This is a genomic window from Saprospira grandis DSM 2844 (assembly GCF_000275825.1).
Classification (GTDB): domain Bacteria; phylum Bacteroidota; class Bacteroidia; order Chitinophagales; family Saprospiraceae; genus Saprospira; species Saprospira grandis_A.
Window position 1 is genome coordinate 230,978 of the sequence record NZ_JH719942.1, and the last position, 57,671, is coordinate 288,648.

The window sequence follows — 57,671 nt, forward strand, 5'->3', positions numbered from 1 at the left end:
AGCGGCAGACCTAGCCAGCTTGCTGGCGCAGGGCCGAGCAGACCTGCGAGCCCTGCAAGGGCCCGGCCGCCGCAGGCGGCAGGCCCCAAAAAAGATAAAAAACTGGCTATCATCGTCGAAATGTAAGCGAAACCGCAATGATTTGGCTCAAGCACTTTTTCTCTGAACGGCTCTCTTCGCTCAGCTTTAAGATGGAGAAGCAAGAAGTGCTGATGCGTATTCAAATTTTAAATGAGTTTAATGCTATCAAGCTAGAAGTTGCTAATAGTCAGTAAATTACGATTTATACAACAAGGCTGCAAAGATGATAAAAATGAATAATTGTATATTATTATATACATTGCTTCTGACTTTTATTAGTTGTACTAATAAAAGTGTTTTAGATAGGGGGAATGATTTATTGAAGGTTGAAAACGATGTAGACTCACTATCTGAGAATTTAGAGTTTGAAAATCCATTTATTAAAAGTTTTCGATGGGACCCAAAAGATAGTAAAGGAGTACAAATATGGTTTACTGACAAAAAAGTATGTTACTTACTTTCAGTTCACTGTCTATATATGTTCCCTGTTGTTTATCATGATAATGAGGCGATTATGTATTGGGAGGGGGAAATGGATTGTCGATATGATGCAAAATTAAAAAATAGTTTTGGAGGCGTAAAAGCCCCTGAAGTCGGAAGTGCTTTTGCAAAATATACCTTAGTTGAGAATGATGTTATTCGTGTTGAATATTATTTTTCAGAGTGGGTAAGCGCTTATATTGAGTCTGAAAGTGACGAGCAGTACATACACTTTCCAGATACTTTTTATTATCAAATAAATTAAAGGAAACTTCTGTGCCTCAAACAAATAAAAGGAAATAGAGATGATGAAACTTTGTATAGGATTGCCCCTTATCATATTGATTTTTGCTTGCTCTTCTACTAAAGAATTGAGTATAGTTAACGAAGATAAATTAAGCAAAAATTTATCAGATAGCTGTATCTTTAAAGTTGATTTTCAGGCTGGATTTCTTAACGAAACAGTTGCGTTGAGTTTTTTGGATACCCTAGGCGAAAAAGTAAAAATCTTTGAACTAGATAGTGTCGAAACATGGAATAGCAACCTTACATCTCTTCAACTAAGCTGCTTTTACAAGGATGGAGAAAAATACTTTTATATTAGAGGCAAGGAGTTGCCTATTATCATTTCTGCAGAAAAATTTAGGTGGAGTCAATTTTTTTTCCACATAAATAACAAGCCTTTTCGACTTTTGATTGAAGGAGAAGATAAGTACTATGGCATAAATTATTACAAGGATAAGGAGTCTGTTTATGTAATATCTCATGATTCTCCATTCACTTATTGGTAAGGCTTTTTGCCCCGCTCTAAAATAAAGAACCTTCTAAACAAAACATGCTCTATAAGTCAGGCGAAGTGTATAGATGGTTATTAAATTTGTGGGAAAAGATATAGCTAGCCCTTTAATAAGCGAGGAAGCCCGAATGGCACTCATTGCTAGGAGTCCAGAATCTAAAGGTATCCTTCAAATTGCTCAATCTGAAAAAGCCCCTTTTGGGGCAAAAATTAGAATATAAGAATAGCAGATTTTAGTTTAGGGGAGGCGGAGCAATCTATGTATATAAAACTAAAGAAATATTTATTGATCTATGCTCAAAGTGTTCGATGCTTTGAATTTGCAATGATAAACAAGTATACTATAAAAGGTCAGCCGTATTTTTTTAAAAAATTATTTCCGTTAAAAGGAGTAATTTTCATCTCGGACCAAGCTGTATATTACAACTATCATGGTGCAGGCTGTAGTCTGAAGTTTCCTAACTTTGATTTAGACTATAATGTAGTAGGAGCAGGAGATGGCGATTTGTATATATCCCTCTGGAGCTTTAAAGAGTTTTATAGGGCTCAAGAATCAATTGCGGAGGATATTCCATTGGCCAAAATGCTTGCTTGTTTAGATCTTTTTGTACAGAATGGGGTGTTAGCATGCCATGCTGAAAATGGCCTTAGAAGCTATTTTTTTGCCAAAAATTGGCTGCATGAAAATGCGATAAGCATCAGTATACTGCTAAATAAAATGAACTGATGAAAATTAAGTTAGATGTTTAAAACGAAAAATAGTAAATATATTGATAAATTAAAGAGGTCTCAAAATGCATTTATTGATTTACAGAAGGATGTTTTTTGGGTTGATGGGAGGCCAAGTTTTTTAATTAAAATAATAAATATACTTGTTGCCAAAGGGGATTTAGAAGCATTGTATTTTTTTAAGTCAAAGATTTCACTAAAAATTCTAAATAATGTCCAGAGTAAAAATCAAAAGGAGTGTACTCTTCTGCAAAAAGCATGTTTCTATGCGGTGAAAGAGAATGATAATTGTGGGCTGCGATTGAAAATTGTTCAAGTCCTTCTGGAAGAAGGTTTGTCTAAAGTGAGTATAAAATGCACAGACCCTATTGTAATCGCAGCTTCTCATCGCAACATTGAATTGTTGGATATTTTAGTGAAATTTGGATTAGACTTAAACAAGCTTTGGAAGCCGTCGATTTGGTTTAGGGTGTCACCAAAAATTTTAAAGCATTTAGAAGAAAATAGTTCTAATGTTCCTCAAGAGGTGGTAGACTATTTAAGAGCGCTAGCTGATGATTTAGAAAAATGACCCCGCTAGTAGATGGTTTTATTTATAGTTGGGGCCTCCGCAGTGGCTTGGCCGCCCATTTGGACCAAAAAAAGCGCAGCCTTCCCAATGGAAAGACTGCGCTCCTAATTTATTAAGGCCTAACCCTTATTTCAACATCTTACGGACAAAGGGAGGCAAAGCAAAAGCGGCCTGATGTACAGCGCCATCATAGTAATTCAAGTCATGCTTTTCAGAAAAAGCATTGGCCGCCGCCTGATCGAGCTGAGGCAATTTGGCCTGCCCATCTTTGCTGGCCATGGTAAAGCTCCAAGTTCCTGTAGGATAAGTGGGGATTTGCGCCAAGTATACCTCTACCGCCTCAGCACCAAAAATGTCCTTTAGGCAGTGATTGAGCTCAACAAAGGCTTTTTGGTGAAAATGAGGGCTTTCGCTCTGCAATACCAAAATACCATCCTTTTTAAGGGCTTTTTGGGCATTTTTGTAAAAGGCCTCAGAGAAAAGTCCCTTGCCCTTACCCCCAAAATTAGGACAGTAGTTTAAGGTGGAAAAATGAAAGAAAAAAGTCGTATAATGAAGCACTAAATTACAAAAGAGATGAGAAAGAAACGTCGTAATTTCAGTTCTAAATTTAAGGCAAAAGTAGCCTTAGAAGCGCTAAAAGATCAATTGACCTTGGCAGAATTAGCGACAAAATACGAGCTACATGCAAATCAAATATCGGCCTGGAAGAAAGAGCTTTTAGCCAATAGTTTTTTGCTTTATGAAAAAAAGCGAGGCCCCAAAGTGGATGCTGATGAAGAAAAAGAAGCCCGTTTATATGAGCAAATAGGCAAGTTGCAGTTTGAGCTGGACTGGCTTAAAAAAAAATATAGGGGAATGTGATGAAGCGTTAAGACTGAGCCAAATAGCAGTATTAGAAGGACTTAGCATAGCTCGGCAATGTGAGTTAATGTCTGTTTCCCGATCAAAATACTATTATCAAGCAGTGGGCGAAAGTGCAGAAACTTAAAGTTGATGCGTAAAATTGATGAGTTTCACCTGTCACATCCAGAGTGGGGCTACCCTAGGATGACCGAGTATTTAAGGGCCTCAGGCTTGATTTGCAACAGAAAACGAGTTGCTCGCTTGATGAAAAAGATGAATATTCGATCTGTTTTACCCAAGCCAAACACCTCATTATCAGCCAAAAGTCATAAGAAATACCCTTATTTACTTCGAGGCCTAAAAGTGAGCCGTTCAAATGAAGTTTGGGCAACTGACATTACTTATATTCCTATGCAAGCGGGTTTTATGTACTTAACCGTTGTCATGGATTGGTATAGTCGATATGTTTTGAGCTGGCGGATTTCGAACAGCATGGATAAGCGTTTTTGTCTAGAAGCTCTGGACGAAGCTTGGAAATGGGGGCAGCCTGAAATATTTAATTCCGATCAAGGCGCCCAATTTACTTCTCTAGAATTTACGTCTGAGTTGCTCAACAGAGGAATTAAGATCAGTATGGATGGAAAAGGCCGAGCCTTAGATAATGTGTTTGTAGAAAGATTATGGTGGTCCGTAAAATATGAGCATATTTATTTGAGAGCTTATGAAAATGGTTTAGATTTACACAACGGACTTAAAGAGTATTTTAATTATTATAACAATCACAGGCTTCATAGTTCTTTAGGATATAAAACTCCTCAAGATATTTTTCTTCAGCATCTTCTCTAGAGAGGGAAGCTAGTTCCCCTCCCTGAAGAAACTCCACCTTAAATTAAGGGACTTTCTGTTTAAGCATTGGGGTAGGCGTACCTCTGCTGGACCAGCGGGGTCACTGCCATCTACAATGATAATATCAAAGCTTTCTGCAGCCGCCTCGGCCAGATAAGCAATGCCATCGGCAATTTTGAGGTCCAAATTAGGATGGTCAAAAGCCGCAGCAATCTGAGGCAAATGCTCCTTACAAGCCTCTACCACATTGCCATCAATTTCTACCATGGTCACCTTTTCTACAGCATCATGACGGAACAACTCGCGAACAGTTCCCCCATCGCCACCACCAATCACCAAAATATTTTTGGGCGCGGCATGGCTCAACATGGCGGGATGCGTAATCATCTCATGATAGATGAACTCATCCTTTTCTGTAGTCATAATGAGGTTGTCAATCGTCAACATCTTGCCAAAGGCATGAGATTCTAGAACCTGAACAGTTTGGAACTCAGACTTTTTGCGGTAGAGCAAATTGCCGGTATGACGAAGAGAAAGCGCTAGGTTTTCATCCTTATCGGTAAACCAAACATTGCGGCTAAATTTAACCTTATGTTCTAGTTGCGACTCGGTGCCCTGTCTTTCTTTGAGCAGGTGGTCAATGTTTACTCGCTTGAGTAAGTCAGCTTGGCCGCGATTGATCTCCATGGCCGAACCATAATCTGCCTCAAAAGCTGTTTTGAGGTAGTCATAGGAAATCCAAGGATTGACCTCATCGCCGCAGGTGAAAAGGTCTACCGCAGCATAACCGTACTCTGGCCAACTGTGAATGGCCAAGTGGCTTTCTTGAATCACTACAACGCCAGAAACGCCATAAGGAGAAAAGTGGTGAAAAGTCGCATTGATGACCGTTGCTTGGGCCTCAAGAGCGGCATTTACCATAGATTTTTCAATAGTGATAACATCATTGAGAATATCTGGAGAACATCCAAAAAACTCAACCAAAATGTGTCTTCCTAAAGTCTTGCTCATCAGCTAAATGTGAAAGTTGTGCGCAGCAAGAGCTGCATGAAAAAAATGAATTTTGTTTGGGGCGGCAAAAATAGAACAAAGTCTCAAGTTGCAAACTTTTTTTGCTTTTTTTTTGAAGGTTGCTATTGATTTTTTTGCCGCCAACCATAAGTTGAGGAAAAACTTTAGAATATCGAAAATATTTTAGTTCTTTTAGCTGCAGCCTCTGGCTTGCTTTGTACTTTTGAGCGCAGGTAAACTGGCCCCTATTGGCCGCAGGCCAAAACGGCCACAACAAGCCCTTTAGGGCGCAGTTCGACGACCAAAGGGAGTAACCGCCTGCCCTAGGCAGGAGGCCCATCATTATCATTTAGTTTAGCATCATCATGAAACGAACCATATTTTGGCCCAGCTTTATTTTTCTTTTGGGCTTGCTGTTTATCCTCTCGGCAAATACTGTAGAAAATTGGGCCTATCGATCACCAGATTTGCCAGAAGCAGCCCAAGAGTTAGCCAGTCAATTGGCCTTTTGGGAGCAGGATCTAGAGCAGCGGATTGAACGCCGAGAGTTTCTGATGCGCTCTGTAGACAATGAGTGGTCCGAGGATAGTTTGGCAATTTCTAATGCCCTGCCCTATACGCTTTTAATTTATAATGAAAGCGATTCGCTGATTTATTGGAACAACAATAAGGTAGAGCCCTACCAGACCGATGTGCGCTATAAAAGTAAGCCAGAGCGCCGTATTATGGATATGGCTGGCTCTAAATACCTAATGATTAAGCGCCCTTTTAAGGTAATTTTGAACCAGCAGGAGTATCGCTATACCCTATTGGGCCTCTTGCCCGTTTACCTGCGCTTTCCTGTGCAAAATGGCTACTTAGACAATAATTTTCCGCTGATGTCAGAGGAGTTTGGGGAGTTTGTTCGCCCAAGTACCGATAGCTCGGCGCAGCAGGTCCTAGATGATTTGGGCCTAGAGTATTTGCGCCTAGAGGAACAACCCAATTTTCCCTACCGAGACTCGGCCTATGGGGCTTTGGTACTCTATTTATTGGGGGCTTTTTGCTGGATTGCCCTGCTTTTTCGCCTAGCGGCCCAACTGACTCAACAAAAAGGACAGTTATTGGGAACCCTTTTCTTTCTGTCTGGCAGCCTCAGCCTACGCCTGCTAGGGGTGTATACCGAGCTGCCTCGACTCACGCATGATTTGCCGCTCTTTAGCTTTAAATTATCAGATCATGACTCGCTTTGGTATTATGCCCTAGGTGACCTACTACTCGATTTGGGCTGGATTGTGGCCCTGCTGGTTTTTATTTTGGCCAATTGGCAGGAGCAAGCCGTTGCAAAATGGAACAGTAGGCAAAAAAATGGCCTGGTCCTCTTTGTCTTTTCCGTTTTGGTGGGCGGTTTCCTCTCCTTAGAGCTTACCCTTCGAGATATTGTGCTCAATGCCAATGTCTATTTGGAGTTTGAAAACTCGACCAGGGTCGATGCCCCTTCTTTTTTAGCTATGCTGGCCCTTGTGGTCCTTTTCTTCTCTTATTTCCTCCTGGTCAATAAGTTGTATCGCATGCTGGCGCTGCTAAACTGGAGCTACCTGCAGCAAGCCAGCTATTTGCTGATTTGCCTGCTTTTTGGCGCCGCCCTAGGCCTGAGTATGGGCCTCCCCATTTTCTATATTTTGGCCCTGGCCACCTTTGTGATTGCCTTTGGCATTTTGCTGCTTTGGTTTGTGCAGGAAAAACAACTGACCTTTATGTGGCTGACCGTTTGGCTGCTCTTTTTTAGTGGGGTCGGAACCCTGCTCATCGAACAGGCCAATCATGAAAAAAATCTGGCCCTGCGCCAAGATTTTCTTAAGGTCCTTACCTTTGAACAAGACCCCAAGGTAGAAGAAGCCTTTTTGGAACTAGAGCCCAAATTACTCAACGATAATTTCTTTAAGGTCTATTTTAGCTCGCTCTATATCCCCTATAGCCAAGTGGTCGATCGCCTGACCTACCTTTATCTGGATAATGCCTTTTTTGGCCGCTACGATTATAATATCTATCTCTATAATAGCCTCAATTTGCCCAAAAAAGGAGATCAACTCCCTTATGGCCAATTAAAAGATATTTTTGAACGCTCGCAAAAAATGGCTAGCCCCAATCTCTATTTCTACTCAGAGAAATCTGGCCGCTTTGTCTATTATGCCGACCTAGAACTGCGAGAGGGTAATAAACTCTTGGGCCGAATTGTCCTCGAACTCCGCCCCAAAGAGGAGGATAGCCAAAACTCCATCTATGTCGAGCTGCTCTCGCTGCCCAAAAGCCGCCTAGAACAAACCTACGGCAATTTTGAGTATGCACTCTATAAAGGCAACCAAAGAGTGCTGAGCAAAGATGGCGATTTTGCCGCCTATCTGGCCATTGATGAGGAACTGCCCGAACCCAAACGCTTTTTGCGCAAGAAAAAAGGCGATAAAACTTATCTGCTCTACCAAGATGAACGAAGTTACCTAGGCTTGGTGGCCCTGCAAGCTACTTCCTGGCTGCAACCCTTTAGCCTATTTTCTTATATCTTTTGTATTGGCTTTCTCCTGCTTTTTCTGCTCTTTATTAGCCTAGCCGCACTCAAGTATTTGTTCCAATGGCAACCTATTGTGATCGAGTTTAAGGCCTCTTTGAGAGAACGCATCCAACAGGGGATTGTACTGGTGAGCCTCTTCTCTTTTATCGCTATTGGAGTAGTCACGATTTTCTATTTCCAAAATGAATATAATGATTACCACAAACAACGACTAGAACGAAAAATTGCTAGTACAGCCAAAACCGCTAGCTGGCAAATTGTCAATCGCCCCGATTCTAGCCAACTGATTCCCGATGCAAAGGACCTGGCCAATATTCATAAAATTGATGTGAATGTCTATGGCCTCAATGGCCAGCTTTTGTCCTCTTCTGAAGATGCCATCTTTGAACGCCGCCTGCTTAGCCGACAAATGGACCCCCTGGCTTACCGAAAAATGCGCTTCGAACAACTCGATAATTACCCTCAAAGAGAAACAATTAACAACTTAGAGTATCTCTCGGGCTATGTGCCGCTGCGAGATGAGGAAAATAATATTATCGCCTTTCTCAATCTGCCTTATGATTTGGCCGGGAGCAATAATATCCGCTCTCAGGATGTGGCAGAGTTCCTCGGAGCCCTGCTCAATGTCTATGTGATTTTCCTAATTTTAGCCGCCGGAGTGGCTTTCCTAATTGCCAATTCGGTCACCCGCCCACTCTCGCTTATTGGCGAGAAGTTGCGCCTGATTAAGGTGGGCGAGAAGAACGAACAACTAGAATGGAAGGGCCGAGATGAAATTGGCGACTTTGTCCGCCGCTTCAATGAAATGCTGCTGGCCCTAGAAGAAAGCTCCGAAAAGTTGGCCCAAAGCCAAAGGGAGTCCGCCTGGCGAGATATGGCCAAACAGGTGGCCCACGAAATTAAAAACCCCCTGACTCCCATGAAGTTGCAATTACAACTACTAGAAAGAGCCGCCCAGAAAAGCCCAGAAAAAGCCCAGAAAATGATGCCCCGAATCTCTAAAGCCCTAGTAGAACAAATTGATAATCTGGCCCGCATCGCTTCCGAGTTTTCTAACTTCGCAAAAATGCCGCCCCCAGAAAATGAGGTGATCGCCCTAGACGAAATGCTGCAGTCTATCCAACATCTGTTTAAGGAAAATGAAAGCGAAACCGAAATCGAACTCCTCTCCCCCTTGCCCCAATTAGCCGTTTGGGCCGACCGCAGCCAAATGCTGCGCATCCTCAATAATTTGGTCAAAAATGCTATCCAAGCTATTCCCGAAGAACAAAAAGGACGAGTCCAAATCCAATTGGAACAGGCCGGCGAAGATGCCCTGGTCCTTGTCCGAGATAATGGCTGCGGCATCCCAGAAGAACAACGCAAACGCATTTTTGTCCCCTATTTTACGACCAAATCTTCAGGCACAGGCATCGGCTTGTCTATGTGCCGCAAAATGATTCGCGCTATGCAAGGCGAAATCTATTTCGAAACAGAAGAGGGCCAAGGCACAGATTTCTATATCCGCCTCCCCCTTTTTAAACAAGATTAACTAGCTGGATGATTTGGGGCTGCCCCGCCCTGCGGGCGGGTCGGGCTCTGTCGCAGCTCGCAGGTCTGCTCGGCCCTGCAGGCTTTTTCGCTGCGCTGCAAAAGCCCTGGGTCTGCCGCCCGCGGCGGCCCTGCTTTCCATCCCTCAGCCAGGCGCTGCGCGCCTCTAGATCCAAAAACTTTTCCCTTTCTCTTAATATCTATCTATGAAGTATTTTCTCCCCCTTTCTCTTTGCTTACTCCTCTTTTGGGCCTGCGAACCCACCCAAATTGTAGAAAACCAAACGGTAACTAAAGACAGTAGCCAAGCAGCTCCCACCCCCCTAGATACCTTTGTCGACTTTCGATTCCTTGCCGTAGGCGATTTCATGCAGCATGGAGACCAAATCCGCGCAGCTTATGATCCCGCCTCTGGGCAGTTTGATTATGAACCCGCTTTTCGCTATCTCCGCCCCCTCATCGATTCGGCGGATTTGGCCATCCTGAATTTGGAGCTGACCCTAAATGATAAGAATAGTTTTAGCGGCTACCCCATGTTCCGCTCGCCCGATACCTTGGCCCATTTTATTAAGGCGGCAGGCTTCGATCTGCTGTCTACAGCCAATAATCACACAAATGATAACTTTAATTATGGCCTACAACATACCCTTGATGTTTTGGATAGCCTAAATTTGGCCCATACGGGCAGCTTTAGAGATAGCGCAGAACGAAAAGCAATTTATCCGCTAGTCTATGAGCTGCAAAAGGATAGTGTAGCGCTGCGCCTGGCCGTGCTCTCTTTTACCTATGGGACCAATGGCATCCCAACCCGCAAACCTGGCCTCGTCAATTTGATGGATAGCCTAGAACTTAGAGCAGATATTGCCAAAGCTAAGGCCCAAAAGCCCGACTTAATTGTTGCCCTAGCCCATTGGGGCCTAGAGTATCAACTACAGCCCAGCCGAGAACAACAAAAATGGGAAGCTTGGCTAAGAAAAGAAGGAGTGGACCTTATTATTGGGGGACATCCCCATGTTTTGCAGCCCTTGGCCCGTGATAGCAGCAGTGGGCAGTTTACCGCCTACTCTCTCGGCAATTTTATCTCTAATCAGTTTCGCCCCAATACCGATATTGGGCTGATCCTAGAGCTGGATTTTCAGAAAAACCGCTTTACAGGAGAGCTGCAGCCCAAAGGCGCTAGCTATATCCCCATTTGGCGACATATCCACCACTATAAACAAAAGCCCGTAGCCGATTGGGTTTATACTTTATTGCCTATCTCGGCCCTTTTGGCAGATAGTAGCAATTTTGCCCAGTTGCCCCAGGCCGAATGGGCCAGAATGAAAGCCACTTATCTCCGTAATCAAAAGAATTTGGCCCAAGGGGCTGGCCAAGAGCGCTTTTTGCCCGCTACTTACTGGCAGGGCTTTCCCCCCATTGATTCGGTCCTTACGCCCCTGCCCGCCAGAAAGCATAATTTTCGGCCAAGGATCCGCTAAGTATGGGGGCGAAGCCCCCACTGGCCGCAGGCCAGAATGGCCCAGCGCTGCGCAGCCGTGGCCGAAGGCCAGACCCAGTTTTTTTGAGCAAAGCGAAAAAAAACGCAGGGCCGAGCAGACCTGCGAGCGGCGCAGCATAGCGGCGGCCGCCCCAAATAAAAGGGCGGCCGCGGGCCCCAAAAGAAAAGAAAGGTCTAGTCTGTAGCGATTAGGCCTTTTGCTTTATTTATGCCTAAAAAGTTGCCCTTCTGCAAAGGATTGATAGGGGCGATAGTCCTGTTTTAGGGCCTCATAGCCATAGGGCGCATAAATGTAGTAGAAATCGAAATGGGCTTGGGCATCAAATTCTGCGCGATAGTTCATGAGTTGGATGCCTGGATAAATGCCCCTTTCTTGGTAGTATCGGAAACTGGGCAAATTGAGCCAATAGGTCCCCAAACTATAGGTTTTTTGCTCCTTTTGGGCCAATTCGGAAACCGAAGAAAGGATGGCTTTATTGTCTTGATCATAGGCCCATTCTCGAAAGGCATGGGGCTGCCAGCTTTGCGCAAAGATGTAGAGCTGCAGCAGAGAAAAACCGCCCGCTAGCCAGCTTTGCAGCCGCCATTTTTGGACCAAAGCCGCAAATAGCGCAAAGCTGAGCAGTTGGATAAAGGGCAAATAAATGAGGGCCGTACGATCAATGAGGAAGCGCACCCCAAAGAGTTTGTGGGCCAAAATATGGCCGATGCTCATGAGGCTGAGCAAGAGGCTACTCATAAAGATAAGGCGATAAATGGGGCTATTTTCTTTGCGTTTTAGGAGTAAAAAGAGCAGGCCCAAAAGCAGCAAAAGGGGGTAGGCATAGCAGAGCAAGACACTATATTGTTCTAACCCAAGGCCCTGCAATTGATGTTTGGCCAAAGAGCCGATCGTGTCCTGCAACAGCCCTTTTTCTCCCCCAAAGTAAAGTTCTTTCCGATCGATAAGTCCTTTAAGTGGTCGGCCAATAAAGCCAGCTAAGCCCAAAAGCCCCAAGCTCATCACCGTCAATTGCTGTTTAAGCTTTTTATTGTCTAGTTGGCTAAACAAGAGATGATAGAGCGTATAACTGGCCAAAAGGGCCAAAAGCGGAATCAGTTGAGAGAAGTTGGCATAAACCGAAAGGCAGGCAAAAAACAGGGCCCAAGCTAAGGATTTGGTTGCTGGCTTGATTAAACAGAGTTGGGCAAAAGCGAGCAAGAAAAAGCCATAAGAAAGGCCGTAGCCTCTAGCCAAAGAGAAAAAATCATTGAAATAAGCCTGGCTCAAAAGCCAACTGCCGCCCAAGAAAAAGAGCGGAAGCGAGAGGCGGGGCAAAGCCCGCAAAATTCGCCAAAGCGCATAGGCAAATGCAGCTGCCGCCAAGAGATTGGGCAGCCGCAAAGCCCACTCTGCAGCTCCAAAAAGGGTATAGCAGCCCTTCATCAACAAACTGTTGAGCGGATGATTATTGGCCGAAGCGCCCCTAGCAAAGTTTATGACCTCCCAGCTATTGCGGCCCATCACATAATCTAAATAGCTAAGGCTTTCATCATGTGTGAAGGCCAAAAAATAGGCTTTATAAGCCGCCAAGGCTAAAAAACATAGGGCCAAACAGCTATATACAAAGCCTTTGGCCCTAATAGAAGAAGGGGAATACATGAAAGTTAGTTTTCTTGGGTCGTTCCGCGGAGCAGTTTGCGAATTTGCTTGTGTAGGGCCTTCCAGTCGTCTTGCTCACTCAGCTCTAGCTGAGGAACCTCGGGAAAAATTTGAAGGATGCCAGGTAAAAGCGTTACAAAATAGTCTTTGATTTCTTCGGCGGCGGTTTCTTTGTCCTCATAATCGGGGACCTCCGCCAAGAGATTTTCGGCAGTGGCCTGCCCAATGATAATGGCATCTAAAGGGTGGTTGAGTTCTTCCAACAACTCCTTAAGGGCTTGGGCCTCCTCCAAAGAAGAAATGCAATCGGGGTCTAGCAACCAGCCCGCCTTAATGTTGCGGGGGAGTTTGCGCAATTTGCTTTGCATCAGCTGCTTATAACGGGCCTTGGCGTCTAGTTCGCCCAAACTTTGGCCCAAAGCCGACTTACTTCCCGCTTCTTGCATAAACAAATCGCTAAGCGAAAGGTAGTAATAGTCTTCTTGCAAGGCCAGTTCTTCTACTTCTAGGCTGTAGATGGCATAAGGGGGCTCTAAGAGCAATAGTGTTTTCATGCTTTTAAAATTCATAGGCACCAATATCGGGCTGGGCGTCTCGCCCTTTGCTCTCTGCATCATCGGCTAGGCTCGGGTTGAGCGGCATGCCGGCATTGATAAGCGGAGATGCGCTGCTGTCAATTTGGTACGCATACAGTTCTAAATCTCTAAAATAAGGTTCTTGATTGATGAGGCAATTGAATTGCCCCGTTGCAAAGGTATCTACCTTGAGTAGGCAGTGTTCAAAGGCATAATCCCATTGGGCGCCGCCACTAAAGTCTTCTAAAGAGCCCAGCTCAATCTCTTCAGCTTGATTGCCATAGACGATAGAGTTTTGGAAGCGAGCTCGAAGATCCGCCGTAACTGGAAATTCATTTCCATCGGCATCATAACGGATTTCAAAGTCGCGCATACTCAAAACAGCTTCATTGCGGCCCACAAAGGGGTTGGTCCCAAAGTTAATCAGATTGCAATGCCTAAAGGTATAATCGCCGCCCAAAATATTGATGAAATTATATTGGTTCGAGTTGGCCAGGATGCAGTTTTCGGCCCAAAGGCTACTAAAACGGGCCAAAATGCAGCTGCGGTCTACATTATAGATCATGCTTTTCTTAAGCTCTAACTTGACCGTAGGGTGGTTCGGGGCCAAAGAATCAATCACAATTCCATCTACTGCATTGCGAATAATGCAACCATGTATTTGGTTGTTCACACTTTCGGCAGTGAGGTAAATTCCCCCATGCTGAAAGGGTAATTCCTGATAATCCTCCTCCAATCGATGGGTTTTGAACTCGGCGGGCTGGTTGAGGTCGCCGCCTACATTCACTTTGATCGAGGAATTATGCCCGATGACAATGGTGGCTCGGTCGCCGGGGCGGCTTGTTGGTCCCCCAAACATGAATACTTCTGTTCCGGCAGGCACGGTCAATACCGAACTGCTGTCAAAGTAGAGTTGGCCCAAAAAGATATAGGGGGTATCGGGGGTTAGCTGGATTTGCTCATTGACAAAGCGAGTTTGGTAGCCTCTTCGGCCAACATAAATTGCGTTCCAGCCATAGGCCTCTAAGTAGACCTTTTGTTGGCTGCCGTTGGTCTCAAATAAAATAGAGTCTAGCCGTATAGCGTCTCCATTATTGGGGTCAATTCGGGCAGAAGCGAGTATATACAGGCTATCGCCTCCTGCCAATTCGATGTCTTTTGCCTCTAAGGTATTTTGGCCGTCAATGTTTAAGCTGAAGTCAGAGCTTCCGCCTCCAGCTAGCTCAATCCGACTAATTTTTAGGGTTTGGCTGTGTGGATTATAGACCTTAAATCGCCTACTGGCCGAGCCCATATCGGTAAAGACGGTATCAAAACTGAGGGTATCCAGTTCAAAGCGAAGATCTGCTCCTGCTTGCGTTAAGAATTGCTCTTTTCGGCAGGAGGTAAAGGGTAAAAGGAACAATAAACAAAGGCCCAAACAGGTCCAGGAATACTTTTTTAATCTCATATCGCTAGCTATTCTTTTTCTACTAAACGCAGCTCATTGCTTTTTGGCAAAGCTACAATTTTTTGTGCATAATATTTTTTCGCCTTTTTCTTTGCACATTTTGTCTAGGGCCGCTAGCATCTTGTTTATTGTCCTTTTGTTTTTTGATTTGGGGCTGCCCCGCCCTTTGGGCGGGTCGGGCTGTGTCGGGGCTCGCAGGGCTGCTCGGCCCTGCGCTTTTTCGCTGCGCTCAAAAGCTGGGTCTGCGGCTTCGCCGCCCCCCTATCCATCCCTCAGCCGCGGGCCTTCGGCCCTTTCTAGACGAATTTCTGCTTCATGCGCCTAGAGAGATGCTCTAGGCGCTTGTTGGTCCAAGACGGCCGCTAAACGCTAGTTTAGCTAGCTGCTGATTATGCAAATACAGCCAAAACAGCCGCATCTTGTTTATTTGCAGTTGCAGAATAAAGAGAAACAGTTGTTTAGCGTCAATCTGCAGTTGCAAAACGTCTCTGGCGTGACGCCAGAGCTAATCTGCAGTTGCAAAACGCCTCTGGCGTGGCGCCAGCCTCAATCTGCATTTGCAAAACGCCTCTGGCGTCACGCCAGCCTTAATCTGCATTTGCAAAACGCCTCTGGCGTGACGCCAGCCTCAATCTGCAGTTGCAAAACGCCTCTGGCGTGACGCCAGCCTCAATCTGCATTTGCAAAACGCCTCTGGCGTGACGCCAGAGCTAATCTGCAGTTTACAAATCCCTCCGGGCGTATCTATAATCTCCTATCTTTTTTTTCTGGACTGACCCTACTACAGTTTAGGGATAGGCGCTTAGCAGCAAAATATTAGCCTAGCGATGCGAAAGGGGGCGGCGAAGCCGCAGACCAAGGCCGTCAGGCCGCAGGGCCGAGCAGACCTGCGAGCCCTGAAGCGTAGCGCCTGCCGAAGGCAGGAGGCCCCAAAAAACAGCAATAAAAAACAGCGGCAGAAATAGGTAGATAAATACTATAGATATTTGTACTTTTGCGGGTCAATGATTTAACGACCAAGCTGGACTTTTTCAAAGCGTATTTAATGGTATTTGCTAGCCTCATCTTCTTAACGGTCTTTCTGCCCCTGCATTTAGTGCTTTACTATGCGGTAGACAACAAGACCTACCGTAATATTCTGCTGACTTTATTCTCTTTGGCTTTTTATGCTTGGGGGGAGCCCGTCTGGATCATCTTGCTGATTATTTCGGCCATGGTGGATTATGGCAATGGGCGTTGGATTGAGCATTTTAGGGGGACGGCCCATGCCAAATGGGGCTTAATTTCCTCTTTGTTGGTCAATTTGGGTTTGCTAGCCACCTTTAAGTACAATGTTTTCCTTTATGAAAACTTCAATGCCTTGTTTGGGACCGCCTTTGAGCCGAAAAAATATGCCTTGCCCATTGGGATTTCCTTTTATAGCTTTCAGACCATTTCTTATACTGTAGATGTGTATAGGGGGCAGGTGAAGGCGCAAAAAAGTTTTCTGCGTTTTCTGATGTTTGTCAGTTTGTTTCATCAGTTGGTAGCTGGGCCGATTGTTCGGTATTCGGATATTGAGGACGACATTAACAACCGAAAAGAAACGGCCTATGATATTAGTCAGGGCATTTTGCGATTTTGCATTGGGTTGTTTAAGAAAGTCTTCATTGCCAATGTGGCGGGTGGTTTGGCTGTTTTGTATTTGGGCGATGGGGGCAATCCATTAGATCTGACTACCATTACGGTTGCCGAGGCTTGGTTTGGGATTTTGATGTTTGCCTTGCAGATCTACTATGACTTTTCGGGTTATTCTGATATGGCGATTGGTTTGGGGAGGATGTTTGGCTTTCACTATTACGAGAACTTCAATTATCCATATATTGCGAAGAACACTGCAGACTTCTGGCGGCGTTGGCATATGTCATTGGGGAGTTTTTTCAAGGACTATATATATATACCTTTGGGGGGAAACCGCAAGGGCAAACTGCGGGGCTACCTCAACCTGTTTATTGTTTGGTTTTTGACGGGCCTTTGGCATGGCGCCAGTTGGAACTTTGTCTTTTGGGGCTTATATTTTGGTGTTTTGATTTTATTGGAGCGTTTAATTTTGAATAAAATCTTTAAGCGTTTGCCGGCTATTTTCAGTCATGCATATTTATTGATAGCGGTCATGTTTAGCTGGGTGCTTTTTTACTTTGAGGACAGCAGTCAGTTATTCCAATTCTTTGAAATCATGGTAGGCGCCAGTGAAAATGCGCTTTGGAACTTCAAGCTAGGTCTTGTTTTGAAAGAGCATGCCTATTGGTTGGCTTTGGCGGTATTGCTTTGTTTGCCCATTTATCCGCCATTTGGAAGATGGTTTGAGAACAAACTGCGTTTTCAGTCGGGCTTGCTTTATTGGTGGTCCTTGGGGCTCATCCAATTGATCTTGCTTCTTGTATCTATGGCCCTTTTGGTTGGCGATTCCTTCAATCCCTTCATTTATTATCGTTTCTAGCTTATGCACACCCCTTATCCATATCGTTTGAATGCCATTTTGTTTATGATCCCCTTGGGGGTTTTAGGCATTTTGTTTTTTGTTTTGCCCAAGCAGCAAGTTTCTGAAATTGAGAAGCGGGAGTTGGCGCCTATGCCTTCTTTTTCTGCCGAAAAATTATTTGCGGGGGGCTACACTGACAGTTTGGACCTTCATTTCTCGGATAATTTTCCTTTTCGGGAGCGTTGGGTGGCTGTTGCAAAGTTTATTGAAAACCACCGAGGCTTTGCTAATGAAGATGTAAAGTTTTATGCCGAAGGAGTAGACATGGATGCGGGCATAGAGGCCATTGCTGCGGCCAACGATAGCCTACAAGGCGATAGTTTACAGCTAGTCGGGGCCGATTCATTGGCCCAAGACAGCAGCGCCAACAATCTGTTTGAAAACGAGGGCTTTGCCTCTGATGTACAGCGCCTTAGCCGAGGTTTACTCATCTATGAAGGCATGGCGATACAGATGTTTGGCGGTAGCCGCAACACCGCTAAGCTTTGGGCCAGAGTGGTGAACGAATACCAAAAGAAGTTGGCGCCCAAAGGGATCCAATTGCATTGTGGCGTTACGCCCACCCATGGCGAGTTTTATCTGCCTTCAGAATACATAGAGGAGGCTGTTTCGGAGCGAAAAAACATTGACACCATCTATCATTATTTGGACTCTGCCGTGCATGCCTTTGATATAACCACCGAGCTCTTTAAGCATAAAGACGAATATTTGTTTTTCAATACGGACCATCATTGGACGGGCCGGGGGGCCTATTATGCCTACAAAGCCTTTTGCGATGAGGCTGGCCTGAAAGCGATTCCGATTGAGGAAATGGAACAGGGGACCATCCCTAACTTTTTGGGATCGCTCTACCTCAAAACTAGAGACAAACGCCTGAAGGAAAAAGGCGATTCGGTAGAGTACTTTAAAATCCCTTTCCGCCACAAAACCTACCGTTTGGTCGGGGCCGATTATAGCCGTTTGGCGGGCAGCCGTCTGTATATAGAAAATGCCAAAGGCGGGGCTGCATATGGGGTCTTTTTGGGGGGAGATTATCCCGCTATCTGTGTCTTTAGCGAGCAGGATACCTCCAATCATCGCCGAGCTTTGGTGGTCAAAAACTCTTATGGTAATCCATTTGCCAGTTATATTCCCTCGCATTTTGAGCGAACTTATGTGATCGATTACCGCTATTTTAAGGGGAATTTGATGGACTTTATGGAAAAGAACAAGGTAACTGACCTGATCCTCTTCCACAATAGTTTTTCGGCCAATACGCCTTCACATGTAAAGATGATTAAGCGTTTATTGACAAAGGGCGGGGTTTGTGCACCTCATGCAGTGCCTGCTCGCCAGAAAATGTTTCCGATGGGCGACTTCCTTTCGCGTCACTTTGGCAAGGCGAAGAAGTACAATGAGCTCTACCTGAAAAAACAAAAAGAATTGGCGGAGCAGGCCGCCGAAAATGCCAAAGAAGAATGGGATAGTTTACCCCAGAATTAGAAACTCAGCAGCCTGTTTAATTGTTTTAATTTGGGGCTTCCCCTCGCTTTGCTCGGGTCGCTATGTTGCGGGGCTCGCAGGTCTGCTCGGCCCTTCGCTTTTTTTCGCTTTGCTCAAAAAAGCTCGGTCTGGCCTTCGGCCACCCCTTCACAGCGCTAAGCCGAAGCGCTTGCTTTGCGCTTGTTTTTCGAGCTTAAAAAATAACTGCTCAACCGCCTAAAATAGAAGAATTCATGTTTGGACGAATTAGTTTTTTTGCCGTACTCCTCCTCATTTTTGCACAACAGGCTTGTCAGGCACAGCCCGAAGCTGTAAAATTCACGCCGACTACAAAGGTGGATCTGTCTAAATACCCTTGGATGCATCCAGAGCTCAATATGCTGCAGTTTTATAACCGCGACGCCTTAGAGATCTTGCGCCAAAAGTGGAAACGGACCGATAAGGAGAAATTGACTGTCATTCATTTTGGCGATTCCCATTGTCAGAATGATGCCTTGCCTGGCCAAATCCGAAAGCGGATGCAGGAAGTACATGGGGCAACGGGTCGTGGGCTGATGTTTCCGACTTCTACCGCCAGAACCTATTCTTCTATAGAGTATAAAAGCAAGCATACGGGCAAATGGATTGCGGAGCGCAGCTTTCGGATGCGGCTCAAACTGCCTTTGGGGATTCGGGGGATGAGCTGCCGGACCGAACAGGCCAATAGCAGTCTGGTTTTTGAGTTTAAAAAGCCGGTTCCCAAAAACTACCGCCAGCTAAAAATCTTTTGCAAGCGAGATATCCGCAGCTTTGATATTGTGGTAGAAACCAGTGGCAAGAGAATTCCCGTTATTGTGGATGCTTCTAGCCGCGAGCCTTACATTGAGGTAGAGCTACCTGCTATTACAGACCAAAAGCTGACGCTACATATTGTTCGCCGCAATAAATATGAGTCGGAGTTTGAGTTTTATGGCATGAGTCTAGAGGATGAAGCCGATAAGGGCGTAGTGGTTCATAATGCTGGAGTAGGAGCGGCCAAGTACAACTCTTTGCTCAATCAGGTATTGCTTTGGGAGCAATTGCCCCATCTACAGCCCGATGTAGCCATTATTGATTTTGGGACCAATGATTATCTCTATTATGATAAGATTGATCCTAAGCTTGAAAGTGAAATCAAAACCATCATTGATAAGATGCGCAAGGCCGTGCCCGATATTTGTATTATCCTGACCAGCACGCAAGACCTTTTCTGGAAGAAAAAGAACTGCATGTCGGGAGAGCCTTTCTCGGATATGATGCACAAAATTGCCTATGATAAAAAGTGTGCGCTCTTTGATTGGTACTGGATTTCTGGTGGCCAACGCAAAATGTTAGATTGGACCAAAAGCCGTTTGGCCCAGCCCGACATGGTTCACCTCACGGTAAAAGGTTATCGGCTAAAAGGAGACCTCTTTTTTGAGGCTTTGCAAAATAGCTTGGTTTGGCTAGAGGAAAACCCCAAAGAAAATGAGTTCTTTTTCCGCATAGATAAACTTAAAGAAGAACAGGCCGTCTTAAGAAATGGAGGAAAGCCCAAATCGGAGGCGATGAGCCAGAAAACGACAAAAAGTAATCAAAAACCTGCTGCAGCTACTGGCAAATACCGCACACATATCGTTAAACGTGGAGAGTCCTTATATTCCATTAGCTTAAAATACAATGTGAGCATTCAGGAATTGAAAAGATGGAACAATAAAAGCAAGAATACCATCTATAAGGGCGATCGCCTTAAAATTTATAAATAACTTGGCCTTTAGGCCCAAAAACTAACAAGATGAAAAGATTTGCATTTTATTTCCTTGGCCTTTTTCTAAGCTTAGGCCTTTTGTCTTCTTGTGAAGATGTCGAAAAATTGACGCAGTTTAATCTAGACTACAATACTACCGTTACTATTCCCTCTACCTTTGGGGTGCAAGTTCCTTTTGATGTCTCTACTCCTGCTATCAATACCAGCTCGACTTCTACTTTTGAGTCTAATGACACCCGTAAGGATTTGATTGAAGAAATTCAATTGACCGAAATGACCTTGACGATTAACAGTCCTTCTGGGGCCGATTTTTCTTTTCTAGAGTCTATTGAGGTCTTTATTTCTGCCGATAGCTTAGGCGAAACGCGGATTGCCTACCAAGATTCGGTAGATGTAGCGGCTGGAGAGTCATTGAGCTTGACCACCACTGGCGTAGACCTTCAAGAATACATCAAGGCAGATGAATTTAGCTTAAGAATCAATGCCGTAACCGATGAGGCGATTAGCCAAGACCATGAGTTAAATATCTACACTAAGTTTTTTGTAGATGCCGAGCTCTTTGGTATTTAGGCGGATGAGCTGAATTGCGCAAAGCGAAACTTGCTGAATTGCAAGTTTCGCTTTTTTTTGGCCTAGCGATCTGCGCAGCCCGCGCAGGGCCGAGCGAGCAGCGAGCCCCGGAACGACAACAAGGACTTTAGTCCGCAGTTCGACGACCAACGGGAGTAACCGCCCGCCGAAGGCGGGAGGCCCCAAAAAGTTATCCCAATAAGCTATTTTTCCACTAGTTAGTGCTTGCTACAAAAAACTATAGCGAAAAACGACTAATCTTCACTCCAAATTTGCTTTAGCTCATCTAATGTCTTTACTCCATGAGTAAACCGAACTTTTAAGTCTGAAAATGAAAATTTTAATTCAGGACAGGCACAACCAGGCAGCATAATGGCCTTGTTGCATAAATCATAATTTACTGATTAGCAGCAACTTCCAACTTTACGGCATTAAGCTCATTTAAAATTTGAATACGCATCAGCACTTCTTGTTTCTGCATTTTAAAGGACTTTCAAAGAAATGAAATAACGAGTACTTTACATGGAGAAACAGCTATCTCCATTGAATTGTCCATCTAGACTCTTCAACATATTCGAGGATATCATCTTTACTTAGAAGCCAGTCATCAAACACGTTTTTAGTAAAAAACTCGTCATCTGAAATTAAGATGTAGATTCCTCCAGTACTACCACTAGTATCATCCTCTATTTTAACATATTTACCTTGATCATCACCTTTTAATATAAGGCCAACTACAGCGTATTTTATTTCCATGCTTATAAGCTTTGGTCAGACTTTAGAGAACTAAAGTTCGAGTTTAACTAGCGTCCTTCTCTTTTATAAAAAACTGAAATCCCTCTAAATTAAATTCTTCAAACAATTCAAGGTATTTCACTAACTCTTTTGTTGGTATTTCATCAAGAAGCTTTCTGCCCTTATCGGTCATTTCATACTGCCCTAATTCTAATGTTGAAGTCTTCTCATAAAGCTGAACATATGCCTCACATTCTAGCTTTTGAAAGAAAAAAGGTAGATCTACAAATACCCCCATCTTAGTGAAAGCCTTAAACATTAAATAAAAACTCTTTATCTTAAAATTGCTACTAACCAAATGTAGCATCAGAACAAGAAGAACCTTATCTCCAGCAATCAATTTTTCCATAAACTGTTATTTTGGATCTAAATCCAGAAAAAGCTGAGGGACTAAGTTGTTTTAGTCCCTCTCCCAAGACTCATTTCGCAAAAACTGATTTAATTCATCATAAAGCATTAAAAAGCGAGTTGGAATATGCTCTAGATTAACCTTTTCTTCCAAAAAGTAATTTTCTACAAAAATGTGCTGCTTATCCGCTACTTCAATCAGGGCAAAACGAGCCAAATAATTTGATGGGGCTGCTGCTTTTTCTTGCGGCTTCAAAGATAGACCTTTTTCTAATTTTAGCTTTTCCCAAAAGCCTCGATAGCTAAATTTATCCAACTTAAAACAAGCTTTCTGCATCAAATAAAGCTGACGCAAACGATAAGTTTGCTCATCTGCATAACTAGCTACTAAACGGCCTTTCTCGCTTTTTTCTTTTTCTTCCAAATAATAACAACAGCAGCTGCTATCCGACTTTTGCAGGTAGCAAACTCGCCGAGTAGACAAATGAGTCTCATAAAAAATTAAGGCAGCTTCTGTCCCTATTGACGCCGGAATTACTGCATCAATGATTGTTTGGTCTATTTCTTTTAGTTCCGATAATTGATTAACCTCTGACCGACAAGCAAGGAGCAACAGCCAAGCACAAGCAGAAAGCAAAAAACGCATAACTTATTTTTTTCAATGAATAAATAGCTTATAATCATTCAAAAAATGCTTTTTCACCAATAGCTGCCCCTCCTTCTCCTCCAGCTCATAGCGATAAAGTATATCTCCATAATCATGCAACTGCTGACCCTTGCGATTCTTCAAATGAACAGTCTGATAACAAAGCAAATAGCTATGCTTGCTCGCCCGGCTCATCTCCTCCTCCAAAAGCAGCTTATCCAATAAGAATAAAGCAAAAACAGCTTGTTTATCATCTCGACCAGCCAAGACAACAGCTTCTGCCTCATAGGGATCTATATAGTAAGTCGAAAGCCTTGGATCTGCTTTATTATCTACAAAAAATGCTTGTTTGCTTTTCCCCCAATCTAGCTGTAAAATTAGTCGCTTAAAGGCATCAACATCCTCTTTGCCCCAATCTTTTAAACGTTTTTTTGAGCCTGCCAAAACCTTATTTAAAAACACTGTTTGCTCAAAAACGGCATAATCCTCTGCAATAAGTTGCCTTAAATCAGCATTATTTTGCAAGAATAACAACTGCTCAAAATCGCTAAGCGCCTCCCAGTCTTCAGGGTAATCTAAGACCCTCAAGAAGCTTTTGGCGCCCAGCTCTTTCCTCTTCGCCCTATAGATAGCCGCTGCATTTGCCGCAAACTGCTTCTGGCTCAAATAATCACTAATAGGCCCGATTTCATGATAATGCTGCTGCATCAACTCATTGGCGGCCTGCTCAAAATCTAGCTCTACTTGCACTCTTTGACAAGATGATAGGCCCAAAAACAGTAGCCATAAGAATAAGTTGAGGAATCTTTTTATACACATATCCATGTTTATTTTTTTGGGGCCTGCCGCCTGCGGCGGCCGGGCCCTTACAGGGCTCGCAGGTCTGCTCGGCCCTGCGCCAGCAAGCTGGCTGGGTCTGGCCTGACGACCACCCTTTCAGGCCCCTAGGCCAAGTCGCTTCGCTCCTTTGCGGCGGCTTCGCCGCCTGCTAGCTGTGGCTGCAGGTTGAAAACCAGCAGCCATACAACAACCCCATTCTACATCTATAGTGCGGAGAGGATTAAAATCCTCTACCGCTTTGAACAAGGGTTGTTTTTCTCCCCCATAAATTTCATAGGAACCCTAGGGCCAAGGCCCTAGGCTATCGAAAAAAACGCCATCCCCTCATTCGAGGGGATTTTCTGTTTCACTAGGCTCCATCAGCAAACAAGGGCTTTAGCCCGCCAGTTTGCATAGACCCGCAACCATGGGCTTCAGCCCATGGGCCCAAAATAACTCCACACTAAAATTCAGGAATGAAAACGATTACTATTATTTCTGCCCTGGGCTGAAGCCCAGGGTTGTAGACTTGAGCGAACTAGCGGACTAAAGTCCTTGTTCGCTTTTTCTACTTATAGCTTTCCATTAAGCTTCGGCCCAAAGCTACCCAGCCACTAAAAGACACTTTCTTTATCTCTCCTTTTTCACCCCCCAGAAAAAGTTGAGGGACTAATATTAAAATCTTGTGTGCGCCTCTTTTGCTGCCTAGGGCCAAGGCCCTAGGCTATCGAAAAAAACGCCATCCCCTCATTCGAGGGGATTTTCTGTTCCACTAGGCTCCATCAGCAAAAAAGGGCTAAATATACCTGTAGGTTAAAACCCACAGCAACAAAAGCGGCCATACTAAGCACAATAAAATGAGCCGAAGGTTAAAACCATCGGCTCATAATGAGTTGTAATAAACAGCAAACAAGGGCTTTAGCCCGCTAGTTTGCATAGCCCCACAACCATGGGCTGAAGCCCATAGGCCCAAAACTGCCCAGCCGCCGAAGAAGAAAGCACGGACTGAAAAATGTTTATTTATGGAGGGTTTTAACCCTCCATTGAACACAAAAATGCATTCGTTAATTGGCTGTAGGTTTCAACCTACAGTCCATATAGCAGGCCCCTAGGGCCGCAGGCCACAACAAGCCCTTTAGGGCGTCTTCGACGACCAACGGGAGTAACCGATGTGCAGGGGTGGCCGTAGGCCAGACCAAGCAGAGTTATCCTTACTCCCAACAAAAAAATTACGCATTTAAAAAATCTTCATCCCAAGTCTTTACAGAAGCCTTAAAAGCAGCTAATCCACTATCATCTTGAGCAATTTTTGTAGCTATAATTGACATTGCCCAAATAGGACAAAAAACCACATTATGTCTTTTAGACTCTAAATCAATTATGGGATAACCATATTGATAATCCTCTTCATCTTCATAAATACTCCATTGCTTATTAAACTTCCTAATCATAATTTCTCCCCAATAAATTCCAATATCATAAGCTATGGAATAAGTGGGGCTCAAGATCGTATACTTCTGCGGCTCAAATGAATCTCGATAATAGACTGGAAGCTCTTCTTTCAGCTTTAAATTTTCTTCTTCAGTTGTCTCCCGCTTCACTAAATGCTCCTTTAGAAAAGAAAAGCATTCATATAGGGATTCATAACTGTAATCCAGCTCTTTGCGTAATATTAGCCTACGCACTATCTCTAAGCGAGAAGGTAGCGCTTTGATAAACCATTTTTTATATGGCTCTTGATTTACGACTGCTACATCTTCACCTAAACACTCCATCTTCCTCTCTTCTAAAGCAGGTATTCTCGGATAAGCTATTATTTTATTCATCTATTTTTCTTTAAGGTATTAGACCGTTAAGGACTAAGATAAGTCCATCGAACAGAAAAATCAAGCCCCTTTGAAGGAGAGCTCTATTCTAGCCTAGGATGCTATGAATAGGGGGCCACAGCAAACGCAATAAAAATGAGCCGATGGTTGAAACCATCGACCCATAACTAGCGAGACTAATTTCTTGCGTCTAGAAGGAGCGAAGCGACTGGCCTAGCGATGTGCAGGGGTGGCCGAAGGCCAGACCCAGCGGGCGCAGCCCGCGCAGGGCCGAGCGAGCAGCGAGCCCCGACAACCAGCCTCGAAGAGGCGCCAGTTCGACGAAGTAAACGACAACAAGGACTTTAGTCCGCAGTTCGACGACCAACGGGAGTAACCGCCCGCCGAAGGCGGGAGGCCCCAACGGCAAATCAATACAGATGGGGCTACTCATAAGAATGAACATCCATCCACTTAAAAAGTATAGGTTCCTCTACCTCTTCTAAAGAAATCTTCCTTTTATTACTATCCTCAATAACAATCCCCCCACCCTTTCTAATTTTAATTTTCTTTTCAACGTCTCCATTTAATTTATAATACACCCAAACTCCCTTTTTATCACCGTCTTTATCAAAAAAAGAAACACCTCGTAAATCTCCATTTTTATAAAAGTATTTCCATTTCCCAACCTTCTGTAAGGTAGTATTTATTTTTCCTTCTGCTTTTATTTGTTGCGTTCCTATATAAAAATACCTTACAAAATTCTTAACTCTTATATACTCAACTATTGGTTCTTGGGCTTTTATCTCATAAAAAGAGATACACGTTATAATTATTATTCCAATAAACTTCATATTCACATTTTTACACAAAATTTAATTTCTATTTCCAATAACAGCTCTATAAACTGGAGCTAGATTAACTTCCCCCTCTCCTCTTCTTCCCCAAGTAAATTCAACTCTATAATCGTTTTCAAAATCTACAGACCTAAGCAACCGTTTTGCTTCTAATACATTTTCTTCTGTTGGATTTACTAAAAGGTCTTGCACCTGAGCTCCAAAAGAATTAGTCAAATTTATTTCAACACCTTCTACAAAAGTTCTTCCCATATCAAGCCCTCTAAAAATATTCACTCCAGTGCTTGATAATGTAGTTGTTATTTGTGCAGGTCCGGCATATCTCATAGCAAATAATTTAGCAGAAACTTCTGACTCTATAAAATTTGTTATTTGACCGTCGCGATACTCAGTTAATGCTCTATTTCTAGCTTCTTGTCTAGTCAGACTGGGGTCAGCCAAATACTGTTGAAATAACTGATTAGCATATGTAGGACCTCCTCCTACACCTAATTCTCCATCATCTTGAAAAAACATCCTATAACGTCCTCCTTCATAGTCAACTAAATGAGCTGTTTCCTCAAAAAATGCATAATACCGAGGTAACCCATACCAATTATCAATTTCTTTTATGTTATAACGAATTTCTATATTATATGAGCCATCTTCATTTTCCCCAGTTTTAACAGCTTTTCCATCATCATCTACTCTTCTATATGTATAAACATTCCGAGAAGCATTTAATATATTGTAATATGCCCTAAACTCAGGGTTTTCTAATCCTCGATTTAAATCAGCCTCCTCTTGAGACCCTTCTTCTGGAGGAGTTACAATATCAGACAGTAAAGCCACATAACTCCTCGCAAAAGAGGTAGAGCTAATTTCCGTTGATACAGTAGCTTTATAAGACTCTTCTTTTTCCGGATAACCCACACTTGCCCCAGAAGCATCCGTATAATAGATCGGATTTCCATCAAAGGTATTATAGGGCGATTGATGCGGGAAGGTAATGGGGTCCGCAGACCACCAGCGGCCCATCCGCCCATCTAGCTCTCTAAAGTACGTAGTATGATGCCCTGAGCCAATTTCTGGGCTTTTGCGCATTTCAAAGAACGAGGTCTAAAGATACTATTTTTTGGGGCCTGCCGCCAAAGGCGGCCGGGCCCTTGCAGGGCTCGCAGGTCTGCTCGGCCCTGCGCCAGCAAGCTGGCTGGGTCTGCCGCTGCGCGGCACCCTTTCAGGCCCCTAGGCCAGTCGCTTCGCTCCTTTGCGGCGGCTTCGCCGCCTGCTCGCTGTGGCTGCAGGTTGAAACCAGCAGCCAATTTAGGAACAGCAGAGCCCGCTCCTCAGCAACAACTGGCCTGCAGCTTAAAAGCCGCAGGACCTGAAAACCAAATACCTCCTTTCCACAAACAAAGCAGGGGCTTTTAAGCCGCTGCGGCGAGAAAGACCAAGGCCCAACAAGAATGGCTGCGGCCTTTAGGCTGCAGATAGCGGCAAAGCCGCCATGGCCGAAGGCCAAACGGCCTAGCGATGTGCAGGGGTGGCTGAAGGCCAGACCCAGCGGGCGCAGCCCGCGCAGGGCCGAGCGAGCAGCGAGCCCCGAAACGTAGCGCCGCAGCTTTGCTGCGGAGGCCCCAAAAAAAACAGGATCCTTGGCAACAAGCAGGCAGAAAATAAACGTTTAGTGAAGAACTGCTAAGGATTTCTTATTTTTAGCCTTCGATTTTGTTGGACAAAAAACAGCTATATGCGACATATTTATCTATTTGGCCTTCTGTTCCTCTGCGGCTGGAGCTTGCAGGCCCAAGTTCGTCTAGAAGTGATTATCAACTCTGGAACGGCTGGGACCAGTTGTACAGATGGGATTTTTGGTGGTAGTCCCGACCCACAATGGCGGGTTAATGTAGAGAGCCAAGGTTGGACCACCTACCCGCAATCGGGGGCTTGCTTTACTGATGCTCCAAACCGCCAATATGATGAAGAATTTATTTGTGCAACAGACTATCCTGCTAATATCCAACTTTGCTTTAGGGCCTTTGAGGATGATGGAGCCGCTTGTGTGGTGGACCAGACTTGTTTGGCCCAGATTTGTCAGAACTTTGCTACCCCCGCCCCAGGGACCTCCCTCAACTATAGCCTGAGCATTCCAAACTGTTGTGGAAATAGCAGTTGGGGGCAGGTAGATTTTACGATTCGGGCAACGGGAAGCTTTGTGAATGCGGGTCAAGCCTATGATCAAATTTGTAATGCTATCAACCTGGGGACCCTTAATAGTAATAGCTCTATTGGAGATAATGGACTGAGCAACTACGGGAACTTCTGTGCAACAAATACCTTAGAACCTAGTCCCTGGGGCAATGCCAATGAGCAAGGCGTTTGGTTTCAGTTTACCACTGGCCCCAACCCCAGTGCTAGTCTCCGTTTTGAGGCCATCTCGGACCCTCAAAACCTAGGCGATGGCATTGACCTACAATTGGCCCTTTATGAAAGCTCTAATGGCAGTTGTAATGGCGCCCTTAGCCTAGTGGCCGAAGACTATCAGGGCGCTGGTGCCCTTTATGATGAAGAAATGAGCGTAGAATGTCTGCAGCCCAATACCACCTACTTCCTTTTGGTAGATGGCGAAGATAGTGGCATCCCCTTTACCGATGGCGGCCAAGGCTACTTTGGTCTAGAAATCTTTGACCTTGGCGTACAGCAATCAGCCGATAGCATATGTGCAGCCAGTCATCTGGGGCCTGTTCCTACTGGGGGGCAAGTACAAACCAACGCCCTCAGCCAATCGAACCTCTGTGCGAGCAATGCCAACGAGCCCGTTCCAGGCAATTGGAGCAATGAGCAGGGCGTTTGGTTCTCCTTTGAGGCCCCCGCCTCTGGGCATGTGATTATTGAGGCCAATAGTGACCAACCGGCCCCTTTTGGGACCGATGCGGTAGACCTTCAGCTTGCCCTTTATAGCAGCTCGACCAACAACTGTACGGGAAGCCTTAGCGAAATAGCCAGTGATTATGACCCAACGGGATTTGGCGAAGAACTAGATGTGCGCTGCCTAGAAGCTGGCCGCATCTACTATGTCATGGTGGATGGTTCTACCTTAAATATAGATGGAATCTTTGACCTAGAAGTACGAGATGGCGGGATTCCGCCTGCGCCCAATGATGAAATTTGTAATGCCATTGCTCTGGGGGCCCCTGCGCCTGGCAGCAGCGTTGGACTAACCGATCAGAACAACTACTGTGCAGACAACCTCTTTGAGCCCATCCCCAACAACTGGGGAAATGACCGTGGGGTTTGGTATACCTTTGTGGCTCCGCCCTCGGGTAAAGTAGAGATTCGGGCAGAAAACCAAAGCTTTTTTGGCTCTGACCAAATTGATCTACAACTAGTAGTTTATGATGCTGCCAACCAAAGTTGTACCGACCCCTTGACCGAAATACAGAGTGAGCATGAAGGGATTGGAGTGCTCTGGGATGAAGATATGGAAGTAGAATGTCTTACTCCAGGCAGAACCTACTTTTTGATGGTAGATGGAGAGGGCGCTCTTTTTGACCCCGACCTCCAAGAAGGTATCTTTGACCTAGAGGTTTATGGAGACCCTCGAGATCCTCCTGCCACAAATGACGACCCTTGTAATGCCATCTATTTGGGCGACCCAACAGGGGGACAAATTGGAACAAGTCCCGGCCCGCAACATGGCAGCCAAAACAACTTCTGTGCAACAGGAGCTGGAGAGCCCAATCCGGGAGCGTTCAACCCCAATCAGACCGTTTGGTATACCTTTACGGCCCCTGCTAGTGGCAATGTAGAAATAGAACTCAGCTCAGACGATCCTCTTAATGGCGTAGACCCTATTGATCTGCAAGTAGCCGTTTGGGAAGCGGCCAGTTGTACGGGCAGTTGGCGAGAAATGAACAGCGGCGACGATCTAGTTGTCTTTGATTTGGACCTAGAGGTCTATTGCTTAAACCCGGGGCAGATCTATTATGTACAAGTCAATGGGGCAGATTTGGCCATCTTAGACCCAGAAGAAGGCTATTTTGACATTACCATTACAGAAATACCGCCTATTCCCGTAGCGCCCAACAACCTCATCTGTAATGCCATTCCCTTAGGGGATCCCTTTACGAACGGGCCACAAAGCATCATGAACCAGCACAACCTTTGTGCAGATGCCATTGGCGACCCCAATCCAGATGACTTTGATGCTGATCAGACTGTTTGGTACAGCTTTACCACTCCGGCTACAGGAGGGCCTTATGCGGTAGACATTTCGGCCACCACCTCTACGCCCTTTAGTTCTCAAGATGCCATTGATATTCAGCTAGCCGTTTTTGAATCCTCTAATAATAGCTGTACGGGTATTCTCAGTGAGATAGAAAGTGATTATGATCCCGGCTTCTTTGATGAAGACATGGACGTACAATGTCTGGACGCAGGCAAGACCTACTTCATCATGGTAGATGGTTCCTTTTTGGATGTGCAGGGTTACTTTGATTTGACGATTAGTCAGGCGCCCTCGGTGCCCATTCCGACCAACGACCTCATTTGTAATGCAGAAGCCTTGGGGGCTGTACCTATTGGGGGCAGCATCAACAACAATATCAACTATTCTAATTTCTGTGCAGAAACAGAGCCCGGAGAGCCCTCTCCCTTTAATATTGAGCAGACGGTTTGGTTTAGCTTTCAGGCGCCTACACATGCGGGGGCTAGTGCCTCTTCGGAGGTCAGCATTCGCCTAGAGTCTGACCCCAATAACCAGGGGAATGGCGTAGACTTACAACTAGCCGTTTACCGTTCTTCTAATGGCAGCTGTACAGGCAACCTACAACTTTTGGAAGAGGGGGTAGACAATCCCACTCTCAGTTTTGATGCTGAAGTCAATTTAACTTGTTTGCTCCCTGGAGAAACCTATTGGGTCCAAGTAGATGGTTCCCTCATCGATGTAGAGGGCTATTTTACGATTGAGATTGAAGATGATGGGGCTGGCGCCTTCCCTGCCAACGACAATATTTGCAATGCCACGCCTTTGGGAGCTGTGCCCAATGGGGGCAGCATCAACAATAACATTAGTTACAATAACTACTGTGCTACCGTAGAGCCCAATGAGCCTAACCCTTCGGCCTTTGCCGCCGATGAAACCGTTTGGTTTAGCTTTGAGGCTCCGACTTCTGGGAACATCAGCATCAGCTTAGAGTCAGACCCTGCCAACTTAGGCGACAACCCCAACTTACAGCTTGCGCTCTGGTATAGTCCGGGCGGAACTTGTGCTGGACCTTGGCTAGAGATGGGCAGTGATTACGATCCTCTGCTAAACGATGAATCGATGAGCATTACTTGCTTGGTTCCAGGGGCCACCTACTACCTACAAGTAGACGGACAAGAGGATTACTTTGGGGTAGAAGAAGGCTACTTTACTATAGAAATTGAAGATGATGGCGGAAGCACGACCTTCCCTTATAATAATAATATCTGTGATGCCTATGACTTTGGTCTCCCCACGGGCAGCTTTGCCACTTTAGGCAATGAGACCAATGAATGTGCAAATGTAGAATTGGGCGAGCCCGGTTTGGGCGGCTATGCCGAGCATACCGTCTGGTACCAGTTTACAGCTCCGCCTTCGGGCCGTGTAGAAGTTGAGGTAGAAAGCAATGATCCTATCTTTGGCATTGACCCCGAGGTCTATATCTTTGGCTCTTCTAGCAATAGCTGTACAGGCCAGCTCAGCCTAAGCGATGGCTCGAACCTGCCCACTGCGATTATCACCGAAAATGTCGAGGCGACCTGCTTGACCCCTGGCAATATCTACTTTATTCAAGTAGATGGAGAAGGCCTCAATCGAGAAGGAGAATTTAGCATTCGGGTTCGAGATATGGAACCTCTCTTTGGTACAGGACAACCCAATGACCCCGAACCTATCAATAACTATTGCCAAAATGCAATTAACCTTCCCGTTCAATCAGAATCTTGCACCAATGGCAGCGGCAGCTGGAATAGCTACAACTATGGCGTTCCTACCGCTAGCCAAGCAACTAGCTGTGGCCAAAACTGTGGAGAAACTTGGTATAGCTTTACTATGCCCACCAGTGGAGTGGCTTTGGTAGAAGGAAATGATGATGGCATTAGCTCCTCCTCTCCTATTGGCGACTTCTCGGACCTTGTGGTAGTGGCCTATACTGGCGGCTGCGGCAACCTCCAACAAATTGCCTGTGGTTCAGGTGGCCTTAGCGGAGATGTCGGCTTTGAAATTGCGGCCCCTCCAGGCAGCCAGGTCCTCCTCCAAGTCTTCAATGATGGCGGAGATGATGATAATGAAAACTTTGAGCTCTGTATATCAGAGGGCTGTGGGGCCGACAACTGCCTCAATGCCATTGCCTACCCGATTCAACCCAATGTTCCCTACTGCTTCAATACAGCCTCTGCCACTGGAGAAGGGGTTGCAGGCGGCGCGCCTGGCTACTTTGAATGTGGAGAAGGCGATGATCCAGAGCACTCTCTTTACTACTACTTTGTATCAGACTGTAATGGTAGTGCAGTAACCCTAAGTATCATTAACGCCACCTCTAGTGGAAACTGTATTGGTGGTACCGTGCCTGGTGATGGCTTTAATATATCTTTCTTTCAGGATAGCAGCCCTTGCGATAACAACCCCGATGTGTTGGTAGATTGCCAGAGCTTTAATAGCTGCATGACCCAGCCCATCAACTGGTCCTTTACTTATAACAACCTACAACCCAACACCCCTTATATTGTCCAAATTGATGGAGGCTTTAATTTCCTTGGTGGAAGTAATAATGGGACCTTCATGATTCAGACGACAACTAGCCCAGTGGCCATGCCAACGGCTACCCCTTCGGGTTGTGGCAGCAATAATGGTACAGCCACGGCAACTACCGTGGGGGGAACCCCTCCCTTTAGTTTCCAATGGTCCAATGGGGCTGTAGACTCTATCATTACCAACCTGAGTCCGGGCTGGTATACCGTTACGGTCACTTCTTCTGGACCTGGAGGCTGCTCTGCTATTGATAGTGTTTTTGTGGATAGTACCAATGCCTTAGGGCTTCAGCTGGCCTCTCAAAGAGATGAAAGCTGTTTGGCTAGCTGCGATGGCTCTGCCACGGTTTTACCGCTTTCTGGTTTGGCCATTAACTACAACTACTTATGGGATGCCGCTGCAGGCAGTCAAACGACAGCTACGGCTAGCGGACTTTGTGCCGGCAGCTATAGCGTTACCGTAAGTAGCAACAATGGCTGTCAGGATAGCATGACGGTCCAAATTGGTAGCCCAAGCCCTGTACAGGCAACTTTAGTCAATGGAAGCCTGCCACAATGCCCCGGCCTTTGCGATGGCTCTGCAGCCATTACCGCTACTGGCGGCAGCATTTCTACCGACTACTACTACCAATGGTCTCATGGAGATAGTACCTCCTTGGTCACTAACCTTTGTGCAGGCAACTATAACGTGACTATTAGCGACCGAAACGGTTGTTATGATACCCTACAGCTAAATATTCCCGTACCGCCTAGTCCCATACAAATTAGTTTGCTTGCAAATCAGGACCTCAGTTGTGCAGGAGATAGCTCTGGCGCCTTCAGCTTAACGGCTGCGGGTGGACAGGCCCCCTATACCTACATCATGGCTGGAGATAGCAACCAAACAGGACAATTCTCGGCCTTAGCCGCAGGCAACTATTTGGTCCAGGTGATTGATGATGTAGGCTGTACAGATACGATTTCAGTCCGTATTCAAGAACCAGCCCCCTTAAGCGCTGGCATTAGTATCGACCAAGACTATAATGGTAGTCCCATCTCTTGCTTTGGAGTCGCTGATGCAGCCCTTAGTGCAACAGTAACTGGGGGAACGGCCAACTATAACTACAACTGGAGCACAGGAGCAAGCAGCAATAGCCTCAACGGATTGGCAGCAGGGAGTTATAGCCTTACGGTTAGCGACCAGAATGGCTGCCAAGACAGCAGCCGCATTAACCTACAAGCCCCCGACTCTATTCAGCTGAATATAGATACCCTTAGCTTCTATAATGGCTATACAGTATCTTGTGCTTCAGCAACAGACGGACAACTAGAAGCCAGTTATAGTGGCGGCTGGGGCAGCCTTCAAGGCCAATGGAGCAATGGCAGTAGCCAAGCCCTACAAAACAGCCTAGCTGCAGGCAATTATTGCTTTAGCCTGACCGATATCAATGGCTGTCAGGCGAGTAGCTGTGTCTTGCTTACGGCCCCCGACACCCTACTACTAGATAGTGTACAACAACAAAACATCATCTGTGCAGGCCAACAGAATGGCGAATTAAGCATCTTTATGCAAGGCGGTTTGCCTCCCTACAGCTACCTTTGGTCCAATGGCCAAAGCAGTAGCCATATTAGTAACTTGGCAGCCGGAAACTACCAGCTTACAGTCACCGATGCCAACGGCTGTAACTGGCTAGGCAACTGGAGTATTACAGAGCCTACAGCTTTGGTCCTACAACTAGATGCCGACTCTGTCCGCTGTAATGGCGGAGCAGACGGAAGTATCTCTGCCCTAGTGAGTGGAGGCATTGCGCCTTATAGCTATCTTTGGTCCAATGGCCAAAGCAGTAGTAGTATCAACAACCTAGCAGCAGGCCCCTACCAACTTACGGTCACCGATGCCTATGGCTGTAGTATTGTTGCTTCGGCCCTTGTACAAGAGCCAGCCAATGCCGTTATTGCCAATGTATTGAGCAGCCAAAATCCAAGTTGTGACCAAGGAACAGATGGTTGGATCGATGCCGATGCCCAAGGGGGAACCCCCAACTACAGTTTCCTTTGGTCTACAGGAGATACAACAGAGGACCTCCAACAATTGGCGGCAGGGAGCTATAGCCTTACCGCTACCGATGCTCGGGGCTGTCAGGCCACAACGAGCATACAACTGATTGCCCCCTCGGCTATACAGCCCAGTATTAGTGTATATAGTAATTATCATGGGGCCAGTATTAGCTGTGCAGGCGCTAGTGATGGGGCCCTTACCGCCCAAGCGCAGGGCGGAACCGCCCCTTACCTCATCAGTTGGTCTACTGGCGAGAATACGGCCCTAATTCAGAATCTCTCTGCAGGCTGGTATACGGTTAGCTTTAGTGATGCCAATGGCTGTACCGCTGTTGATAGTATAGAACTTACAGCGCCTTTGGCCCTTGCAGCCCAACAAACAGTTAGTGCGGCTAGCTGTGCCAATAGCTGCGATGGACAAATTGTCTATCAAGCAGTAGCAGGCACCGGAACCCTAGGCCAAAATGGCTATGAATACCGCCTTTTGGGCCCCAACCAAAACGGCCAGCTCTTTGGCCCCAATAACAACTGGAGCAACCTCTGCGCAGGCTGGTATGTCGTTCAGTTGAGAGATGGAAACGGTTGCCAAATTCAAGATAGCATAGAGATTACGGCACCTGCCCCCCTACAACTACAGCTTAGCTCAAATGACCCTAGTTGCTTTAATGGCAACGATGGAAGCCTAACGGCTTTAGCCACAGGCGGAACAGCTCCCTATACTTACCTTTGGTCCAATGGACAAACAACAGCTACGGCCACTAACTTATCCGCAGGAAGTTATAGCCTGAGCCTAACTGATGCCAATGGCTGTAGTTTGGTCCAAACAACTAGCTTACATAGCCCTTTTCCCCTAGCCATCAACTTTCAAGTAGATTCGGCCAGTTGTGCGGGCAGTAGCGATGGGGCCATTTTAGCTATTGCAACTGGCGGAACTGCCCCCTATAGCTACCTTTGGTCCAATGGCCAAATGGGCCGGCAAGCCCGAGGCTTAACCGCAGGCAACTACCAATTGACGATTAACGATGCCCAAGGCTGCCCCTTTACAGCAAGTACTACAGTAGAAGAACCTAGCCCCTTGCAAATTCAATTGCAGAGCAGCAATCCCAACTGCCAAGGACAAAACTCTGGAACGGCCACAGTGGTCGCTACAGGCGGAACTGCCCCCTATACTTACCTTTGGTCCAATGGACAAACAACAGCTACCGCCACTAACCTAGCGGCTGGCAGCTATCAATTGATTGTAACCGACGCCAAGGGCTGTCAGCAGAATGCTAGCGTTCAATTGAGCCAAGCCACCGGCTTGGGCCTAGCCATTAACCAACTGCAGGCGCCTAGCTGCCATAATGCAGCCGATGGGAAACTAGAAGCGGTAGTAGTGGGCGGAACAGCCCCCTACCAATATAACTGGTCTAATGGCAGCAGTACCGCCAATGCCAATAACTTGGCGGCGGGCTGGTATAGCCTGACGGTTAGCGATGCTGGCGGCTGTCAGCTGGTCGATAGTTTTGAACTTTTGGCTCCCGCCGCCCTACAGCTAAGCCTGAGCAGTCAGGCAGCGGGCTGTTTGCAGGGAGCAGATGGAGAAGCTACTGCTAGCGTACAAGGCGGAACCCTTCCCTACAGCTTCCTTTGGTCCAATGGCGCCCAAACGCAGCAAGTGACAGGCTTGGCCGCAGGCAACTACCAACTTACCGTTACCGATGCTAATGGTTGTAGCGTTCTGGGCCAAGTGGTTGTTGATGAGCCAGCTAGCGGCTTGGTAGGCTATATCAATGTACAAGATGCGCTTTGCCAAAATGGAGCATCAGGCCAACTTACAGCCATTATTAGTGGAGGTACCCCCTTGGCCAATGGCGACTACAGTTATAGTTGGTCCAATGGAGGCAGTACGGCTATTCTCTCTAATCTTAGCGCTGGAAACTATAGCCTTACGGCTAGCGATGCCAATGGTTGTACCCTGAGTCTAAGCGCCCAAGTGGACGAGCCCACGGCCATACAACTGACCTTAGTGAGTAGCCAAGATCCTCGCTGTGCAGGCGAGCTAACTGGCCAAGCCCAACTACAGGCTAGCGGCGGAACTTCGCCCTTGAGCTATCAGTGGTCCGATGGACAAACTGCTCCCACGGCCCAAAACTTAGGGGCAGGAAGCTATAGCGTGACCGTAACGGATAGACATGGATGTACAGCTGATTTATCGGTCCAAATTATAGATCCAGCTCCGCTACAACTGAATATGCAATTGAATATGCCCGCCTGTGCTGGAGGCGATGATGGCAGCATTAGCTATCAATCTTCTTCGGTTCCCATCAATGCCTTTCTTTGGTCCAATGGCCAAGTTGGCCAGCCTTTGACGGGCTTGGCTTCGGGGATTTATAATTTGACGGTGGTGGATCAAAATGGTTGTAGTTCGGACTTCCAATATGTTTTGGGTGGACCGCCTGCTTTGGGCCTGAGCCTCAAGCCGCAAAGCAATATTCGCTGTGCAGGAGAGCTAAGCGCTAGTGTAGAAGCCTTGGCGAGCTCGGGCACTGCCCCCTACAACTATCTTTGGTCCAATGGCGATACCCAATCTTTGGCCCAAAACCTAGGGGCGGCTTGGTATGCCGTGACCGCCACCGATGCCAATGGTTGCCAGCAAACAGACAGCATTCAGTTTGTGGATCCCGCTCCGCTGGAGCTATCGGCAGAGGTTGATTCTGTGCGCTGTTTGGGCCAAAGCAATGGAAGTATCTTGGCCTTGGCTCAGGGTGGTTCTACTGCATTGGGCGGCTATAGTTACAGTTTAGATAGTATAAATTGGCAGGCTTCGCCTTTCTTCCCGAACTTGGCGGCTTCTGATTATAGCATTTACCTAAGAGATGCCAACGATTGTGTGGCCGATACTTTGGTGGCGGTAGAAGCGGGCTTGCCCTTCTTCTTACAGCAATTTGGTCCCAATGATACGACCTTGGTCTATGGCGACAGTTTGTTGCTTTATGCCTTGCTCAATGATAGTTTGGGGGTTAGCTTCAGTTGGAGCGAAAGCCTGAACAATCAATTATTGAGCGATAGCAGTTATCAGCTATGGGTGCAGCCTTTTGATCGGGCGATTTATGAATTTGTGGCCCAAAATGAGCGCGGTTGTCGCTTAGACAGCAGCATTACGGTCTTTATTGACAAGCAGCGGATTGCGGCAGCCCCCAATGCCTTTACCCCAAATAATGATGGGGCCAATGATCGCTTCTTTATTCAGGGCGATGAGCGCCTGCAGCTGGTCAAACTCTTTAGGGTTTATGACCGTTGGGGCGAGTTGGTCTTTGAGGGCCAAAACCTAGCCCCCAATGATCCACAGGCGGGTTGGGATGGCCAATTTAAGGGCCGACCGATGAACTCTGGGGTTTATGCTTGGTATGCCGAACTAGAATTTATAGATGGCCATATTTTGGTCTTAAAGGGCAGCATTCAGCTCTTGCGATAAATTTGAAAAGGGACTTTCCGTTAGGGAAGTCCTTTTTTTTGGGGCCTCCCGCCTGCGGCGGGCGCTACGTTTCAGGGCTCGCAGGTCTGCTCGGCCCTGCGGCCTGACGGCCTTGGTCTGCGGCTAGGCCGCCCCCTTTCACATCGCTAGGCCTGCGGCCCTTCGGGCCTGTAGGACGCTATAAATTCTAGGCGGAATTGCTGGGCGGCCCTTAGGCCGCCACTCGCCCCTTGGGGTTTACAATCGGCCTAGGGGCCTGAAGGGGGGGCCGAAGGCCAGACCAAAGGCGAAACGAAGTGAAGCCTGAAGGGCCGAGCAGACCTGCGAGCCCCGCAAGGGCCCGGCCGCCGAAGGCGGCAGGCCCCTAAAAAATAGCGACTTACTTATTTTGACTCCTTATAAATTTACTTTAATAGATTAAAAATTATATTTTTGCGCCAAAGCTAAGCAAAGCCTAAAACACAAAGCCATTTTGCCCAACCTACTAGCCAAGTATAAAGCTTGCCACTCCTTATGAAAAAATTCTTCAACTTCTTTACCCAAGAGATTGCGATCGACTTGGGGACTGCTAATACACTGATCATCCACAACGACCAAGTAGTTGTAGATGAGCCCTCTATTGTGGCCGTAGACCGCAATACCAATGACGTTATCGCTGTAGGAAAAAAAGCGATGATGATGCACGAAAAGACCCACCAAAAAATTAAGACGATTCGCCCATTGAAAGATGGGGTAATTGCTGATTTTGAGGCGGCTGAGCGCATGATTCAGGGTTTGATTGATATGATTCCGAACCGCAGAAAACTGCTTCGGAGTATGCGCACCGTTATTTGTATTCCTTCGGGCATTACCGAGGTAGAAAAGCGGGCCGTATTTGATTCTGCCGAGCATGTGGGTTCTCGAGAAACCTACCTCATTCATGAGCCTATGGCGGCTGCTTTGGGGATTGGTTTGGACGTGACGGAGCCGGTTGGAAACATGATTATTGATATTGGGGGCGGAACGACGGAGATTGCCGTAATTGCCTTGGCCGGTATTGTTTGCGACCAATCTATCCGTACTGCTGGAGATGAATTTACCTTTGATATTGTGAACTATATGCGTCGGGAGCACAACCTATTGATTGGAGAGCGCACCGCCGAGCAGATTAAGATTCATGTAGGGGCTGCCGAGCAGAACCTAGAGGAGCCCCCTGCGGATTATCCGGTAAATGGCCGAGATTTGATGACAGGGATTCCCAAGCAGATTATGGTTTCTCATAAGGAGATTAGCCGTTGTTTGGATAAATCGGTGGCCAAAATTGAAGAGGCTATTTTGAAGGCCTTGGAGAGTACACCGCCAGAATTGGCGGCCGATATTTATCGGACGGGCCTCTATTTGACTGGTGGAGGAGCTCTTTTGCGCGGCTTGGACAACCGGATTAGCAAGAAGACCAAATTGCCGGTCCACATTGCGGAAGATCCGCTACGGGCGGTGGTCCGCGGAACGGGAATTGCCTTGCAGAACATTGCCAAATTCTCCTTCCTCATCTCTCAGAAAAGCCTCTAAACCAGAGCTATAGCCGGGAAGGTATTATTATGGTGCCTTTCTAAAAATAAAGCGTGTCGGAGCGGTTAGGCTGGTCCGACACGCCCTATTTATTGCCCAACTATTATGAATAAGTTTAGCCAGCTAATTATTCGTTATCATGGTGTTTTTGCCTTCTTCATTTTGGAGTTGATTGCGCTAAACTTTTACTTTAGCCAAAATTCTACGCCAGAGAAGACCGCCTTTTTGAGTTCTGCCAATCGGATGGTGGGCGGAATTTATGATTATCAGAATCGTTGGTCGCGCTATTGGAACCTCTCTGCGGTAAATGATTCTTTGGCCCAAGAAAACGCCCGGCTCAAGATGCAGTTGCCTAGCACTACCTTTTCGCATTTGCTCGACTCTGCCACAGTGGGGGCCGATGACAGTTTGTCGGAGCAGCAGTATCATTATTTGGCCGCAACGGTGGTCAATAATAGTGTGCATCAGCAGAAAAATTACCTCACCTTGAACCGAGGCAGCAAGCATGGGCTGCGCAAGAATACGGCGGTTTTGGCCAATACCCAAGAAGGGGTGGTGGGCGTTATTCGGGCCGTTTCTACCCATTATGCTTTGGTCATGTCTATTATCAATACCGATAGCCGAATTAGCAGCCGAATTGGCCGCAACAACTACCTTGGCGTTTTGCGTTGGGATGGCCAAGACCCCCGCTATATGCAGCTGCACGATATTCCCAAACATTTGGGCCTGCAAAAGGGCGATAGCGTATTGACCAGCGGCTTTTCTACGGTTTTTCCCAAAGATATTTTCTTGGGAAAAATTGATAGCTTTTATATAGAGCCAGGCAGTAACTTTTACAATATTTCGGTGCAGTTGGTCAATGACTTGGGCCAAGCCGATAAGGTATATATTGTAGACAATATTCTGAGAGACGAACAACTTGAATTAGAAGCTTCTATCCATGAGCAATAACCTTTTTGGCATCAATATTTTCCGCTTTATCTTTGTTTTGTTGTTGCAGGGCCTGCTCTTCAAATATGTAGATTTTAAGCTGATTGATATTTACATTCATCCGCTTTTTGTGCTCTTGCTGCCCCTAGAAATCCCTATGGTCTTGGCCCTGATTTTGGCCTTTGCCCTGGGCCTGGGCGTCGATACTTTTCTCAATAGTTTTGGCTTGCATGCAGCCGTTATGGTGGCCTTGGCCTTTTTGCGCCCCCTCATTTGTGCCATCATAGAGCCTATTTCTGGCTATGAACCCGGCCAACTCCTAAGCAAAGAGAGCTTGGGCCGCAGCTGGATTATCCGCTATACCGCCCTGATGATGGGCGCCTACATGATTATGGCCACCCTACTAGAAGACCTGAGCTTCAGCTGGTTGTGGCTGGCTCGCTGTATTCTGAGCTTTATCATTTCCTCTCTTTTTGTACTGCTCTATCAGTTTATTTTTAGAATCAGGATCTAGTTTTTTGGGGCCTGCCGCCTTTGGCGGCCGGGCCCTTGCGGGGCTCGCAAGTCTGCTCGGCCCTTCAGGCTTCACTTCGTTTCGCCTTCGGTCTGGCCTGCGGCCACCCCTTCAGGCCCCTAGGCCGATACTGTAGGTTGACACCTACAGCAAGAGCGGTATTGCTTCGCAATAATATATGAATGAGGATTGAAACCCCTCATGATTTTTGCTATAGCTAGTCGCTGCGCGCCTATAGGTCCAACTTAAAAGCGCTTGTTTCAAGAAAAATATTAAAATAAAAGCTTAGTTTTAATCAACTCACCAAAGCTTTTATTGTTATGCGTTTTTTCGATTATCTTCTTTTTATGTTTTTAGGCGCAATAGGTGGAGCCGCAGGCTACCACTTTTTTATTTTGGGCCAAAATTTGGAGAAAAAAGACCCTATGCCCCAAGCTAAGCAACAAATTTTGCTAGAACGCATTAAAGAAGTAGCCAAGTTGGTTACGGTAGAGGGCGAATTCTCTAATGTGCATGAGTACAATAGTTTTTACGCCTACGATATTAGCCCCTTACGCAAAAAAGCCCTAGTAAAAGTGAAGGCCAAAGTAGCCGTGGGCTACGACCTCAGTCAGTTAGATTGGGAAGTAGATGAGGACCAGAAAATTGTTCGGGTCCGCAACCTTCCCGATCCCCAAATCTTATCTATTGACCACGACTTAGAGTATTACGACATCCAAGAAGGGGTATTTAATGCCTTTAATGAAGATGAATTGACGAGCATCAATGTGGTCGTTAAGAAAATGCTCCGAGAAGAGGCCCAAGATAGTGAGCTGATGAGCAAGGCCCGCAGAGAAGGGCTACGCAATTTGGGCCTCATCAAATTATTGGTAGAGCAAAATGGCTGGACCTTTGAGGCCATCAGAGCTCCTCAGAAAAACATAGAAGAACAGCAAACTACACCTCCTGCTGCCGATTCGATAATTAAAATTAAGATTCCTCCTCTCGCTGAGCCAAAAGGCAGTAAAGGCTCAGATTAAAACCTCCTCCCCCATGATGAATAGTATTCAGCAAATTGATTTACGGACCCTAAAAAAGTGGCAGGCCCAAAACAAGGACTTCATCCTGCTTGATGTTCGAGAGCCAGACGAACATGAAGCCTTTAATATTGGTGGGCAGCTAGTCCCCTTATCTGATTTGGGGCCTTTTGTGGAAAGAGTGGCCCAAAATAGCTGTTTGGTCCTCTATTGCCGCAAAGGGCTGCGTAGCCAATTGGCCATACAAAGAATTAAGGGCCTACGCAAAGATTTAGATTGCTACAACCTTAGTGGCGGCATCTACGAGCTGATGTAGGTCCAGAAAAGCGGGCGCAGCCCGCTTTGGCTGAGGGATGGCAGGGGGTGGCCGCAGGCCAGACCGAGCAAAAATGCGAAGCATTTTTTGCGATGGGCCGAGCGAGCAGCGAGCCCCCGCACAGCCCGACCCGGCCAAAGGCCGGGGCAGCCCCAAAAAAAGAAAAAGAAAAGAATAAAAACTCGGAAAAGAGTGTATCTTTGTGCTTTCGTAAAGCCCCGCCGCTTGTTCAGCAAGTTCAGTGGGGGATCAAAATCACAGGCTTAAATTTTACAGACATGCCCGTAAAGATTCGTTTGCAACGCAAAGGACGCAAAAAAGCGCCTTTTTATCACATCGTTATTGCTGACTCTCGTGCTCCCCGTGACGGTAAGTACATTCAGCGTATTGGTACTTACAACCCCTTGACTGTACCTGCTACAATCAATGTGGACCGTGATGCCGCTTTTGACTGGTTGATGAAAGGTGCACAACCTACCGACACTGTTCGTGCCATTTTAAAATTCAAAGGTGTATTCTACAAGAAGCATCTTCAGCGTGGTGTAGCCAAGGGTGCGCTTACTCAAGAGCAGGCTGATGCTATGCTAGCGCAGTGGATTGAAGGTAAAGAAGCGGTGGTAGAGTCTCGTCGTGAGCAAACCAAGCAGCGTCTAGAAAAGCAACGTCAGATGATTTTTGGAACGCCTCCTGCCAAGCCTGAGCCTAAGGTAGAGGAAGCTCCTGAAGCCACTGAGGTTGAAGCTTCTACAGAAGAAGGAACTGATGCAGAAGCCTAAGTCATTTTGACTTAAACGGACAAAGGGGATAAGCTTTAGGCTTATCCCCTTTTTTTTTGTTAGTATTCGATTCGGCTGGGTAAAATTGGGTTATTTTCGTTTTGGGGTTCTTCTTCTTTTAGGGCATTGCTAGCGTCTACTCGCCAGCCATTTTTGAAGCTGAGGCTATAGAGAATTTGGAGGTTTTCGCCATGTTGGGGTTCGGTATACCAGTTTCTTTTTTGGCGTTCCATGCTGCGGATCACATCAAAGAGGGCCAATTTAATTTTCATGATGGCTTTGCGATCAATATCGTAAGCTCTTCGGCCATTAATTTTTTCTTGGGTGCGCCATTCGAGGTAAGCGATATTGGAGGCGAGGCGGCGGAGTTCGTCTTCTTTTTTCATATTGAAGCCGCCTTCTCCTTGCCAGGCCAGGTTTTCGGGATAGGCCATGCAATTGCTTAGGGCTTGGGCGGCATCGGCCACAACCCCACCCATTTGGGCCTGTTGGCCAAAGGGTTGTTCAAAGCGTTGGGTCACATAATTGATAATGGCCCGATAGCGGCGATTGACGCGGCGGTTCATGGGGTCTAGCCAGGGGGCTTCGGCTTGGGCTTCATAGCGATAATTGGCCCAGGCAAAATAGAGCGTTTGCCAATCTTCTTGCCCTTGGCCGGGCAATTTTTCTTTTTTGAGCAGGAGCTGAGCATCTTCAAATTTGCCCTTTTTGAGCAACTTTTCAAGTTGGTCCAATAGCTTTTTTTGGGGACTACCATTGAGTTTATCGTTTAGCGTTTGGGCGTAGGCCACAAAAGCTTGCATTTGCTCCTGATAATCGCTAATGATATAGGCTTCTGGGTCTTTTCTCTTTTTCAAAACCCGTTCATCTTGGGCCAATTGGCAGCCGCCATAAATGGCCTTGAGCGTTTGCTCCAATTCGGGTTCAACTTCGGCGGGACTATCATCTGGCGTACAAATCGGGAATCCCCCATTGAAGCGTTGGGGCTGGGCCCATAGGCTGAGCGAGCAGCCCAGACATAAGAGGAAAAAACTAAGGTGGCGAACTAGCATAAGTAATAATTGGTTAAACACTTTTTTGAGAAAGCGGGACAAAATAAGCCGCTTGGCTCAAAATAAAAAATTACCCCTAAGCCCAGCCTAGAGGTAATTATAAAATTAAGCGATAAAAATATTATCCGCCAATAGCGGGAGATGTTTGCTGCAATTCTTCGCTTGTTTTTTCGGTATAACCTTCAGGAATAACCAAATCAAAATTGCTGCTTACAGGCGTAGACTTGTCCACTTCTGTGGCTAGCATAGAAAACTTACCCTCGGGGCTATCTACCTCGATACCGAGGGGGAAACCACCTAGTTTTTCGCTCACTTCGCCCATAAAAGAAATGGCACTCACATCAATTTTGTCCGTCAAATAAATGGCCACTTTGGTGTTGGGATCTTTGGGGTTATTGGCAAACACCTTACGGCATTTGTAGCCGGCAATTTCTTTATCGCCCCCCTTAACATCCTTAAACTTAGTAGTGATCTCATCTAGGCTTCCCATTTCTTTTTGGGCCTTCTTCACATCTTCCGAAGGGATTTTCATGGCTGTTTTTTCGCCCATCATCTGGATAAGCGCCAAGCCTTTGCTGTCCCCACTATTCATAATAAGGTCGCCCATAATTAGGCCGCCCATAACGGCACCCGTTGCGCGGAGGTCGCCCTTGAGGAAAACCAACTTAAGCGTAGAATTATTGACCATGGCCACATTGGGGTCCTTGCTCTCTTCTACATTAAGGGTATAAGTAATGCTCCCTTTGTTCATTTTCTTAGAACGAAATAGCTGCGCTTGGGTAGAAGGAAGGGCAAAAACAACCGCAAAGAGCAGGAATAAAACTGAATTTCTCATAGAATGGAGTATAAAATGGTAGTAAAATATCTTTTTTAGAGGCCAAAACCACCGCCTAAGCCTTGCATTCCGCCCAGCTCTTCTAGGGTTGTTTTTTCATAGCCTTCTGGAATGCTTTTGTCAAAAACCTCGGCTTTTGGGGGTTTGTTAGAAATTTCATCGGCCTCAAAAACTAACTTCACTCCTCCTTGGCTAATTTCATACCGAAGTGGAAACCCTTCCAAACCTGGTAGCTGTTCTTGAATCTGACTTTGCCCTGCGGGCTGTATCTTTTTGGTTACATACATGGTCAAAGTCTCCGAAACGCCAGGCATTTGGACCTCCACCTTATGGCATTTATATCCCGCAATTTTTTTCCGCTTGCGCTTATAATAGGTAAATGTAGGCTGGCTAGCGACCGCATTGCTCTTTTGCTTGGCCTTGAGCTCTTCTATTTGCTCTTTACTGAGCTCTACCGCCATGTTTTTGCCCATCATCGGTATCGACATCAACATCAGGCCCTCTTGCGCCTCATTATCCATAATGATGTTCATGTTCATCATGCCGTTCATCATGTTGATCGAGGTTTTCACTTGGCTGCCCAAAAAATAAACCTTCATCTCCGAGCCATTCAGCATCCCCGCCATAGGGTTCTCTTCCCCCCCGGCCATATTCATCGTATACTTAATGTAGCCCTCATTCATCTTCTTTTGGGCCATCAAGCTCGTACTACCCAAAGCAAGGAAAAAAATAAGACTAAAAATAGCTATTTGCGCTTTTCGCATGAATAATTCTGTTTTCTATTTGAGCCCAAGGCTCTATTGGTTTGATAAAATAGTGATTTCTTTTTTTGGGGCTGCCCCGGCCTTTGGCCGGGTCGGGCTCTGCCGTGGCTCGCAGGTCTGCTCGGCCCTGCAGTTTTTTCGCTGCGCTTCAAAAACTTGGGTCTGCGGCTGCGCCGCCCCACTTTCCATCCCTCAGCCGCGTCGCTGCGCTCCTTTGCGGGCGCTTTGCGCCCTGTCCCATCCAAAATTGGGCCTATATAGCTGCTCAAGATACAGCCAAAAATGGCTATTTGTTCAAGAGATAAACAATTTATTAATGGCCTCCCTGATTTTTAGGCTTTTATCAGAAGTTTAATTTTTTTTGACAAAAAAGTAGCTACCTTTGTGCTCTAAATCACAGAAAATACTTTAAGGGCAGCTCCCTCCTCTCAAAAAGAAGTAGCCCCATGCGTCTATTTCCCCACTAAATATACTTAGGTACTCAACCTGCAAAATATTTAGAAGAACCAAGTCTAACCAGCTCCCCCTAAGAGCTGGTTCTTTTTTGGTCCAAAAAGGAGCGAAGCGACGCGGCTGAGGGATGGTAGGGGGTGGCCGAAGGCCAGACCGAGCTTTTTTGAGCAAAGCGAAAAAAGCGATGGGCCGAGCGAGCAGCGAGCCCCCGCACAGCCCGACCCGCCCAAGAACTCATGAGGGTTTTAACCCTCATTTTGTATAAGTTCGCAAAGCGATACCGCTTTGCGCTGGGTTTCAAGCCGGCGGAAGGGGCAGCCCCAAAAAAATGTGACCTTATTGTGACTTTGGCATCTATAGAACAGTAAATTTCAGACTACCTTAGCAATGGGTTAACAAACAATTAAATAGACCATTTCATTATTATTCAATAAACCAATACAACCTTTTACAAATCTTTAATTGACAAGAACAACTAATGAACAACCTAATTTTAATGCTAACTGGACTTTTTCTTTTTGCTCAACAAGCTCCCCTTTCAGAGCGACTACATTCTGGTGATGAAGCTCCCCTTTTCAACACCACTGAGGTAAGAGGCGAAAAGCTAAAATTGCGCAAATTGCTCAAGGAGCAGGACCGTGTTTTGTTGGTTTTTATGCGCCATGCTTGGTGCCCCGTTTGCAACCTTCGTTCGCATGAATTGATGGAGCGCTACGAAGAGCTCAAAGCCGCCAATTATGAGGTAGTGGTGGTTTATGAATCGCCTCAAGAGCAGCTCATTCGCTATGTAGAAGACCACGAACTGCCCTTTAAGGTGGTGGCGGACCCTTCTGGCGAACTTTACCGCTCTTATAAGGTAGAGCGCAATCCCGAAAAATTGAAGGCGGCCATGCAAGATGAAAAAACCTTGGCCCATATTGAAAAGGGCAAAAAGAGCTATAAAAAAGACTTTAGAAGTTATATGGCCAAAGGCGAAAAGCCCGATGCTTTGATTCCCGCCGACTTTGTTTTGGACCATAAAGGCAATATTTTGCAGGCCTATTATGGCAAAACTCTAGACGACCATTTGCCTCTAGAAGAGCTCATTGGCGCCCAAAAATAAGTTGTTCTCCTTGGTTAGCCCCTAAGAAAAAACCTAATCGCAAGAAGCGATTAGGTTTTTTTTATGCCTGCAAAAGCGGCAGTAATTTATCGACAATTTGTTGGGGAGAAATGCTGGCCATAGCATTTTCATAGCCCTTAAACATTTTGCTGCCATTTCTGGAGCTAGGCAGCATAGGAAACTGCTCATAATCGGGCAAAAGAGCGTATTCTAAGGGTTGGCGCCAGGGGTAGAACCCAAAAGCGGGATGGCTAGCGCCCCAAAGCGAAACAATGGGCTTTTCGAAAAAGGCGGCCATATGCATATTGGAAGAATCCATGGCCAAAAAGGCCGTTAATTGGCTCATTAGGGCCAATTCATTGGAGAGGGAAAGTTGGCCAGCGACAATATGTACTTGTTTAGATGGGGCAATAGGCCATTGGCTAAACTCCTGCCCTTCTGATGGTCCCCCAAACAGATAAATTTGCAAATTTGGGCAGGCGGCCAGCAAAGCCTCTAGGCTTTGCTGCATGAGGTCCAAAGGATAAGTTTTGCCTGCATAGCGGGCCTTAGGAGCTACCCCCAATTTGGGTCCTTGGGGGGCTAGAAAAGGGGCCAAAGCCGCTGTTCCCTCAAAAATGGGGGGCGCTAGCTTGGCGGATAAATCGATGGGAAAACCCAATTTGGCCAAGACATCGGCATAGCGCAGATGATGCGAGCGCAAATACTGAATATTTTTATGGGCTTTGGGGGCGGCTAATTGTTTTTTGGCCCCTCTTTCCTTTTGCATTTTGGCCAAGGGGATGCCCCAAGACCAAGAGAGCAATGGGCCCAGCAGCTGTGTGCGCAACACATTGTGCATATCGGCAATGGCTAGTGGTTTTGGTCCTTTTTGCAAGGTCTTAGACAAGCGCCAAATCCCGCCCAGGCCCTGATAATCTTTCTCCAGATCAATGCCGACAAACTCTAGGCGATCAATAGGAGCAAAAAAGGGGGCAAAGGCGGGTCTAGACAATAGCCGAAAGCGCAAATTGGGATATTGGGCCAGGGCTTGTCGCAAAACGGGTTGCAACATGGCTACATCTCCCATAGCCGAGAAGCGCAGGAGCAAAATTTCTTTCAAAATTAGGCCTTTTTCTGGTAGAGCACAGGGTTGAGCTGTGGATCGTTATACATTTTCATTTGGCGGTAGACCTTCATTTGTTTTTCGCCTTGGGCCAATTCTTCTAGCAGCTGATCGATAGCGGTAGAGAGGTCTTCTCTTTGCTCGAGCAAGATGGCTAATTTTTGCTTACAGCGGGCTTGTTGGTCCATAGGGGTATCTATGCGCTCGGCCTCGATAGCCATATGGTAGATTTTTAGAGCCAAAATAGATAGGCGATCGATGGCCCAAGCGGGGCTTTCGGTATTTAGGCGATTGCTTTTGGCGGGCACCGCTGCAAATTTGGCCAAGAAATAATCATCGATGCGTTCTACGGTATCGGTGCGTTCTTGATTGAGGGCATCGATACGGCGTTTGTAGCTCAGGGCCAAACTGGGCTCAATTTCGGGCTCGCGAATAAGGTCCTCTACATGCCACTGAACGCTATCGATCCAGTTTTTTTGGTAAAGTAAATAGTCGATAGTATCGGTAGCATAGGGGTTTTTTCCTTCTTGATCCACTTGGTCCAAAACATGGTAAAAAGCGACCACCTCATCAAAGATTTTGTTGGCTGACTGACTGAATGATGACATATATTGTAGTATTTATTTCTTAGAATGAGCGCAAAGATAATGAACTCCTATTAAAAGGAGGGCCTAATCTAGTTTTTTAGGTTTAGCAGGGGGCGAAGCCCCCGCAGGCTGAGGGATAGTAGGCAGTGGCCGCAGGCCAGACCAAAGGCAGGCAAAGCCTGCCTGCAGGGCCGAGCGAATAGCGAGCTGCCGCATAGCCCGACCCGAGCGCAGCGAGGGGCAGCCCCAAATCAGCTAGATTTTAGAACATAGGAAACTCAGGTTGATTGCCTAAGATCGCTTCAATTTGGCTATTTAGGTCTTCGGTAAATTGAGGCAAAAGCTCCAAAGCGGTCAAGGTTTCGGCCAAATGATGTGGCTTAGAAGCGCCCAAAATAACGGTACTCACATTGGGGTTTTTGGCGCACCAGGCCACGGCCAATTTGGCCACAGAGGTCCCTAGTTGATCGGCTAGTTTTTGGAGTTTGCGCACCTTGTCCAAGCGTTCGGGCGTTAGTGAGCGCTCTTTGAGCCAGTCCATGCCCTGCAAGCTCAGGCGGGTATTATCTGGAAACTCCTTGAGGTATTTATTGGTCAATACGCCAGAGGCCAAAGGCGACCAAATGGTGGTGCCCAGCCCCACTGTTTTGTAAATTTGGGCATATTCTACCTCCACTTTTTCTCTATGAAACATATTGTATTGCGGCTGCTCCATAGTTGGGCCAATCAGGCGGTAATCCTTGGCCACCATATGGGCTTCCATAATTTCTTGGGCCGACCATTCTGAGGTCCCCCAATACAAAATTTTGCCCTGTTGGATGAGCGTATTCATGGCCAAAACGGTCTCTTCAATGGGCGTTTCTTTATCTGGACGATGGCAGTAAAAGAGGTCCAAATAATCGATCTGCAAGCGCTTCAAGGCGGCCTCACAGGCTTCTACCAAATGCTTTCGGCTTAGGCCTCTTTCATTGGGCAATTTGTTGCCATCGCCAAAAAAGGCTTTGCTAGATACCAAATAGGAAGAGCGCCGCCAGCCCATTTTCTTCAAAATATTGCCCATCACGATCTCCGATTGCCCATTGGCGTAAATTTCGGCATTATCAAAAAAGTTGACACCCTGCTCATAGGCCATTTTCATCAATTCTTCGGCGACATCATCCCCAATCTGATTTCCAAAGGTGAGCCATGAGCCCAAAGAAAGTGCACTGACTTGCAAACCCGATTTTCCTAATCTGCGATATTCCATTTGTGGTTGTGTTGATTACATTAAAATAAAATCAAAAAACAGGGCGGGCCCAATCTTGTTTTAAAAAGCCGTACCTTTGCCCCATTCTTAGACCTAAATTAGGAATTTTACGCATGAAACACCTTATCGCCCCCTCTGTTTTGGCTTGTGATTTTGCTCGCCTGCCCGAAGAAATTGCCCTGCTCAATGATTCTGCCGCCGATTGGATCCATCTGGATGTCATGGATGGCCGTTTTGTTCCCAATCTCACTTTCGGCATGCCTTTGGTCGAGGCCATCAACCGCCTAACGGATAAAACCTTGGATGTACACCTAATGATGCTGGAGCCTGAGCGCTATGTGGAGGCCTTCCAAAAGGCTGGAGCCGATTGGATTTCAGTGCATTACGAGGCCTGCCCTCATCTTCACCGCAACCTTCAGCAGATTAAGGCCACTGGCGCCAAAGCTGGGGTGGCCATCAATCCACATACGCCCGTCGAGGCCCTTTTTCCTGTACTAGAAGAAATTGATTTGGTCATTATTATGTCGGTAAATCCCGGTTTTGGCGGCCAAAAGTTTATCTACCACAGCATCGATAAAATCAAAAAGCTCAAGGAGGAAATTATTATCCGTAATCTCCCCACCCTGATCGAGGTAGATGGCGGCGTAGGCATGCAAAATGCCCAAGTTCTCTTGCAAGCTGGGGCCGATGTATTGGTGGCCGGTAGCGCCGTTTTCAAAGCGCCCGATCCTAAAAAAGCCATTCAGCAGCTTAAAAATATTGGCGGTTTAGCCCTTTAGGTTGATTTTTTGGGCCTCCCGCCTTCGGCGGGCGCTACGCTTCGGGGCTCGCAGGTCTGCTCGGCCCTGCAGCCGCCCTTGGCGGCTTTGGTCTGGCGCTTTGCGCCACCCCTGCACATCGCTAGGCCGATACTGTAGGTTGAAACCTACAGTAAAAGCGGTATTGCTTCGCAATGATATATACATGAGGGTTAAAACCCTCATGCAATTAACTTCTCCGCCCTCCTTTATTAAAGGAGAGAAGCCGCCCCCTATTCTCTAATTCTTCAATTTGATTCTTTAGTTTATGCGCATTATATTCATGGGCACCCCCGATTTTGCGGTTCCTAGCCTACAAGCCTTAGTAGAAGCCCCCGATTTGGAGGTAGTTGCTGTTGTGACGAGCACCGATAAATGGGGCGGCAGAGGCAATAAAACGCTGCTGCAATCGGCGGTAAAGAAATACGCCCAAAGCCAAAATATTCCCGTATTGCAACCGGAGAAATTCAGGAACCCCGATTTTCTAGAGGAGCTCCGCAGTTATAAGGCCGACCTACAAGTGGTGGTGGCCTTTAAGATGCTGCCCAAAATGGTTTGGGATATGCCTAAATTGGGAAGTATGAACCTACATGGTTCTCTTTTGCCCAAATACAGAGGGGCCGCCCCTCTCAATTGGGCCGTAATCAATGGAGAAAAAGAAACTGGGCTCACCACCTTTTTGCTCCAACATGAAATTGATACCGGAGAACTGTTGTTACAATATAAGACCCCTATTGGTCCAGCCGAAACCGTAGGCGAGCTACATGACCGCCTCATGATTGCCGGGGGCGATTTGGTATTGCGTTCGGTTCGCCTCCTTAAAACAAGCGATTATCAAACGCAGCCCCAAGCAGAGACAGAAGTTTGTCATGCGCCCAAAATCTTTCATCAAGATTGCCAGATTAACTTTCAGCAAGGGGCCCAGAAGGTCTTTGACTTTATTCGTGGCCTTAGCCCCTACCCTGTTGCTTGGACCAAAGTGGGGGGCAAAAAACTTAAAATTTACCGCAGTCAAATCATCTTTGCAGAACAAAACGCTAGCCCTGGCAGCATCTGGACCGATGGCAAGAAGTTTTTGCGGATTGCGGTCCAGGGCGCTTGGCTCGATATTTTAGAGCTACAAGCCGAAAAGCGCAAACGCATGGATGTGCAAACCTTCCTCAATGGGCAGGAACTGAGCGCCAGCAAGGTCGATGAGCTCGACTAAAGTTCGCTTTGCGCCCGATCATTGATTTGAATGCATAAAAAAAAGCAATATGTCAAAAACAATACTTTGGACCGCTACGGGCCTGCTTACGGTAGGTCTTAGTATCCTCTTTATTCGACCTGATTTTTTGGGAATGGCCCAAGAAACCACTCCTTTAGCGGAAACCACTATTGGAGAAAAGCTCAATGAAAACAGAGGAGGAGAAAAAAAGCGAGATGCCGACTATGTAGATCCTCGTCGGCCCAGCTTGCGCAAAACTGATTTGGAGGCAGAGCGCCAAGATGATGGCAGTATTGTGATGTATGCCGAGGGTTATGAAGAGGATGATTTTTCTGCCTTTGAGGAGCCTGAAAATATGTTTGAGATTGAAGGCGGGGCGGCCCAGCAATCGGTGGGTGGACTTTGGGATATTTTTCTGGAACTAGAGTTTGATTTGGGGCTTGACCAGAGTTTGGAAGAAGTGATTATGCAACCGCTGTTTACCAAAGCCATTCGGGCCTATGACCAACAGACCATAGAAATAGAGGGCTTTATTATTCCGCATGATATTGTGGCCCAAGCGATGGGGCCTGGAGATGATGGAAGCATGTTTATGCTTTCTGCCTTTCCCACCGCCAGTTGTTTTTTTTGTAAGGGAGCTGGACCAGAGTCGGTGATGGAAGTTTATCCAAAATCGCCTATTCCTTACAGTCAGGGCAAAGTAAAGATTCGGGGGCGCTTAGAATTGAATGAATTTGACTTCTTAAAAATGGCTTATTTGCTGCGAGATGCGGAGATTGTCCGAGAATAAGTAAAAATGGCTGTCGAAAAATCGACAGCCATTTTTTTTATTGGTCCTCGCTCAACACAGGATAAATAAGGGGGCGAGAGGGGGCGGCATCTAGCTCGAAGGCGGGCACGCCCAGTTGTAGCCAATAATCGCCATCGGGGGCGGCATTGGGCACATAGATTAGCTCGGTGATGCTGGCCCCAAAGCGGGGTGCATCGGGATAATTCCAGAAAGCTTTATGGGCCAAAAGGGCGCCTCCATCTTCTTCTGGATCTACTGAGGGGGTATCAATAAGGAGGTGTGGGATATTGGCTTGGCGGATGAGCAGCATGGCCTCTTCTTCGATAAAAACGGGATGGCTACCTGAATAATTTCGGCTAATTTTTTCTTCCTCATTGGGTAGCGTACGGATAATGAGGGAGGTATTACTGGGCCAATTTTCTAGTTTGGGGGCTAGTTGGTCGGCGGTAATTTGCCATTGGCCATTTTTGGGATTGGGCAAAAAAGAATGCAGGCGGGCCCAGCCATTAAAATTGCTTAAACAAGTTCGGAGGCTATGTTGTTCTGCCGAGATATGGCCTAGGCATTCGGTATGGGTGCCATGGCCGTGGGGATTAAAAGAGACATTAAAAAAATTGACTGAGCTGCCCATTTTGACTGAGCCGATAAAACCACCGGCCCTAACGGGCTGCATTTCGGGCCAGCCACAATGCCAGGCGCGGGGATTTTGGGCTGAGGCGGAAAGCGGGCGGGCCAAATCGTAAAAAAATTGAAAATCGATCGTTAGCGACCCTTTTTCGGGATGTTCTATTTTAGCAATCATTATCGGTTTCTTTTTCTAGTTTTGTGGGCTTCCTACAGGCGGCGAAGCCGCCGCAAAGGAGCGAAGCGACGCGGCTGAGGGATGGGCAGCAGTGGCCGCAGGCCAGACCAAAGCGCGAAGCGCTGCAGGGCCGAGCGAATAGCGAGCTGTGAGACAGCCCGACCCGCCCGCAGGGCGGGGCAGCCCCTAAAAGTCCTTAAAAAAATTGGAAAAAGCTTGTCGAAAGGGGAAAAAAAAATTAAAGTTTCACTACTTTCAATAAAAATTGAAACCTGGAGCCACTGAGAACGTTAAATAAGAAGAGCGGCAAATTTTAAACTGAGAACTATGGATTTTATACAGATAAGAGATTGGGGGATTGGATTGGAGGCGATTTCGGAAGAGCAGCCGATTTTGATATCGGGCCCATGTAGTGCCGAGACCGAAGAGCAGTTGTTGCGCAGTTGTTTGGAGCTGGCGCAAACTGGGCAGGTGCATATTTTGCGGGCGGGCATTTGGAAGCCCAGAACGCGGCCCAACTCCTTTGAGGGGGTGGGAAAAGAGGGATTAGTGTGGTTACAAAAGGCCAAGGAATTGACGGGATTGCCGATTTGTGTGGAAGTGGCGCAGCCGGAGCATGTAGAATTGGCTTTGGCGGCGGGAGTAGATATTTTGTGGATTGGGGCGCGGACCAGCGTCAATCCTTTTGCCGTACAAGCCTTGGCCGAGGCCTTAGCGGGCAAAGATGTGCCGGTGATGGTCAAAAATCCGATCAATCCAGATTTAAAGCTTTGGATGGGAGCGATTGAGCGTTTTTACCAGCAGGGGATTCGAAAAATAGCGGCTATTCATCGGGGATTTTCGGTTTATGGGGAGCCTCGTTACCGCAATGCGCCCATTTGGGAGTTGCCGATTGAGTTGAAGCGGCAGTGGCCCAATTTGGAATTGATTGGGGACCCCAGTCATATTGCGGGCAAGCGAGAGTTGTTGGGTGAGTTGGCCCAGCAGGCCCTTTATTTAAACTTTGATGGTTTGATGATCGAGAGTCACTGCCAGCCCGAGCAAGCTTGGAGTGATGCGGCCCAGCAAATCAATGCGGCAGATTTGGAGGAACTACTCGGAAAGTTGGAGCCCTTGCGAGCGGCATCTTCTGACCCTGATTTCCTTTGTCATTTGAACGAACTGCGCAAAGAAATTGATTATTTGGACCATCGGTTATTGAAGGTTTTGGCTAGGCGGATGCAGCTTGTTCGGCAGATTGGGGAATACAAATATGAGAAGCAAATTAGCATTTTGCAATTGGAGCGTTGGGCCGAAATTTACAAAGATCGTTGTGGGCAGGCGCAGGATTTGCAACTGGCTCAAGAATTTATCAGTTTGTTAATTCAGGCCATCCATCAGGAGTCCATACGACAGCAAGAGGCTGTTTTTGCCAGCAGTCGAATTTTGGAACAGCTCCAAAAAGCTTAAAGGCGCATTGTTTTACAGCTGTTTTTTTGTTGCTTTTATGATAGTTTCCTATTTTCCGAACAACTTTTAACAAAGGGTTAAGCCAATGTTAAGGAGTTGATTAGGGGACTAATTAAATTGCCTCTAATTTATTGAATAATAATAAATTAGAGGCTTTTACATTTTATTTACATTCACAGGAGGGGTTTCCCTCTTTTAGAGTCAAAGCAACATGGATATTTTAAGAGGCCTTTTGGGGATTTCGGTCTTATTACTCATTCTATTTTTGGCATCCAACAACCGCAAAGCGATTGATTGGCGGCTAGTGGGGGTCGCTCTCGTCTCTCAGATTACACTAGGGGCCCTCATTATGTATGTGGATGAAGTTCGGAGTATTTTCGACTTTCTCTCTGGTTTTTTTGTGATGGTCATTGAGTTTACGGATGAGGGCGCGGCCTTAGTATTTGGGGGCTTGCTCGATACACAATCGGTGGGTTATATCTTTGCGGTAAAGGTATTGCCCACTATTATTTTCTTCTCGGCCCTTTCGGCTATTCTCTATTATCTGGGCATTTTGCAGGCCATTATTTATGTTTTGGCTTGGGGGATGAGCAAAGTTATGCGTTTGACGGGGGCCGAGAGTTTGGCGGCTGCGGCCAATGTGTTCATTGGGCAGACCGAAGCGCCTTTGATTATCAAGCCTTATCTGGACAAGATGTCGAAATCGGAGCTCATGTGCTTGATGGTTGGCGGGATGTCGACCATTGCGGGGGGCGTACTTGCGGCTTATATTGGCTTTTTGGGGGGCGATGATCCGGTGGCTCGTCAGGAATTTGCCACGCATTTGCTCACGGCCTCGATCATGTCGGCACCGGCGGCTATTTTGGCGGCCAAAATGCTTTATCCAGAAACCTCGGAAGATATCAACAGAACGATCAGTATTCCTAGAGAGCAGGTGGGCGACAACCTACTCGATGCTATTTCTAAGGGCACCACAGACGGTCTGCGTTTGGCGGTTAATGTAGGGGCCATGTTGCTTGTTTTTACGGCCCTCATGGCCTTGCTCAACAGCATGGTTAGTGGCACAGTTGGCGAGTTGGTGGCTTGGTCTGCGGACAGTGGAAGCTTTCAGTTTTTTGGTGGAAATGACTTGCCGGCCAATACTGTTTTGCGTTGGAATGCCGAGGCAACTAATTGGTTATTGATGGATAAAAACAATCCAGAAGTAGCGGGAAAAGCCTTTGATGTACAGGGTATCACGCTTAATATGTATATTGAAAAAAGCACGGCGGGCCGTTTTACGGGTTTCAATTTGGAGTATATGTTGGGGCTTTTGCTCTCTCCTATTGCCTGGCTTTTGGGCACTCCTTCAGAGGATATGGTTGTTATTGGGCAGTTGTTGGGTAAAAAGACGATTCTGAATGAGTTTGTCGCCTATGCCGATATTCCCAAAGTGGAGCATATTATCAGTGAGAAATCTAAAATTATTGTCACTTATGCCCTTTGTGGTTTTGCCAACTTTGCCTCTATTGGTATTCAGATTGGGGGGATTGGCGCTATTGCTCCGGCTCGCCGCAAAGAGCTTTCTACCTTTGGCGTTAAGGCCTTAATTGGGGGAACAATTGCTTGTTTTCTAACGGCTACTATTGCGGGTATGCTCATTGGTGGCAGTTAATCTCAATTTATTGAATTTCAGGATGCAGCTCCAAAGCAATTTTTTGTTTTGGGGCTGTTTTTTTTGGGGCCTGCCGCCAAAGGCGGCCGGGCCCTTGCAGGGCTCGCAGGTCTGCTCGGCCCTGCGCCAGCAAGCTGGCTAGGTCTGCCGCTACGCGGCCCCCTTGCAGGCCCCTAGGCCGAATGGAAGTTCTGCGCTTCGGCCATCCTTTGATAAAAATTTCAGGCTAGTCAAGGCATTTTTTAAAGGCATAGCCGTAGCTATGGCTGA

Annotated in this window: 44 protein-coding genes and 1 pseudogene; 25 read left to right on the top strand and 20 right to left on the bottom strand. The window is 46.5% G+C overall.

The features are described 5' to 3' along the window. Positions 1 to 224: hypothetical protein (locus SAPGRDRAFT_RS23235; RefSeq protein WP_216593843.1), on the bottom strand; the 224-nt coding region annotated here is incomplete at its 3' end. Between the two features lie 89 nt (positions 225 to 313). On the opposite strand from SAPGRDRAFT_RS23235, the gene SAPGRDRAFT_RS01260 reads away from it, so the two are divergent. The 4 genes from SAPGRDRAFT_RS01260 (at position 314) to SAPGRDRAFT_RS01275 (ending at position 2,657) form a co-directional block, all read left to right on the top strand. Continuing rightward, positions 314 to 826, top strand: coding sequence for a hypothetical protein (locus SAPGRDRAFT_RS01260; RefSeq protein ID WP_172635355.1), 513 nt, complete (start codon positions 314 to 316; stop codon positions 824 to 826). A gap of 40 nt (positions 827 to 866) precedes the next feature. Beyond that, a complete protein-coding gene (locus SAPGRDRAFT_RS01265) occupies positions 867 to 1,352 on the top strand; it encodes a hypothetical protein (RefSeq protein WP_002656535.1) in 486 nt (161 codons plus the stop codon). 264 nt (positions 1,353 to 1,616) lie between these two features. Continuing rightward, positions 1,617 to 2,084, top strand: a complete 468-nt coding sequence (locus SAPGRDRAFT_RS01270) for a DUF6896 domain-containing protein (protein WP_002656537.1) — start codon at positions 1,617 to 1,619, stop codon at positions 2,082 to 2,084. Between the two features lie 15 nt (positions 2,085 to 2,099). Next, a complete protein-coding gene (locus tag SAPGRDRAFT_RS01275; protein ID WP_002656538.1) occupies positions 2,100 to 2,657 on the top strand; it encodes an ankyrin repeat domain-containing protein in 558 nt (185 codons plus the stop codon). A gap of 126 nt (positions 2,658 to 2,783) precedes the next feature. On the opposite strand, the gene SAPGRDRAFT_RS01280 is transcribed toward SAPGRDRAFT_RS01275, so the two are convergent. After that, the gene (locus SAPGRDRAFT_RS01280) at positions 2,784 to 3,218 is read right to left on the bottom strand and encodes a hypothetical protein (protein ID WP_051018583.1); all 435 of its coding nucleotides are present in this window, start codon (positions 3,216 to 3,218) and stop codon (positions 2,784 to 2,786) included. Positions 3,219 to 3,233: 15 nt separating this feature from the next. On the opposite strand from SAPGRDRAFT_RS01280, the gene SAPGRDRAFT_RS01285 reads away from it, so the two are divergent. After that, positions 3,234 to 3,521 (top strand): transposase, encoded by a 288-nt coding sequence (locus tag SAPGRDRAFT_RS01285; protein ID WP_037349662.1) that lies wholly within the window; start codon positions 3,234 to 3,236, stop codon positions 3,519 to 3,521. Positions 3,522 to 3,608: 87 nt separating this feature from the next. After that, a complete protein-coding gene (locus SAPGRDRAFT_RS01290; RefSeq protein ID WP_301280503.1) occupies positions 3,609 to 4,349 on the top strand; it encodes an IS3 family transposase in 741 nt (246 codons plus the stop codon). A gap of 81 nt (positions 4,350 to 4,430) precedes the next feature. Here the strand turns inward: SAPGRDRAFT_RS01290 and speD are convergent. Beyond that, positions 4,431 to 5,360: pseudogene (gene speD / locus SAPGRDRAFT_RS01295) on the bottom strand (adenosylmethionine decarboxylase); the annotation flags it as partial. A 365-nt stretch (positions 5,361 to 5,725) separates the two neighbouring features. Between speD and SAPGRDRAFT_RS01305 the strand changes: the two are divergent. Both SAPGRDRAFT_RS01305 and SAPGRDRAFT_RS01310 read left to right on the top strand, forming a co-directional pair. Further along, positions 5,726 to 9,439 (top strand): sensor histidine kinase, encoded by a 3,714-nt coding sequence (locus SAPGRDRAFT_RS01305; protein WP_002656542.1) that lies wholly within the window; start codon positions 5,726 to 5,728, stop codon positions 9,437 to 9,439. A gap of 205 nt (positions 9,440 to 9,644) precedes the next feature. Further along, positions 9,645 to 10,916, top strand: coding sequence for a CapA family protein (locus tag SAPGRDRAFT_RS01310; RefSeq protein WP_002656544.1), 1,272 nt, complete (start codon positions 9,645 to 9,647; stop codon positions 10,914 to 10,916). A 222-nt stretch (positions 10,917 to 11,138) separates the two neighbouring features. Here SAPGRDRAFT_RS01310 and SAPGRDRAFT_RS01315 read toward each other — a convergent pair whose 3' ends face one another. From SAPGRDRAFT_RS01315 to SAPGRDRAFT_RS01325, 3 genes are read right to left on the bottom strand one after another with little or no spacing between them, the layout of a single operon-like run. After that, positions 11,139 to 12,578 carry a hypothetical protein gene (locus SAPGRDRAFT_RS01315; protein ID WP_002656545.1) on the bottom strand — a complete coding sequence of 480 codons (1,440 nt, stop codon included), beginning with the start codon at positions 12,576 to 12,578 and terminating at the stop codon, positions 11,139 to 11,141. A 5-nt stretch (positions 12,579 to 12,583) separates the two neighbouring features. Further along, positions 12,584 to 13,132 carry an adenylate kinase gene (locus tag SAPGRDRAFT_RS01320; RefSeq protein WP_253271243.1) on the bottom strand — a complete coding sequence of 183 codons (549 nt, stop codon included), beginning with the start codon at positions 13,130 to 13,132 and terminating at the stop codon, positions 12,584 to 12,586. 4 nt (positions 13,133 to 13,136) lie between these two features. Next, complete coding sequence (locus SAPGRDRAFT_RS01325) at positions 13,137 to 14,603, bottom strand: hypothetical protein (RefSeq protein ID WP_002656549.1); 1,467 nt, start codon at positions 14,601 to 14,603, stop codon at positions 13,137 to 13,139. Positions 14,604 to 15,648: 1,045 nt separating this feature from the next. Here SAPGRDRAFT_RS01325 and SAPGRDRAFT_RS01340 point away from each other — a divergent pair. From SAPGRDRAFT_RS01340 to SAPGRDRAFT_RS01355, 4 genes are all read left to right on the top strand, one after another. Beyond that, positions 15,649 to 17,082, top strand: a complete 1,434-nt coding sequence (locus SAPGRDRAFT_RS01340) for an MBOAT family O-acyltransferase (RefSeq protein ID WP_002656552.1) — start codon at positions 15,649 to 15,651, stop codon at positions 17,080 to 17,082. A gap of 3 nt (positions 17,083 to 17,085) precedes the next feature. Next, positions 17,086 to 18,606 (top strand): DHHW family protein, encoded by a 1,521-nt coding sequence (locus SAPGRDRAFT_RS01345; protein WP_002656554.1) that lies wholly within the window; start codon positions 17,086 to 17,088, stop codon positions 18,604 to 18,606. 233 nt (positions 18,607 to 18,839) lie between these two features. Then, positions 18,840 to 20,369 (top strand): GDSL-type esterase/lipase family protein, encoded by a 1,530-nt coding sequence (locus SAPGRDRAFT_RS01350; RefSeq protein WP_002656556.1) that lies wholly within the window; start codon positions 18,840 to 18,842, stop codon positions 20,367 to 20,369. 29 nt (positions 20,370 to 20,398) lie between these two features. Continuing rightward, positions 20,399 to 20,941 (top strand): hypothetical protein, encoded by a 543-nt coding sequence (locus tag SAPGRDRAFT_RS01355; protein ID WP_002656558.1) that lies wholly within the window; start codon positions 20,399 to 20,401, stop codon positions 20,939 to 20,941. 534 nt (positions 20,942 to 21,475) lie between these two features. Here SAPGRDRAFT_RS01355 and SAPGRDRAFT_RS01360 read toward each other — a convergent pair. The 7 genes from SAPGRDRAFT_RS01360 to SAPGRDRAFT_RS01390 all read right to left on the bottom strand — a co-directional run bounded on the left by SAPGRDRAFT_RS01360 (position 21,476) and on the right by SAPGRDRAFT_RS01390 (position 27,294). Continuing rightward, a complete protein-coding gene (locus SAPGRDRAFT_RS01360; RefSeq protein ID WP_002656562.1) occupies positions 21,476 to 21,697 on the bottom strand; it encodes a hypothetical protein in 222 nt (73 codons plus the stop codon). Positions 21,698 to 21,740: 43 nt separating this feature from the next. Continuing rightward, complete coding sequence (locus tag SAPGRDRAFT_RS01365) at positions 21,741 to 22,085, bottom strand: hypothetical protein (RefSeq protein ID WP_002656564.1); 345 nt, start codon at positions 22,083 to 22,085, stop codon at positions 21,741 to 21,743. A gap of 51 nt (positions 22,086 to 22,136) precedes the next feature. Then, positions 22,137 to 22,730, bottom strand: coding sequence for a hypothetical protein (locus SAPGRDRAFT_RS01370; RefSeq protein ID WP_002656566.1), 594 nt, complete (start codon positions 22,728 to 22,730; stop codon positions 22,137 to 22,139). 12 nt (positions 22,731 to 22,742) lie between these two features. Next, positions 22,743 to 23,549 carry a hypothetical protein gene (locus tag SAPGRDRAFT_RS01375; RefSeq protein ID WP_156001797.1) on the bottom strand — a complete coding sequence of 269 codons (807 nt, stop codon included), beginning with the start codon at positions 23,547 to 23,549 and terminating at the stop codon, positions 22,743 to 22,745. 1,229 nt (positions 23,550 to 24,778) lie between these two features. Next, positions 24,779 to 25,375 carry a hypothetical protein gene (locus SAPGRDRAFT_RS01380; RefSeq protein WP_002656569.1) on the bottom strand — a complete coding sequence of 199 codons (597 nt, stop codon included), beginning with the start codon at positions 25,373 to 25,375 and terminating at the stop codon, positions 24,779 to 24,781. A 425-nt stretch (positions 25,376 to 25,800) separates the two neighbouring features. Continuing rightward, positions 25,801 to 26,208 carry a hypothetical protein gene (locus tag SAPGRDRAFT_RS01385; protein ID WP_002656573.1) on the bottom strand — a complete coding sequence of 136 codons (408 nt, stop codon included), beginning with the start codon at positions 26,206 to 26,208 and terminating at the stop codon, positions 25,801 to 25,803. 21 nt (positions 26,209 to 26,229) lie between these two features. After that, on the bottom strand, positions 26,230 to 27,294 hold the full coding sequence (locus tag SAPGRDRAFT_RS01390) for a hypothetical protein (RefSeq protein ID WP_002656575.1): 1,065 nt from the start codon (positions 27,292 to 27,294) through the stop codon (positions 26,230 to 26,232). Positions 27,295 to 27,940: 646 nt separating this feature from the next. On the opposite strand from SAPGRDRAFT_RS01390, the gene SAPGRDRAFT_RS01400 reads away from it, so the two are divergent. The 7 genes from SAPGRDRAFT_RS01400 to rpsP all read left to right on the top strand — a co-directional run bounded on the left by SAPGRDRAFT_RS01400 (position 27,941) and on the right by rpsP (position 43,558). Further along, a complete protein-coding gene (locus tag SAPGRDRAFT_RS01400) occupies positions 27,941 to 38,458 on the top strand; it encodes a gliding motility-associated C-terminal domain-containing protein (RefSeq protein WP_002656577.1) in 10,518 nt (3,505 codons plus the stop codon). 513 nt (positions 38,459 to 38,971) lie between these two features. After that, on the top strand, positions 38,972 to 40,006 hold the full coding sequence (locus SAPGRDRAFT_RS01405) for a rod shape-determining protein (RefSeq protein ID WP_002656579.1): 1,035 nt from the start codon (positions 38,972 to 38,974) through the stop codon (positions 40,004 to 40,006). A gap of 105 nt (positions 40,007 to 40,111) precedes the next feature. Continuing rightward, a complete protein-coding gene (mreC, locus tag SAPGRDRAFT_RS01410; RefSeq protein ID WP_002656581.1) occupies positions 40,112 to 40,957 on the top strand; it encodes a rod shape-determining protein MreC in 846 nt (281 codons plus the stop codon). Continuing rightward, on the top strand, positions 40,947 to 41,450 hold the full coding sequence (locus tag SAPGRDRAFT_RS01415) for a hypothetical protein (RefSeq protein WP_002656582.1): 504 nt from the start codon (positions 40,947 to 40,949) through the stop codon (positions 41,448 to 41,450). The genes mreC and SAPGRDRAFT_RS01415 overlap by 11 nt, the downstream gene beginning before the upstream one ends. A gap of 320 nt (positions 41,451 to 41,770) precedes the next feature. Next, positions 41,771 to 42,469 (top strand): DUF4230 domain-containing protein, encoded by a 699-nt coding sequence (locus SAPGRDRAFT_RS01420; protein WP_002656584.1) that lies wholly within the window; start codon positions 41,771 to 41,773, stop codon positions 42,467 to 42,469. 13 nt (positions 42,470 to 42,482) lie between these two features. Next, positions 42,483 to 42,782 carry a rhodanese-like domain-containing protein gene (locus SAPGRDRAFT_RS01425; RefSeq protein ID WP_002656587.1) on the top strand — a complete coding sequence of 100 codons (300 nt, stop codon included), beginning with the start codon at positions 42,483 to 42,485 and terminating at the stop codon, positions 42,780 to 42,782. Positions 42,783 to 42,808: 26 nt separating this feature from the next. After that, positions 42,809 to 43,558 (top strand): 30S ribosomal protein S16, encoded by a 750-nt coding sequence (gene rpsP / locus SAPGRDRAFT_RS23740; RefSeq protein ID WP_301280485.1) that lies wholly within the window; start codon positions 42,809 to 42,811, stop codon positions 43,556 to 43,558. 59 nt (positions 43,559 to 43,617) lie between these two features. Here rpsP and SAPGRDRAFT_RS01435 read toward each other — a convergent pair whose 3' ends face one another. From SAPGRDRAFT_RS01435 to SAPGRDRAFT_RS01445, 3 genes are all read right to left on the bottom strand, one after another. Beyond that, entirely contained in the window at positions 43,618 to 44,631 is a 1,014-nt protein-coding gene (locus tag SAPGRDRAFT_RS01435; RefSeq protein WP_253271244.1) for a hypothetical protein, read from the bottom strand. 100 nt (positions 44,632 to 44,731) lie between these two features. Continuing rightward, positions 44,732 to 45,445, bottom strand: coding sequence for a hypothetical protein (locus SAPGRDRAFT_RS01440; protein ID WP_002656592.1), 714 nt, complete (start codon positions 45,443 to 45,445; stop codon positions 44,732 to 44,734). A 35-nt stretch (positions 45,446 to 45,480) separates the two neighbouring features. Next, entirely contained in the window at positions 45,481 to 46,209 is a 729-nt protein-coding gene (locus SAPGRDRAFT_RS01445) for a DUF4412 domain-containing protein (protein ID WP_002656593.1), read from the bottom strand. A gap of 931 nt (positions 46,210 to 47,140) precedes the next feature. Between SAPGRDRAFT_RS01445 and SAPGRDRAFT_RS01455 the strand changes: the two genes are divergently transcribed. After that, positions 47,141 to 47,764, top strand: coding sequence for a redoxin domain-containing protein (locus tag SAPGRDRAFT_RS01455; protein WP_002656595.1), 624 nt, complete (start codon positions 47,141 to 47,143; stop codon positions 47,762 to 47,764). 61 nt (positions 47,765 to 47,825) lie between these two features. On the opposite strand, the gene SAPGRDRAFT_RS01460 is transcribed toward SAPGRDRAFT_RS01455, so the two are convergent. The 3 genes from SAPGRDRAFT_RS01460 to SAPGRDRAFT_RS01470 all read right to left on the bottom strand — a co-directional run bounded on the left by SAPGRDRAFT_RS01460 (position 47,826) and on the right by SAPGRDRAFT_RS01470 (position 50,702). After that, a complete protein-coding gene (locus SAPGRDRAFT_RS01460) occupies positions 47,826 to 48,866 on the bottom strand; it encodes a glycosyltransferase family 9 protein (protein ID WP_002656596.1) in 1,041 nt (346 codons plus the stop codon). Positions 48,867 to 48,868: 2 nt separating this feature from the next. Then, entirely contained in the window at positions 48,869 to 49,477 is a 609-nt protein-coding gene (locus tag SAPGRDRAFT_RS01465; RefSeq protein WP_002656598.1) for a DUF4254 domain-containing protein, read from the bottom strand. A gap of 241 nt (positions 49,478 to 49,718) precedes the next feature. Continuing rightward, the gene (locus SAPGRDRAFT_RS01470; protein WP_002656599.1) at positions 49,719 to 50,702 is read right to left on the bottom strand and encodes a potassium channel beta subunit family protein; all 984 of its coding nucleotides are present in this window, start codon (positions 50,700 to 50,702) and stop codon (positions 49,719 to 49,721) included. 113 nt (positions 50,703 to 50,815) lie between these two features. Here SAPGRDRAFT_RS01470 and rpe point away from each other — a divergent pair, with 113 nt between their 5' ends. From rpe to SAPGRDRAFT_RS01490, 3 genes are all read left to right on the top strand, one after another. Next, positions 50,816 to 51,481 (top strand): ribulose-phosphate 3-epimerase, encoded by a 666-nt coding sequence (gene rpe, locus SAPGRDRAFT_RS01475; protein WP_002656601.1) that lies wholly within the window; start codon positions 50,816 to 50,818, stop codon positions 51,479 to 51,481. Between the two features lie 286 nt (positions 51,482 to 51,767). Then, entirely contained in the window at positions 51,768 to 52,706 is a 939-nt protein-coding gene (gene fmt / locus SAPGRDRAFT_RS01485; protein ID WP_002656603.1) for a methionyl-tRNA formyltransferase, read from the top strand. Positions 52,707 to 52,755: 49 nt separating this feature from the next. Next, positions 52,756 to 53,496, top strand: a complete 741-nt coding sequence (locus SAPGRDRAFT_RS01490; RefSeq protein WP_002656606.1) for a hypothetical protein — start codon at positions 52,756 to 52,758, stop codon at positions 53,494 to 53,496. A 37-nt stretch (positions 53,497 to 53,533) separates the two neighbouring features. On the opposite strand, the gene SAPGRDRAFT_RS01495 is transcribed toward SAPGRDRAFT_RS01490, so the two are convergent. Beyond that, positions 53,534 to 54,298 carry a cyclase family protein gene (locus tag SAPGRDRAFT_RS01495; protein ID WP_002656608.1) on the bottom strand — a complete coding sequence of 255 codons (765 nt, stop codon included), beginning with the start codon at positions 54,296 to 54,298 and terminating at the stop codon, positions 53,534 to 53,536. Between the two features lie 327 nt (positions 54,299 to 54,625). Here SAPGRDRAFT_RS01495 and SAPGRDRAFT_RS01500 point away from each other — a divergent pair, with 327 nt between their 5' ends. Continuing rightward, positions 54,626 to 55,747: a chorismate mutase gene (locus tag SAPGRDRAFT_RS01500; protein WP_002656610.1), complete on the top strand. Its 1,122-nt coding sequence runs from the start codon at positions 54,626 to 54,628 to the stop codon at positions 55,745 to 55,747. A gap of 211 nt (positions 55,748 to 55,958) precedes the next feature. After that, entirely contained in the window at positions 55,959 to 57,401 is a 1,443-nt protein-coding gene (locus SAPGRDRAFT_RS01505) for a NupC/NupG family nucleoside CNT transporter (RefSeq protein WP_002656612.1), read from the top strand. Positions 57,402 to 57,671 lie beyond the last annotated feature (270 nt).

What these genes read in the sequence shown, in the direction of transcription:
- SAPGRDRAFT_RS01285 (WP_037349662.1), top strand. Translation starts at nt 3,234, where the DNA reads ATGAGAAAGAAACGTCGTAATTTCAGTTCTAAATTTAAGGCAAAAGTA.
- rpe (WP_002656601.1), top strand. Translation starts at nt 50,816, where the DNA reads ATGAAACACCTTATCGCCCCCTCTGTTTTGGCTTGTGATTTTGCTCGC.
- SAPGRDRAFT_RS01340 (WP_002656552.1), top strand. Translation starts at nt 15,649, where the DNA reads ATGGTATTTGCTAGCCTCATCTTCTTAACGGTCTTTCTGCCCCTGCAT.
- SAPGRDRAFT_RS01455 (WP_002656595.1), top strand. Translation starts at nt 47,141, where the DNA reads ATGAACAACCTAATTTTAATGCTAACTGGACTTTTTCTTTTTGCTCAA.
- SAPGRDRAFT_RS01495 (WP_002656608.1), bottom strand. Translation starts at nt 54,298, where the DNA reads ATGATTGCTAAAATAGAACATCCCGAAAAAGGGTCGCTAACGATCGAT.
- SAPGRDRAFT_RS01365 (WP_002656564.1), bottom strand. Translation starts at nt 22,085, where the DNA reads ATGGAAAAATTGATTGCTGGAGATAAGGTTCTTCTTGTTCTGATGCTA.
- SAPGRDRAFT_RS01505 (WP_002656612.1), top strand. Translation starts at nt 55,959, where the DNA reads ATGGATATTTTAAGAGGCCTTTTGGGGATTTCGGTCTTATTACTCATT.
- mreC (WP_002656581.1), top strand. Translation starts at nt 40,112, where the DNA reads ATGAATAAGTTTAGCCAGCTAATTATTCGTTATCATGGTGTTTTTGCC.
- SAPGRDRAFT_RS01325 (WP_002656549.1), bottom strand. Translation starts at nt 14,603, where the DNA reads ATGAGATTAAAAAAGTATTCCTGGACCTGTTTGGGCCTTTGTTTATTG.
- SAPGRDRAFT_RS01440 (WP_002656592.1), bottom strand. Translation starts at nt 45,445, where the DNA reads ATGAGAAATTCAGTTTTATTCCTGCTCTTTGCGGTTGTTTTTGCCCTT.
- SAPGRDRAFT_RS01355 (WP_002656558.1), top strand. Translation starts at nt 20,399, where the DNA reads ATGAAAAGATTTGCATTTTATTTCCTTGGCCTTTTTCTAAGCTTAGGC.
- SAPGRDRAFT_RS01470 (WP_002656599.1), bottom strand. Translation starts at nt 50,702, where the DNA reads ATGGAATATCGCAGATTAGGAAAATCGGGTTTGCAAGTCAGTGCACTT.
- SAPGRDRAFT_RS01385 (WP_002656573.1), bottom strand. Translation starts at nt 26,208, where the DNA reads ATGAAGTTTATTGGAATAATAATTATAACGTGTATCTCTTTTTATGAG.
- fmt (WP_002656603.1), top strand. Translation starts at nt 51,768, where the DNA reads ATGCGCATTATATTCATGGGCACCCCCGATTTTGCGGTTCCTAGCCTA.
- SAPGRDRAFT_RS01415 (WP_002656582.1), top strand. Translation starts at nt 40,947, where the DNA reads ATGAGCAATAACCTTTTTGGCATCAATATTTTCCGCTTTATCTTTGTT.
- SAPGRDRAFT_RS01305 (WP_002656542.1), top strand. Translation starts at nt 5,726, where the DNA reads ATGAAACGAACCATATTTTGGCCCAGCTTTATTTTTCTTTTGGGCTTG.
- SAPGRDRAFT_RS01345 (WP_002656554.1), top strand. Translation starts at nt 17,086, where the DNA reads ATGCACACCCCTTATCCATATCGTTTGAATGCCATTTTGTTTATGATC.
- SAPGRDRAFT_RS01500 (WP_002656610.1), top strand. Translation starts at nt 54,626, where the DNA reads ATGGATTTTATACAGATAAGAGATTGGGGGATTGGATTGGAGGCGATT.
- SAPGRDRAFT_RS01360 (WP_002656562.1), bottom strand. Translation starts at nt 21,697, where the DNA reads ATGGAAATAAAATACGCTGTAGTTGGCCTTATATTAAAAGGTGATGAT.
- SAPGRDRAFT_RS01320 (WP_253271243.1), bottom strand. Translation starts at nt 13,132, where the DNA reads ATGAAAACACTATTGCTCTTAGAGCCCCCTTATGCCATCTACAGCCTA.
- SAPGRDRAFT_RS01315 (WP_002656545.1), bottom strand. Translation starts at nt 12,578, where the DNA reads ATGTATTCCCCTTCTTCTATTAGGGCCAAAGGCTTTGTATATAGCTGT.
- SAPGRDRAFT_RS01390 (WP_002656575.1), bottom strand. Translation starts at nt 27,294, where the DNA reads ATGCGCAAAAGCCCAGAAATTGGCTCAGGGCATCATACTACGTACTTT.
- SAPGRDRAFT_RS01420 (WP_002656584.1), top strand. Translation starts at nt 41,771, where the DNA reads ATGCGTTTTTTCGATTATCTTCTTTTTATGTTTTTAGGCGCAATAGGT.
- SAPGRDRAFT_RS01400 (WP_002656577.1), top strand. Translation starts at nt 27,941, where the DNA reads ATGCGACATATTTATCTATTTGGCCTTCTGTTCCTCTGCGGCTGGAGC.
- SAPGRDRAFT_RS01275 (WP_002656538.1), top strand. Translation starts at nt 2,100, where the DNA reads ATGTTTAAAACGAAAAATAGTAAATATATTGATAAATTAAAGAGGTCT.
- SAPGRDRAFT_RS01265 (WP_002656535.1), top strand. Translation starts at nt 867, where the DNA reads ATGATGAAACTTTGTATAGGATTGCCCCTTATCATATTGATTTTTGCT.
- SAPGRDRAFT_RS01380 (WP_002656569.1), bottom strand. Translation starts at nt 25,375, where the DNA reads ATGAATAAAATAATAGCTTATCCGAGAATACCTGCTTTAGAAGAGAGG.
- SAPGRDRAFT_RS01370 (WP_002656566.1), bottom strand. Translation starts at nt 22,730, where the DNA reads ATGCGTTTTTTGCTTTCTGCTTGTGCTTGGCTGTTGCTCCTTGCTTGT.
- SAPGRDRAFT_RS01260 (WP_172635355.1), top strand. Translation starts at nt 314, where the DNA reads ATGAATAATTGTATATTATTATATACATTGCTTCTGACTTTTATTAGT.
- SAPGRDRAFT_RS01425 (WP_002656587.1), top strand. Translation starts at nt 42,483, where the DNA reads ATGATGAATAGTATTCAGCAAATTGATTTACGGACCCTAAAAAAGTGG.
- SAPGRDRAFT_RS01375 (WP_156001797.1), bottom strand. Translation starts at nt 23,549, where the DNA reads ATGTGTATAAAAAGATTCCTCAACTTATTCTTATGGCTACTGTTTTTG.
- SAPGRDRAFT_RS01270 (WP_002656537.1), top strand. Translation starts at nt 1,617, where the DNA reads ATGTATATAAAACTAAAGAAATATTTATTGATCTATGCTCAAAGTGTT.
- SAPGRDRAFT_RS01490 (WP_002656606.1), top strand. Translation starts at nt 52,756, where the DNA reads ATGTCAAAAACAATACTTTGGACCGCTACGGGCCTGCTTACGGTAGGT.
- SAPGRDRAFT_RS01445 (WP_002656593.1), bottom strand. Translation starts at nt 46,209, where the DNA reads ATGCGAAAAGCGCAAATAGCTATTTTTAGTCTTATTTTTTTCCTTGCT.
- SAPGRDRAFT_RS01405 (WP_002656579.1), top strand. Translation starts at nt 38,972, where the DNA reads ATGAAAAAATTCTTCAACTTCTTTACCCAAGAGATTGCGATCGACTTG.
- SAPGRDRAFT_RS01465 (WP_002656598.1), bottom strand. Translation starts at nt 49,477, where the DNA reads ATGTCATCATTCAGTCAGTCAGCCAACAAAATCTTTGATGAGGTGGTC.
- SAPGRDRAFT_RS01310 (WP_002656544.1), top strand. Translation starts at nt 9,645, where the DNA reads ATGAAGTATTTTCTCCCCCTTTCTCTTTGCTTACTCCTCTTTTGGGCC.
- SAPGRDRAFT_RS01350 (WP_002656556.1), top strand. Translation starts at nt 18,840, where the DNA reads ATGTTTGGACGAATTAGTTTTTTTGCCGTACTCCTCCTCATTTTTGCA.